Genomic DNA, 57,671 nt, shown 5'->3' with positions numbered 1-57,671 from the left:
CATTTTTATTTTGATTGGAGCCTAAAAAAAATCTATTTTTGGGAAACATTTTTAATAAATTAATCTTATGAAGAAAATTTTTACTTCTTTACTTTGCGGATTGATGAGTACGGCGGCCATTGCACAATGGAGCCCGGCATCAATGAAGGGAGAAAGAATCCGGCCGACGTCTAACGTCACGAGTTATTACTCTTTAGACCTTAATGCGTTAAGATCTACACTGGCAAACGCCCAGGAAACAGGAAAAAATGCATCTCCTGTAGAAATTAAATTACCTACCCTTAGCGGAAAAGTTGAAAGATTTGCAGTTTACAGTGCACCTGTAGTTGTAAAATCTCTTGCAGACCGTTACCAGTTAGGTTCATACATTGGAGTAGGAATAGATGATCCTACCGCTCACGTAAGATTTAGTGTAGCACCAAATGATTTCCAGTCCATGTTATTCAAAGATGGTGCTTACGAATTTATTGAGCCACAAAACACTGATAAATCTGTTTACGGAGTTCATCCGAAATCAAATAAAGCAGCAGGTGACAAAGCATTTGTTTGTTCTACCAAAGAAACTTCTCTTTCTAAAAAACAATTAGATCAGTTGTACCAGGACGGAAACGCGTTCACCAACAATCCAAACGATTTTAGCAAAGCATCTGATAAAAAATACAGAACAATGCGTTTAGCAATGTCTGTGAATGGAGAATATACAACTTATTTCGGTGGTGTTGCAGGAGCAGTTACAGCAATTAATGCGACAATTACCCGTTGCAACGGTGTTTTCGAAATGGATTTTGGTCTTCACTTAATTCTACAGGATTTCCCGGAGCTAATTTATACGAATCCGGCAACAGATCCTTATAGTACATTATCCAACTGGAATTTAGAATTACAGCAGACCCTTACCACTACTATTGGTAGTGCAGCTTATGATATCGGACACATGTTCGGAGCTTCAGGCGGTGGTGGAAATGCAGGTTGTATTGGCTGTGTTTGTATCGACCCAACTGGTCCAGGTGTTAAAGCAAAAGGATCAGGTATTACTTCTCCCGCAGATGGTATTCCAATGGGAGATAACTTCGATATTGATTACGTAGCTCACGAAATGGGTCACCAGTTAGGTGGTAACCACACGTTCTCTATGAGTCTTGAAGGTACTGGTCAAAATGTTGAGCCAGGATCTGGTTCTACCATTATGGGTTATGCAGGAATTACAGGAGCAACTGATGTTCAGCCACATTCTGATGCTTATTTCCATATTAATTCTATTATCCAGGTTCAAACAAACCTAATGTCTAAAACTTGTGATATCGAAACTGTTGTTGCTAATAACCCACCGGTTATTACACCGCTACCTGATGTAACAATTCCAAAAAGTACGGCTTTCGTTTTAACAGCGCAGGCGACGGATACAGAAGGTGATCCACTTACTTACACATGGGAGGAAGTTGATAATGCAACTACAACTATTTCTAAAACTAATTTAGGAAACACAACTTCAGGTGCAAGTTTCAGATCAATCACTGGTACTGCAAATGCAACAAGATACTTCCCTAAATTGGCTACGGTTCTTGCAGGTTCTGTAAAAAATGTAAACGAATGGGAGGCAGCTTCTACAGTTGCAAGAGCTTCAAACTTCCGTGTAACGGTTAGAGATAATAATGCAGATGTTAGTCAAAAACAAACGCAAAATGCTTTGCAGAAAGTAACGGTAAGTGCAAACGGACCTTTCAAAATTACTTCTACAAAAGTTTATAACAATGCTTCAGGACCATTAACTTGGGATGTAGTAGGAACAAACGCAGCTCCATTCAACGTAGCGAACGTTAAGATCGATTATACAGCAGACAATGGTGCTACGTGGGTAGTTTTAGCCGCTTCTACCGTAAATGATGGTTCAGAGGATTTCAGTTTTGCAACTTTTGCAACGAACACAGCTCTTAAAGTGAGAATTTCTGCGATCGGTAACGTATTTTACACTATCGCTCCAGTAACAGTTTCTGCAATTGTACCTTGCGACGGAACAGCTCCTGCAGGTCTTGCAGTATCTGGCGTTACCAATGCTGGTGCTTCTGTTACATGGGAAGCAGTTGCTTCTGCAACTTATGTAGTGAGATACAAAAAAGTTGCTGATGCTACATGGACTCAGGTTCCGGTTGCGACAAACAGTTACATGATTGCTGGTTTAGCAGAAGGTACTGCTTATGAAGTTCAGGTTGCTGCGGTATGTTCAGGAACAACTGGATCTTACTCAGCGTCTGTAAACTTTACAACGTTGGTACCAACGTATTGTACAGCTGGTGCAACGTCTTCAAGTTTCGAGAAAATTTCTAATGTAACTTTCGCGGATATTAATAATAATTCAACTGCTACTGTTGGTTACGAAGATTTCACAGCTGTTGTAGGTAATGTAATGAGAAGTACAAATTATAATTTCTCTGCAGACTTTACAGGAAGTTCATACACTAGTGACGAAGTAAGAGTTTGGATCGATTTCAATCAAGATAAAGATTTTGATGATGCAGGTGAATTAGTTTTAATTACTCAAAAAAGTAAAGCACCTTGGATTGGTAATATCGATATTCCTGCTGATGCAATGTTAGGTACTACCAGAATGAGAGTAAGAATGCAGGATTCTTCTATCAGTCCTAACAATACAGCATGTGGAACTTCTACTTACGGACAAGTTGAAGATTACACATTGAGTATTGGAGTTTTAGCAACAGGTGAAAACAACTTAGCAAATGCGGTTCAGGTTTATCCTAACCCAGCTGTTGATGTTTTAAATGTTACCAAAGTTTCTAACAACGCTGATTATGCAATTTATAATATCGCAGGTCAGTTAGTAGCTAAAGGTAAAGTGGAAAACAATAAAGTACAGGTTTCTAAATTACAGAAAGGAGTATATATGATTACTGTTGACAACAACGGACAACTAAACAAAGTGAAGTTTATTAAAAAATAATCATCCTTTTTTATAACTGAATCCCCGGAATTTCCGGGGATTTTTTTTTGATGTTTATTTCGGAAATTTTTTATCCTAAGTATTTAACATTAATTGGTAGTATTTAACCAAAATTTAACCCGCAACACTTTCAATTTTTCTTAGTAATCTCCTAAAATTCGATTATTTTTGCGCTCTATATGAAAAGATTTTTATTGCTTGTTACGTTATTCATTTTAAGTAATATTCAGGCTCAGTTTTTTTCCGGAGATATTATCATCAGAGATAATTCTGTGTACTATCTTAATCAAGTTTATGTCACGAATATTACGGATCAAAAAACGGTTTATACCGATTATTTCGGAAAATTTAAAATTCCGGCAAAAGTTGGCGATGTGATTCGTTTCACTTCGATCATTACAGATCGGGAAGATGTTTTGGTGACGGCAGAAAATATTCAGAATGCCAGTAATTTCGTAGAGCTGAAAGTAGCCTATTACGATATTCAGGAGGTGGTGATCAGCAGATTTAAACCTACAGGAAATCTTCGAAAAGACGTGAGTTCTCTAAAAACCGGAGAGAAAACACTTGCACTCCAGAAGATGATCGGTTTACCTTCGCCAAAAGGGGATGGATTGCCAACTCAACTTCCGGCGGCCGGTTTTTCCGGTGGTGGGCTTACTTTTGGCTTAGACAGTATTTATGATATTCTTTCGGGCGAACGAAAAAAGAAAGAGCGCGCCAACGAATATGAAAAAATGAACGCTGCCATTAGCGGAATTAAAAAATATTATGGAGTGGAATATTTCACAAACATTAAAATTCCTGAAAATTTGATCGATAACTTTTTACAGTTTATTTATACTTCAGAAAATCTTAATCCTTACATTCAGGCCAATAACTACGATGCCGCCGCAATTTATATTGAAAAGTATTTGCCGATCTACCAGCGTAGGTTAAAAAATTCGCATTTAATGGACATGAAATAAGAAGAATTTGAATTTAAAAGTAATTTTCCCGTTCATCATTCATCTAATTTGATGATACCATTTTTGAAATTCCTTCGTTATTAATTTTTGTAATCCTATAGCGTGACTGTCTGCTAAAAATAAAAATTGGATGTTTTCAATCAAAAATATTTTCTTTTTGCTTCTGCTGTTTTCTTTCTGCAATCTTTCTTCTCAAAAAAGGTTAAAGGATTACAGCAACATTCTTCACAGCACCAATATCTACGAAATCGACGCTTATTTACGGGACGCTCATCCCGATGATCCCAAAAGGTCTGTGCTGAAACCGCGCCTCATTAAAATGTTGAATGAGTATATTAAAAATGCGCATCCATCCGATCAACGGGTGAAAGATTTTCAGGAGAAAATTGCATTGCTTAGAAAAAGACCTTCTACCAGAATAAGTTTTGATGAAATGAATGAGATCATTAGGCAGAAACAGATCGCAAAATTTAAAGAAGAATTAGAGAAAAAGGAAGGCAGTACGATTACGTATATCACCAAAGTCTATGGCGATGGTTCTACGCCAAATACTGCTACAAGTTTCGGAAGTTATGTAGATACGGAAGCAGATGAGTTCGCCATGCTGCTTTCTGTAAATCCCATTGAACATAAAAATAACACCGTTAAAATTTTAAATTCTCTATTTGATAATGATCCCAACAGCAAAGAAAGCATTGTGATGATCGAAAACAAATCGGACTGTAATATGATCATGAGAATTGAAGGCGTTGGGAATACAAAATACCGCTTGGCAATTCCCGGACGCGCTCAGAATACAGTGGTTGTGGCAAAAGGCGATTATTTATTTTCCAGTATCGTTTGTGGCGCGCAGTACGCTTCTCAAAAAACCGTGCAGAAGGCGATTATGGTTTCTTTAGGCGATTCGCCTTCAAAATAAATTAAAAAACACGTTATAGTCTGCAATTATGATTATTTTTGCACGATTTTAAATTAGCAATGGGTAAAAATAAACAGGCAAGATTCGACGAAAATAAAATTCTCCCCAACGTATTCCAACCAACCAGAGCGGAGGCTATGGAAGGATTCAACATGAAAGGGAAATGGAGAAGTGAAGTCTTTAAAAATAATAATCCTATCGTTTTAGAACTGGGCTGTGGAAAAGGAGAATATTCTGTAGGTCTAGCAAAAGCGTTTCCGGAGAAAAATTTTATCGGCATCGATATTAAAGGAGCCCGATTTTGGTTTGGCGCCAAAGAAGCTATCGAAAAGAATTTAACGAATGTCTCTTTTCTTCGGACTCAGATCGAACTTGTTGATCATTTTTTCGAGACGGATGAGGTTGATGAAATTTGGATCACCTTCCCGGATCCGCAGATCAAATATAGGAGAACGAAGCATCGGATGACCGGTCCGGAATTTTTAGAAAGATATCAAAAGATCTTAAAAAAAGATGGGATCATGCATCTTAAGACTGATTCAGAATTTCTGCACGGATATACTTTGGGCTTGCTGGAAGGTTTGGGTCATGAAATTCTTTTCGCAAACCACGATATTTATGGCGCACCGGAATTTGATCCGGAAACACCACTTTTACGGGAAATTAAAACCTATTACGAAGGATTATTTTCTGCGAAAGGAAAAACGATTACCTATATCAAATTTAAAATCAAATAATACGTTTACTCCTTAATGAAAAAAGTAGTTCTTGTTCTAACGGTTTTTAGTGGTCTGACTTTTTCTGCCCAGAAAAAAGATAAAGACATTTTAAGAAGCAGCAATATTAAGGAAATCGAAAATTTCTTAAGAGTAGCGCATCCCGATGATCCCAGAAGAACAGTATTAAAACCGAAGCTCATCGCCCTTAAAAATTCCACCTGGATGAAGAGCGGCAATTCCTCTTTCTCTTCTTTGAAACCTATTGTCCTGGAAATTCCCCGAAGCGTAGTAAATCAAAGAAATACAGAAGAGGCTGAAGAATTTCGAAAACTCATAACTGAAAATTCAGGCAACCATCAGGATAAAACTGTTAAATTACTGAATCAGCTTTTCAATAACGATATCACAAACAGAGAGGCCATTCTGTTGATGCAGAATAATTCAGACTGCAACATGATCGTAAGAATTCAGGGCAAAGAGTTTTATAATCTGGCAGTTCCGGCACACGGCGAAAATTCTGTGGTGATTAAAAAAGGAGATTATCAGTTAAGCAGTAATGTTTGCGATGCAAAATACACCGCTACGAAAAATATCGCAAAAAATATGCTCGTTATTTTGAATAAACCTGTAATTAATCTACAGAATAGTGCTTACGCACAAAGTAAAAACGGTGCTTCTAATTAAATTAAAGATAAAATCTCTGTCTTTTTGTCCTGGGAAATAGATGTTTTTAAAACTATTTGATTAAGTAATTAAAATCAAAATTGCCATATTCATTGGTTCTTTTTGCAGAGCAGTAAATAATTTACAAATTATTGCACGTGGTTTTCTGTATTATAAATGTTTATTGAATTTTTTACTGAAGAATAAATTCAAAGCTTTTATAAAAAGAACGAGGTAGATCTGTCCGACTCCAATCGACGTATCAAGCCTTTCAGATTAGAAATTTAAAAAGATCAGATGCAGACTCTTTTTTTTAAGTTGAGAATGTTGAGATTTGAAGTAAAAAAAAGGTTCAGAAAGTAAATTCTGAACCTTTTTTATATTGAAGATTAAATCTTATTCTGCTGCAGTTGCAGGAGTTTCTGAATCGAAATCTGCATCAGCATCAGCTGAAACTTTTTCTCCTTCTTCTTTAGATTTTTCTTTGTCTGCTTTTCTTTGAGATAAACCGTCTTTGATAGAAGCTGAAACAATGCTCAACAACATATCAATAGATTTAGATGCATCATCATTCCCAGGAATCACGTATTCCACTTTTCTAGGGTCAGAGTTTGTATCAACGATTGCAAAAATTGGAATTCCCAATTTTTTAGCCTCAGTAATAGCGATGTGTTCTTTCATAATGTCAACAACAAAAAGTGCTGATGGTAAACGAACCATGTCAGAAATTGAACCTAAATTTTTCTCCAGGTTTGCTCTTTGACGATCAACCTGTAGTCTTTCTTTTTTAGATAAAGTTTCGAAAGTACCGTCTTTCTTCATTTTATCAATATGGTTCATTTTCTTAACCGCTTTACGAATGGTAACAAAATTTGTTAACATTCCTCCAGGCCATCTTTCAGTAATATAAGGCATATTAAGTTCTGCTGCATATTTCGCTACAACTTCTTTTGCTTGCTTTTTAGTTGCAACAAAAAGAACTTTTTTACCTGCAGAAGTAATTTTTTCCAAAGCAACACAAGCTTCGTCTAATTTTACTGCCGTTTTATGTAAGTCTACGATGTGAATACCGTTTTTCTCCATAAAAATGTATGGAGCCATATTTGGATTCCACTTTCTGGTCATGTGACCAAAGTGTACTCCTGCCTCTAAAAGGTCTTTAACATTTGCTTTTGCCATGTCTCTTTTTTGTTTTTAGTTTACGTGCCGCTTTATGCAATCAACGATTTCTTTGATGGGAGAAATGTTTGGGTGCTAAACTAACGGGGCATTTTGATTAATAAAAAATTTTTTAGAAAGAGGATTCAAGATAAAATCTCTGATCTCTTGTCCCAAAATCTCACGTCTAATATTAACGTTTGGAGAATTGGAATTTCTTTCTTGCTTTTTTCTGACCTGGTTTTTTTCTTTCAACCATTCTTGCGTCTCTTGTAAGCAATCCGTGTGGCTTTAAAAGCAAACGGAATTCTTCGTTGATTTCGCACAATGCTCTGGAAATTCCCAGTCTGATCGCTTCAGCCTGACCAGTAATACCACCACCAAAAACATTCACAGTTACGTCATATTGACCTGCTGTTTCTGTTAATAAAAATGGTTGATTCACTTTGTAAACCAAAACGTCAGTTCCAAAGTATTCCTTAGAATCCTTTTTGTTTATCGTGATTACACCAGAACCTGGTCTCACGTAAACTCTTGCAACAGAAGTTTTTCTTCTTCCGATTTTATGAACTATTGACATATTAATTATTTGAATTCGTTAATATTAATTACTTTCGGCTGCTGAGCTTCATGTTTATGTTCAGTTCCTTCATATAAATAAAGGTTCTTAAACAATTGATTCCCTAATTTAGTTTTTGGAATCATTCCTTTTACGGATTTTTCCAATACTTTCAAAGAATCTTTCTTTTGAAGTTCGAGCGCAGTCATTGACTTTTGACCACCTGGATACCCAGTATGCCAAATGTAAGTTTTGTCAGCCCACTTGTTTCCAGAAAGGGTAATTTTTCCAGCATTCAAAACGATTACATTGTCTCCGCAGTCTGCGTGAGGTGTAAAATTCGTTTTGTGCTTCCCTCTCAAAATCTTTGCAACCTTAGAAGCTAATCTTCCTAAAGGTTGTCCTTCAGCGTCTACCACAACCCATTCTTTGTTAGCGGTAGCTTTGTTAGCTGAGACGGTTTTGTAACTTAATGTATTCACACTTTTTTCGTTTACGATTAAACATAATTTTCCCCAAAACGGGTGCGCAAAGGTATGAATTTTTTTTCTATCTGAAAATGTTTTGGGTAAGATTCTTCCAGGGATTTGTAATGTAATTTCTTATACTGAATTTTTATAACTACATAACCTTATTATAAATCATTCCGAATATCCTATTTACGCAGTGATTTTGAAGGTTTAAAGCTGGCAATCAAATAGTACGCAACAAAGACCATCGAAAATTTAATTATGGAAGGTACCGCCAGTTCAAAATTGAAAATTAAGGTTCCAATAATGGCTAAAATTCCCATTGCTAAAAACGAGATTGAAAATTTCTGCATAAGCGAAAACTTCACGTCATCTAAGAAATAGGCAATTCCCCAGGCTAAACCAAATGAAAATCCATAATATAGATCCAGTTCCCAGCCCTGGCTTCCTAAAAGAAAATAATTCAATAAAAAGCTGATGGCTGTTCCGGCCAGAAAATAGAGTATGGCTCTTTGCATTTTGTAAAGTTTCGGGCAAAAATAGCCAAAAAGACAGAACAATAAAAGGATTTAAAAAGCAGCGGTAGTTTTTCTTTTCCCAAAATTTCAAAAATCCTTACCTTTGGGAACAATCGAAATGTTATTATGGTACAAGAAAAATATACGCCCAAAAATAAAGTAAGAGTCGTTACAGCCGCCTCTTTGTTTGATGGTCACGACGCTGCAATTAATATTATGCGTCGAATGATCCAGTCGACCGGAGCCGAAGTGATTCATTTGGGTCACGATAAATCTGCGAAAGAAGTGGTTGACTGTGCGATTCAGGAAGATGCAAATGCAATTGCGTTAACGTCTTATCAAGGTGGTCACAACGAGTATTTTAAATATATCTACGATCTTTTGCGCGAAAAAGGTGCGCCCCAAATTAAGATTTTCGGTGGCGGAGGCGGAGTAATTCTTCCCGAAGAGATTAAAGAATTAATGGAGTATGGCATCGACCGTATATATTCTCCGGATGACGGCCGTGAAATGGGACTTCAGGGAATGATCAATGATCTGGTGCAGAAATCTGACTTCGCAACCGGAGAGAAAATTGAAGTTTCTGATTTAGATAAAATTAAATTTGAAGATTCTAAATCCATCGCTGAAGTTATTTCTGCCGTAGAAAATTTCTCCGATGAAAAGCCAGAACTGGTAAAAGCCATCGATGAAAAAGCAAAAGACTCTAAAATTCCCATTATCGGAATTACAGGAACTGGTGGTGCCGGAAAATCTTCTTTAACCGATGAATTGGTTCGTCGTTTCTTACGGTCAAATCCTGAGCAAAAAATTGCAATTGTTTCTGTCGATCCTTCTAAAAAGAAAACGGGTGGAGCTTTGTTAGGAGATAGAATCCGAATGAACTCAATTAATGATCCGCGTGTTTATATGCGGTCGATGGCGACTCGTGAGAATAATGTTTCCGTTTCCAAGTTTATTCATTCTACTTTAGATATTTTAAAACTCGCAAAACCCGATGTCATCATTTTGGAAACTTCCGGAATTGGACAATCCGGGTCTGAAATTACAGATATCGCTGATGTTTCTATGTATGTAATGACGCCGGAATATGGAGCTTCCACTCAATTGGAAAAAATCGACATGCTGGATTATGCAGATCTAATTGCTTTAAATAAATCCGACAAACGTGGCGCTTTAGACGCGTTACAGGCCGTTCGGAAAACATATCAAAGAAATCATGTTGCGTTTGATCAACCTTTAGAGGCAATGCCGGTTTTCTCAACAAAAGCCAGTCAGTTCAATGATTACGGAACTACAGAACTCTATAATGCCTTAATTAATAAGGTCAACGAGAAACTTCAGGAAACTCAGGGTGAAAATGCGCCAAAATTTAAAGAGTTCGTAGAGCAAAATGTTTCTGATGATATTACGGTGATTCCCGCAAAACGGGTGCGATATCTTTCAGAAATTGTAGAAAGCAATCACGCTTACGACAAAGAAGTAGAAAATCAAGCCTTAATTGCGAAGAAAATGTACTTGCTGGATGGTGCGAAAGTTTTAATCACCGATGATCAGCATACGGTAGATAAATTAGAGAAAGTTTTCCTTAAAACGAAAAAAGAACTTTCCGAAGAAAATATTGCCTTCTTAAAAGGATGGCGTCACTTTAAAGAAGAAATGGCAGAAGATGCGTATTCTTATTTCGTACGTGGAAAAGAAATTAAAGTAGAAACGAAATACGAATCTTTATCCCATTTGAAAATTCCAAAACTTGCCTTGCCGAAATTTCAGGATTGGGGCGATCTGTTACGTTGGAAAGGTCAGGAAAATGTTCCCGGACAATTTCCTTACACCGCAGGATTATTTCCGTTCAAAAGAACTGGTGAAGATCCAACCAGAATGTTTGCGGGTGAAGGCGGACCGGAAAGAACCAATCGTAGATTCCATTATGTTTCTGCAGATATGGATGCCAAACGTTTGTCAACCGCTTTTGATTCTGTGACCTTATATGGGCAAGATCCCGCTTTTCCACCAGATATTTACGGTAAAATCGGAAATGCCGGAGTTTCAATTGCGACCTTGGACGATGCTAAAAAACTGTATTCTGGTTTTGATCTGGTAAATGCCATGACTTCCGTTTCCATGACGATTAATGGACCTGCGCCGATGATCTTAGCGTTTTTTATGAATGCTGCTATCGATCAGAATGTAGAAAAGTATTTGTCTGAAAATAATCTCTGGGAAAAAGTTGAAGCGCAGTTAAAAGCAAAATTCGATGATCAAGGTTTGAAAAGACCCGCTTATGAAGGCGAACTTCCAAATGGTAATAACGGTTTAGGTTTAAAATTATTAGGAATTACGGGTGACGAAGTGATCGATGCTGAAACCTATAATAAGATCAAAGCAGAAACGATCGCGACTGTTCGTGGAACCGTTCAGGCAGATATTTTAAAAGAGGATCAGGCACAAAACACCTGTATTTTTTCTACTGAATTTGCTTTGAGATTAATGGGTGATGTTCAGCAATATTTCATCGATGAGAAAGTGAGAAACTTTTATTCGGTTTCAATTTCCGGATATCACATTGCAGAAGCAGGTGCAAATCCAATTTCTCAGTTGGCGTTTACTTTGGCAAATGGATTCACTTATGTAGAATATTATCTGAGCCGCGGAATGAACATCAATGATTTCGCACCGAATTTATCCTTCTTTTTCTCCAACGGATTGGATCCGGAATATGCCGTAATCGGACGTGTTGCTAGACGAATCTGGGCAAAAGCCATGAAGCTTAAATACCACGCGAACGAAAGATCTCAAATGTTGAAATACCATATTCAAACTTCCGGAAGATCTTTGCACGCGCAGGAAATTGATTTTAATGACATTCGAACAACCTTGCAAGCTTTGTATGCGATTTACGATAACTGTAATTCTCTTCACACCAATGCTTATGACGAAGCAATTACGACTCCGACTGAAGATTCAGTTAGAAGAGCAATGGCGATTCAGCTCATCATTAATAAAGAATTAGGTTTAGCGAAAAATGAAAATCCATTACAAGGTTCATTTATTATTGAAGAATTAACCGATTTAGTAGAAGAAGCAGTTTATACTGAATTCGACAGAATTACCGAAAGAGGCGGCGTTCTGGGTGCAATGGAAACCATGTACCAACGTTCAAAAATTCAGGAGGAAAGTATGCATTACGAAATGTTGAAACATACAGGTGAGTTTCCAATTATCGGGGTAAATACCTTTTTAGGAAAAGATGGTTCCCCAACGGTTCGTCCGGGTGAAGTTATTCGTTCTACGGAAGAAGAAAAGCAGGTTCAAATTAAAAATTTAGAAAATTTCCAGAAATCTCACGCTGACAAAAGCGACAATATTTTGAAAGATCTGCAAACTTCCGCCATCAATCAGGAAAATTTATTCGCAAAAATGGTGGAAGCCGTGAAATACTGTTCACTTGGACAAATCACCAATGCTCTATTTGAAGTTGGCGGAATGTACAGACGGAATATGTAGAATTTTAATATCTGCAAATAAAAATAGGATCGAGTTAATTATTCTATTATTAAATACGAAAACTCCGGCGGAATCCGGAGTTTTCTTGTATTAGATCATCATTTGTGTTTTGAAAAATCTAAAAAATTAAATTATACTTTGTTAAGTTTTGTATAGAATGAAATGATTTGAATTACCGATGATTTATTTTAAGGAAAGTTGTTTTTGTAAACTCTCACTTTTCATAGATCCATGCAACATTAAAAAATTTTAAATGATCATTTTTAATTGACCATGATCTTCTTAGATCCCGATGCAAAAATGAAGATAATAGTCTTACAGAACATTATCCTTTGGGGTAGTTTTCTAATTTAAGCATAAAACTACCTCAAAGGGTAGTTTTAATATTTTTGTTAATACTTTAACAATTAGTTATTTAGCTTTCGAAAAAGATCTTTTCTGTTTTTTAGGTCAAGAAGTTCATAGATGTTTTTAATATGATATTTTACGGTATTCTCAGAAATAAATAATTTTTCAGCGATCTCCCTGTTTGTAAAACCTTCAGAAATTAATAAAAGTAAACTCTTTTGTCGTTCATTTAAAAGCTGAGAATTAAGAATATTGTCTTCGGATATTTTGTGCGGAGATTGTTGTTCCGAATATTTTTCCAAAACCTCTTTCATCGCAATATTATCTTCTTCAATCCGGTCTTTTTGCGTTTTATATCTAGAAGATTTTCGGTAAAAATAAACGCCAATTCCTAGAAGTATCAATAAACTAACAGTCGCGAAAAGTAAGAGTTTGTAAAAATTACTGGTGTTTTCATCATTTTTCTCTGCCAAAAATTCCTCGCTTTCGAGATGCATGCTTGAGATGTTTTTATCTTTATTCTCGAGTGATTTCAGCGTTTCCAACTTGTTATCATATAAAAATGCTAAATCTTTGTTGTTATTCTTTTGATAGATTGATTTGATTTCTTCGGTAGCGTAAATTTTATATTTGAGGATCTTGCAGGAATCTGCCAGTTTCATTGATCTTGTATAGATTTCATTTACCGCAGAAAATTTTTCAAGTTTACCATAAAGTTGCATCTGTTTTACCAGAATCACAGGCTGATTGCAGGGTGAAACTCTTTTCAAAAGACTTAATGATTTATTGTATTCAATCTCTGCAGCGTCATATTTCTCATTTAAAAAATAAATATAACCTTGTTGCATAACGATATATGCCTTGTCGTTTTCATTTAAAAAAGAGAAATTTCCAGCGTATATCTTTTTAATGATCTTTTCTGATTCTTGATAATTATTATTATCAAAATAAACAAAGGCCATCTCAGCATCGATATTCATTTTTAAAGAATCAACGTCATCCAGTTTTCTCGATAGATTCTTCGCTTTTTGTAATTGGCTAACTGCTGCACCATAATCGCCAATACTTCTGAAAGTAGATGTCACAAGAAGATTTAATTTAATTTCATCTTTTATTGACAGGTCATTACGATGTAAAATTTCTAACAGTTTTCTCTGCGAAATTTGATGTTTTCCTTCTCTGTTATATTGATCAATCTCGTTTTTTAGTTTCCCAAAATTAACTTCCTGCCCATAGAATATAGAAGCGAAAAGTAATAATATAAACAGTAATTGATCTTTTTTCATAAATTTAGAATGTGTAAAAATAAATTATTATCTTTAATAGTTCAACAAAGAAATGGATTACAGCTGTTTTTTTTTATGATCAGAATATGATGTTAAATTTCGTTAAATCAGCTATTTAATTTACTTTTCTGGAAAATGATTTTTATCTTTAGAACCTAATCTTTTAATACTATAAAATTATGGAAAATACCAATTGTACCTGTAATTGCGGAAGTTGTCAATCAGGAGAATGTAAAAATTGCTCTTGCACGAACTGCAATTGTAAAGGTTGTACTTGCGATAAGTAAATCCTTAAAAGGGACAGACTATTAAAAAGGACTTTAAAATCTCTCAAAATATTGAGAGATTTTTTTTGTTCAGAAACCAAAAGCTAATTGAGATCGTAAAAATTTCTCGTGATAGGAGAGTCATTTATTTTTCATTCTTTATATTTGAAAAAAGACAATCTTTTATGAATTTTAAAGCTACTTCATTTTTAATTATTTTGATCCTTTTATTTTCCTGTAAATCAGAAACAGAAAACATTGCACAGAAAGAAGTTTCCAGAGCGGCAATCATCGACAGTACGATTACTCAGTTTCAAAAGAAATTATTAGCCAGTCAAATCGATTCGGTTTTTTCAAACTATCAATTTAACGGTTCTGTAGCTGTTTTAGAAAATGAAAATGTTTTATACAGAAAAGATCAGGGTTTCGAAAATTTTAAGAATAAAACACCGCTCGACAGCAATTCAGTTTTTGCGATCGCATCAATCAGTAAACAATTTACCGCCACTTTAATATTGTTGCAGGAAGAGCAGGGAAAACTATCTACAGAAGATGAAGTTTCAAAATATCTTCCGGATTTTCAAACAAAAGCTTTCGAAAACATCAAGATCAAAGAATTACTAAATCATACCTCTGGAATCAGCGATTTCGGAAACGGTTTACTTTCACAACCCGGAAAAGAGTTTCATTATTCCAATAAAGGATTTCGACTATTAGGAAAAATTATCGCAAAGGTTTCTGGAAAATCTTATGATGAAAATGCGAAAGAATTATTTGAAAAGGTCGGAATGAAAAATTCGTCTACCGCTAATTTATTTCAGGGGAATCATCTTGCGGGAGCTTTTATTGGAAACTCCAGAAATCCTCAGGAAATCCCAAATATGCCAAAACGACTTGCCAATTCAGAAATCTCCGTTCCGGCCGGAGGGATTTTATCAACGGTCGCAGATCTGCATTTGTGGAACACAAAATTATATGGCGGCCAAATTTTGAAGCCTGAATCCTTGAAAAAATTTATGGCGAAATCTTCCGACAGAAATCATCAGGTCTTAGGAAAAATGGGTTACGGTTTTGGAATAATGATGAGTAAAAATGCGCCGCTTTCTTATTTCCATTCCGGTTATGTAAAAGGCGCACCGTCACTTTTAATTTATTATCCGGAAACGAAAACCTCAGTGATTATTTTATCCAATATCGCCGATGAAGCGAAAGGTAAGAATGCTGTTTTTAATCCTCATAAAGAAATAAAACAGATCACAGATGCGGTTCAGACCGCGGTTATTGCTTTACAGAAAGACTTAAAATTAAAGCAAATTTTGTAGTAACTTTAATCATATGAAATTTGTAAAGAAAATTTTTTGGTGCATTCTATTCTTCGTTTCGGCGACTTTAATTCTCTGCTCCTTCCTTTCGCTCTTTAGAAACTCGAGTATCCGATATTTTAAAATGCTGGATTTCCCCAGAATTCAGTTTTTTATTGGGTCGTTGATTTGCTTAATTCTCGTGCTTTTGCTCGTTAAGACTTGGAAAACATTTAAGATCGCTCTTGTCTCAGGACTTATTATTGGATCAGGTATTAATGCCTTCTTTTTGAAAAATTATACTGGTTTTGTTGATGTTGAAGTGCCTTCTGCGGAGATTGTAACAAATTCAGATAATCGTTTCAGTTTACTGTTGGCAAATGTGAAAATGACTAACAGAAATTCTGCAGATTTAATCAAGTTGATTAGCGATAAAAATCCTGATTTAATTTTAGGAATGGAGATCGACCTTTGGTGGAATCAACAATTAAAGTATCTGGAAAAAGAATATCCTTATTATCAGCGTTCCATTAACGACGAAACCTATGGAATGATTTTATACAGTAAATTTCCTCTGGAAAATATAAAAGTCGATTATTTGAACAACAAGAATGTTCCTTCTTTTGAGTGTTTGGTGATCCTTAAAAATGGTAAAAGCATAAATCTGCATTGTTTACATCCGGTGCCACCCAAAAGTTTTGAACACCTACCGGACAATGTTGGTCAAAAAGAGGTCGCTATGAAGATATTAGGCCGGGAAATTCAGAATGAAAAAAATCCCATTGTAGTTGCCGGAGATCTTAATGATGTCGTTTGGGCAGAAATTGATGCCCTAACCGGAACTAAAAATATATTATATGATACTCGGGTCGGTCGCGGGTTTTTTAACACTTTTGACGCAGAAAATCCTTTTATGCGGTGGCCTTTGGATCATGTTTTTGTGAGCAGGCAATTTCGACTCAACAAGCTGGAGAGAATGCCGAAAATCGGGTCGGATCATTTTCCGCTTTTTGTAGAATTAAGTCTATAATTTGCGTGTTTTAAAATTAGTTAATGTTATAAAAATTCAGCATGAATAAAATATTTTTTGATACTTGGGAAGGCCTTGTTAGTGTTGCAGTAACCACTGTTCTTGCCTATGTTATTTTTGTTATTATGCTTCGGGTTTCGGGCAAGCGAACCTTAGCAAAAATGAATGCTTTTGATTTTGTTGTTACGATTGCTCTGGGCTCGATACTGGCATCTGTCATTTTAAACAAATCCGTGCCTTTAGTCGAGGGAATACTGGCTGCAGGTTTATTAATAGGATTGCAATTTTGTATTACCTATATTTCTGTTCGAAGCAAAAAATTTAAACAGAAAATCAGCAGTACTCCGACCTTGTTATATTACAAAGGCGAAATGTTTTACGATGCTCTAAAAAAAGAGCGGGTTGGGATTGGAGAAATTAATAAATCCGTAAGAGAAGCCGGCCATGCAGATTTTGAAAAAATTAATGCGATTATTTTAGAAGCTACAGGCGACATCACCATTATAAGCGATGAAATAAAAAAGGATCACAAGGCGATGGATGATGTAGAAATGATTAAGTAAACCTTCGCGTTCAAATGATTACTTTAAATTGTAGCCAAGTTCGACTCGTAAGTTATCGCGGTTTACCAATTCACAATCACTGCCCGCGAGAGTATTTTATCAACGGTCGCAGATCTGGATTTGTGGAACACAAAATTCTATAGTGGACAAATTCTAAAACCTGAATCCTTAGAAAAAAAAGTCTGTAGAAATTTTCCCACAGAAATCATCAAAAATTAGTCTCATCAGAATTATTTGCAAAATTTCTCAGTCATTACAATTAATTTTTTATCTTTAAGTTTCAAAGGAACTTTATAAAATTTAAAACTTCAAAACAATGAAAAAACTATTTTTTGCTTCTATATTCAGCTTTGTTTTTGGCATGACAAGTGCACAAACTTTTTACAAATGCTTTGATTCCGATGCTGGGAGCAAGATGAAGATTACTGTAAAATATGTAAATGAAACAGCAGTTTCAGTTAAATATAAAGGCCAAAAACAGGCTATTCCTCTAAATTTCGTGAAGCAAATAATTAATAAAGACGATTCCGATTCCGGATTAACTTCTCTTTACAATGAAAAGTACAATGGAAAGATCACCGGAAAATATTTGATCACCCATTCTGGAAATTACGATTATGTTGAATATCAGAGAAAAGATGGCAAAGTTTTTAATTTTACACTGAATCAAAATTTGAGTCTTATTAATAATTCTTACAGAAAAACGCCTTGTTATTAATTGATGTTTTAATCTTATTTTTCGTAAACTGAAATTGTGAGAAAGCAACAATAACGAAAAACTGATCCGATACTACAGCAATATCGGATTTTTTAGTACTTAAAAATTAAAATAATTGTTTGACCGACTAATTCGCATATAGATCTTTTAGATCAAGAACTTTTCCTCCTTTCGAAATTTGACATTCCGGCTGTCGATCTTTAAATAATTTAAAAGTGATTGTTATTGGATCATTTCCTTCTGCCTTACCAAGAGTTTTAAAAGCCTGTAAAATCTCATTCGGATCAGAAGTAAACTGGGTGCTGTGTTTTTTTGAATCTCGCCAGTCGAGGTAAAAGGTTTTGGGGATATTGCGCTTTTTAACATTCTTCAGATCTTCAAAATCATACTTACTTTCTAAGTCGTACGAATAGGTGTAAGCGTTTTCTAAGATGCTTTCATCCTCCAAAACGGTTGCAAATCCCCACAAATATTGATTTTGAAGCAAATCTGAATAATCATTAATGCTTTTAATGCTTTCAAACCGGTTGTATTTTTTTCCTAAACTTGTTTCATACACCAACTCATTTAAAATTCCGGTAGTTTTTTCTGCCTGAAATTTTGCGATCACTTTTGAAGGAATATTTTTCTGTAATATTTTTAAAAGAATAATTCCTTTTGGCTGAACCTCGACAACAAATTTTGGTCTGGTATTTTTATTTTTTATCGTTTTTTTAATAGTGAAAGAAGGAAGTTTTGTATTGACTTTATAAAATTGACGCTCGTCAACAGAGAAATATTTCAAGTGTAAAAAGTCTGGTAAAAGTTCAGTCTGACTTCTGAAATAAACAGAATCTTCACTAATGGATGAACTTATTAATTTTGAATCTGAATGGATCTTTAATGTAGAATGATTAAAACTGTTCCGAAATTCCCCTTCAATGATTTGAATTGTATTGGTCTTTAATGCCGTTGAATTTCCCGCAGAACTTCTTATTTCTGCGCCGAAATATAGTTTGTCAAACTCTTTATTGGTGATCCAGGAATAGGCAAACATTGCAAGAATGAAAAGCAAAACTAGAATTAAAAATAAGTTAAGATAATCTAAAAATGTTTTCTTCATAAAAGGTTAAGCTTTAGCAAAATTTATTTATCCGAGAATTAAACGTGCGGCAAAAAACAGTAGTGCAGCGCTTATAAGAAGAAAATTAGAAAAAAATTTAAATGATTTTTTGTACGGATTATCTTTCAGAAACAAGTTCAAAATTACGGCTAAGACAGGGATTCCAAAAAGTGCGATAGATATTGATAATCCCTGATTATCGGACGATCGAAAATTTATGTATTCAGCGTAATTAAAAAATAAAACTTCGATTAAAATGAGGAGTAAAACCGTAATAAAAGGATTGTTTTTGATCATAAATATTGTTTAGTCCGGTTCCGAATTCTCCTTTAATCAGTTATTTAAACGTTACAAAAAGGAATTTACATTTAAATTTCCCTACAAGTTACTGATGATCAAATCTTTTGGATACCTTACTTTATAACTCACACGAAATTTTTTTGTTTCAGAAGGCGCAACTTTAGTTTTCCAGATCAAAATACCAGTTTCCTCGTTCTTTTTTGCACCACTGCTTTCTAAAAGTTCCACCTTGATCGCCTCGTTCGTGCTCAGCGGAATACCATCTTTTACTTCAATATCGATGCTTTCTTTTTTATTATTGCGGATGATCAGATCGTAAGTCACTGTTTTTTCCCGAAAAGAGGAGAGAAATTTCTCTCCTGATTTATCTTTCACAGGTTCTTTTTTAACACTGATCCTGCGGTCGTTTCCAAGCGTAATATCGAGTTCGTTTTCCGTTTGATTAGGATCGATGGTCGTTTCTCCGATGTACATATTTTCGAAAATAATATTTGCGGGCGCGGTGATTAATCCATACTTGCTGAAATCTTTAATTTTTGCGAGGAGAAATGCTTCGCCCGAATAAGCTGGTGCAGCGAAATATTCATACACTGCCGGAATATTCTGCTGGAATAAACTAACAATGTGATCTTCATCATTAGAGAGAACGTCATAAGGAATATCTACATCATAACTCACATTGAGCTGATTGGAGTTAATGCTGAATCCGACGGAAGCCGATTCCATTAGTTCTTTTGTAATTTGGTTGGAGCTCGCTTCTGCCTGAGGTTTTCTTTCTAGCTTAATTCCGCTTGCCATAGTAACCTCATCTAAATTTTTGTCACTTTGACTATATAAAAACCAGGGCTGAACAACGGGCGCCGTGTTATTTCGGGAAGAAAAACCGTTGATCAGCGTCAGTTTTACTGCTTTCCAGTCCAAACCGGTATTCTGTTTAATTGCAGCTTTTAAAGTGAGTTCCAGTGGTTCAGATATTTTATTTCCTTTGATCTCGTAGAGTGGACTCCAGCTTACATTACCAGCCAGATAATTAAGGTCCATTTTCACGGTTCCTACTGATTTGCTCATTACTTTTAGAACAAGAACTCCGCTTGCAAATTCTTCTGCCTCTTTTTCCTCATTCGTTTTTAAGCTGCTTTTTAAACGCACCAATTTCTTTTGAAGAGAAGCAATGTTCTTTTTTATCGCTACAATTTTATTGCTGATCTCAATGCGTTTGTTCGTGTACCAATCGGTGAGCTGCGTGAGTTGCGCAACGGTAGAAAAATTGCTTCCAACTAAAATAGTTTGATTTTTATCCAGAAGTTCGATGGCTTTATTATTGGCTTCAAGTTCTATATTTGCTTTCACGAGTACATTTTCCACTGTGTTGATGCTGTCATTTACTTTTTTTAAAGCGGGATTGGTCGTGTCAATTTTAAAATCTGCTGAGTAATCATCCGTAAACTGAGAAGATAGAATAGTGACGTTCTTATTATTGATTCCGATCTGCAGAGACTTCTCATCGATCTCTTCTGAAATATTTCCAATAACGATTTCGCTCATTCCTGCCGGAACTGAAACGGTCGCGGTATTTTGCAGTTCAGCAGATTGTCTGTAAACATTTACGGCTATTACTTTTGCTTTGGTATAAATCGGTTTTTGCGCAGAAAATAATTGAAATGCGAACAGTAAAATGAAGGTGATTAATAAGTTGTTTTTCATGATTTTAGTTTATAGAAGCTTCTTTAACTTTCTTACAGGTGAAGAGGATAAAAATGAACTGTTTAAAAATAAAGGAAAATTTAAAAATAAAATGAGGATTTTTAGAATTGTTGTAAAAAAGATGTTGAAGATGAAACTACTTTTGATTATTGAATATAAAAGCCAAAATGATTAAAACGAGATCAGTTCCCCATACGATCCAGACCGGTTTCATTGTCGGTTCTAAGGTGTCATTAACTGCCTGTTTTATTTTTTGAGAGATTACGTGCGATAAACTGAGGTTAGGATCTGAAAAATTAATATCATCCATATTGATTTTTTTTAGTCCGAAAGAAATCGATTTACGACTGATCCAAGACATGGATTTATCTTCTTTGCTTTCCTGAATTAATTTAGTGCTTAAAGATTTCCATTCTGCGTCCTCAAATAATTTTGGATATTTATCGAACACTTTTTTTAAAAGTCCCTGTAATTTGGTTTCGACAAAATCGGAAAGTTTGTTTTGGTAAATATTATAAAGGAAAGTGCTGATCGCATATTTATTGGCCAGAAAAAGAAACAGTGGAATAGATACGAAAGCAAAAACAACGAGAAGGGTCGGAAATAAATCCGTAGTTAAATAATAAAAGATGACCATAAAGAAAACTAAAAAAGCTGCCGGTCCGCCAACATGACCACCAAAACCGCCACTTTCCGGATTGTCCGCCAAAAGATAAAAGCCGATTGCAAGATTCAAAAACAAAAATAAGCCACCAATAAGGTTGACTTTTATCCAGGCCCAAATAGATTTCCCGGAAATTTTTGCGATCGTTTTCAGGTGCTCGTTCATACGAAATATTTAATTGTTTATTATTTGGAAAAACTTTCGGGAGTTATTCTGCGTTGAAGATATTGATTTTTATAATTTTAATCAACTTTCTGTATCGAAAATAGCAACAAATTTAAAGATCACTTCTTAAAACGCAAAAAAATCCGGAATTCCATAGAATCCCGGATTGTATCAATTAAAAGAAATTTACTCTTTAATAATTTTCTGAGAAAGAATTAAAGCGTTGTTTTCAAAAACTTTAATGATATAAGTTTGTGGTAAAAGACCTTCAATATTTACTGAAACTTCCCCCGAACCTGACTGTTCTACTTGAGGCGTTCTTAAACTTCTTCCGGAAGCATCCAAAATTTGTACAGAAATATTTTTCAGTTTGCTTTTAGAATCTTTGATAAAGATCTGGGATTTTGCCGGATTGGGATAAATCGTAAATGATCTGGACGAACCATTTATGTCTACTGCAGAAAGTGTTTTATTCACCGTCCAAACTACAGTGGAAACGTGAAGCGTTGCATGATTGTCAACTTTCAACAAATTGTTATTATCAACCACAGAAAACTGTACAGTGTTCACTCCATTTGTAAAATCAGCAGCCGGAACCGTTACAGAACTTGTCGTATTGCTCAATGGATTTCCGTTTAAGGTCCAGGTATTTTCTAAAGTATTTGGAATGGGTAAAATTTCAGTAACCGCAAAAGTAATTGGACCCGAAAGATTGATACCGGCGGCGTTGCTTGGTGTAAATGAATCGATCGGATTTTGTAATGTGTGTACTCTTTCGATCAGCTGTTGTTTACAAACCGAACAGAACTCACGGTTCAAATAACGCATTTCGCAATTTTGATGCGGACGAAACCAGGTTGGACTTTCCTCGTAAGGAAATATTCCGGTCGAATTGATACCTACCCAATTTTTCCATCTGTTCGTTGCCGGATTATTGTCTTTCGTTTTATTTGGCGATTCTCCGGTACCGGAAAACCAATATTCATCTGCCAGTTTTCCGAAAGAATGGCCCAGTTCATGAACCACGATCTCGTTAGCTTGAGGGTGATTCGAAAGGAACGCGTAGGTTCCGCCACAACCGCCATATTCCGGGGAGTTTCCTAAAATAAAAGCAATATCGAAATCCGGAACGTTGCTCGCCAAAACATTGGTTACTTTATTGGTAGTATTGGAGTAGAGGCAACGGTGTGTTCCGCCAACATCAAAGGAACTTCCCAAGAAATTATTCGGATTGGTAACCGGAATGATAGGTTCGGTAACATCGACCGCAGTACCGGGATGTTTAACACCAGATTCGGGAGAGATCACTTTGATCGCATAAACATTGAAGTAATTTTTATACTGAGCGTAAGGTGCTTTATTGAAAATATAATTCACAAGCGATGTAGCGTTGGTAACAAAATCACCTTGCTGACCGGAAGTAAATCCGTCTCCCATTACGACCATGTTAATTCTCTTGTCTCTGGGGCCGTTCTCCATGATCGGAATAGTTTCGAAAACCTGTGATAAGCACAACTGGCTCATCAATAAAAGAAGTAGAAGTTTTTTCATGTAATTAAAGTTGAATGGTTAATAATTGTTTTTTAGAATTTGGAGTAATTTTCTCCAGTTTTACTGCTGAAATATTTCCTGTTTGATTGAATCTCACGCTGAATTCAGCTTTTGGTAAGATCATTTTTTCTCGGTTTAAACCTTCTTCAGAATAGGTTTCCATCATTGGATTTAAAGGATCTTCGATGATTCTTTCAGAAACGGCTTTTCCGTCTTTCCCCAAAAAAGTGACTGCGATATTTCCGGCGGTATTTTCTTTGTTATCGATAGATCCTTCTTTCATTATTCCCGCCGTGATTTTCTTATCGGTGAGTTTGATGATCTCGTTTCCATCGGTTGCTTTTTCGATTTCAAAGAAAAGAAAGACAATGCTTTGTTCTGTCTTGGTTGCAGCTGCAACTGAGGCTGGTTCTACAGAAACTGATTTCTGAGATTCACATCCGAAATTTAAAAGTAAAGCGATAAAAGCCGTTGTGCCGATAAATAATCTCATAATCAATACGTTGAGGTTTAGTGATCAAATTTAATACTTTTTAACAAAAAAGGTCACATTGTTCTTTCATTTATTTTAAAGACTTATTTTTGCAGGGTGCAAAACGAAAAAATTATTTTAGGAATTGATCCTGGAACTGCGGTGATGGGTTTCGGACTGATCTCGGTGAAAGGAAACAAAATGGAAATGCTCTCCATGCACGAACTTATTCTGAAAAAACATCCGAATCACGAGACCAAACTGAAACATATTTTCGATAAAACCCTGGCGTTGATCGATGAATACCATCCAGACGAAGTCGCACTAGAAGCACCTTTCTTCGGGAAAAATGTACAGTCGATGCTGAAATTAGGTCGCGCACAGGGAGTTGCAATGGCCGCCTCGCTGCACCGCGATATTCCGATCACCGAATATTCTCCGAAGAAAATAAAGATGGCGATCACCGGAAACGGAAATGCAAGTAAAGAACAGGTTGCCGGCATGCTGAAAAACCTGCTGAATCTAAAAGAATTTCCCACAAAATATCTGGATGCAACGGATGGTTTAGCTGTTGCGGTTTGTCATCATTTCAACTCCGGAACTATTTCATCAGACAAATCTTACTCCGGTTGGGACAGTTTTCTAAAACAAAATCCGGATCGTTTAAAATAGGCTAACTCTTTCCTTTTCAGATTATTCATTTGTAAAAATACTTTACAAAAACTACACAAAGTATTTACTTGGCTAAACCTAATACTATCTGTAACATTGTTGCGTTTTCTAAGACCAATATTGTAGTTATAAAATTTAAAGAAATGAATCCACAAAAAATAAATCCGATCAGTCCAACGAATCATTCGATGAACTGGTTTCAAAAATTCCTCATGGTTTGTTCCGGCGGAAATATTCATATTTTAAGAAAAACACCAAGCGAGTGGAACAAGTTTTCCGGGATTGGTGGCATCGTATTATTTACGGCTGTTTTCGCGACACTTTCTGCTGGCTATGCCATGTTCACCGTATTCGATGACATTTGGATCTCTGTTGGATTTGCGGTTTTATGGGGTTTGATGATTTTTAATCTGGACCGGTATATTGTTTCTTCTATTAAGAAAACCGGCACTTGGTGGAACCAGATCTTAATGGCGATTCCGCGTTTAATTTTAGCGGCTTTTCTTGGGATCATCATTTCAAAACCTCTGGAACTGAAAATTTTCGAAAAGGAAGTCAATAAACAGTTGAATACGATCATCCAAAGAAATAAGACACAGCTTCAGGCTGAAATGAACGGCAGAATCTTGCAACAGTCCGGACCTTTTGATACAGAGAAAAAACAAATTCAAACCAAAATTGCAGATTATCAGAAATCTTACGATTCAGCTTCGGTGGAACTGGAAAAAGAAATTTTGGGCAAACAAAGTGGATTAACCAGTGGAAAAGTTGGTTACGGCACCAATGCAAAAAGAAAAGCAGAACTAAAAGAACAGCGCAAACAGGATCTGGAAAATTATCAGAAACAAATCGCGCCCCGAATGGAATATCTGGATAAAGAAGTTTCAAAAGTCTATACCAACATTGAAACGGAAAGAACCAAAACCGAAACTTTCGAAGATAAATTCAACGGTTTTGCGGCGAGACTGCAAGCTTTAGATGAGCTGGGAAATAATACCGCAGTGATCGGAGTTGCAGCAGCATTTATTATGGGACTTTTTATCTCGCTGGAAATTGCGCCCGTTTTGGTGAAACTAATTTCCTCGGTCGGACCTTATGATTATCTATTAGAAAAGACAGAAAACGATTTTCGTCTTTATTCCAAAGAAAAAATTGAAAAAGGAAATGCTTTAACCGATTTCAGGATCGATGATTTTAAAGACAATCTTGGAAATTAATTTTTCATCATTTTAGCTTTCTGAATTCCTTTTTCTGTTTCTAATTTTAAAATGTATATTCCTTTTGGTAAATCTGAAACGGACAATTCAGAACTGTTTAAGTTTAATTTTTTTATCAATTTTCCACTGGAATCAATAATGGAAATTGTTTTTACTTTTTCTTTAAAGAAAATTCTTTCAGTTACAGGATTTGGTGCGAATAAATTTTTTGACGAAACAAGACTTTCTTGTTCTCCAGTAGAAAGTAAGCTGCAATCGGTCACTACCAAATAATTTGGATTGTTAAATAATGAGACTTCAGATTCGTCGCAACATATATTTTTAAGTTCTGGACAGTTTAAGAAATCTTCTCCAAAATTTTGTTTTTTACCATTTTTTACAAAAATCGAAGTTAGCGCTGAACAGTTGAAAACGTTCAACATTTCCAGATTGATGTTTTTGGTAACGTCTATTTTTTGAATACTGTTATTATTAGAGATCATTATCGTCTTCAGTGCGGCAAGGTTGGAAACGTTAACGTTCTTTAATACCGAAGTTCCACTTAGGAACAAGAAATTTAAGTTCGTATTTTTAGATAAATCGATGGAGGTTAAACCGGTGCCGTAAACTGTTAACGTTTTTAAATCAATATTATCAGATAAATCTAAAGAGCTCGCTGGTAAATTTTCTAAGGTTAGGGAATTAAGGAATTGAATGCCGATTAGATTTAAATTAGTTAAAGAATTACTTTTAATCGATAAAGTATTAATATTTGGCGCGTTCGTAATTGCTAAATTAATCAAAGAATTTGAGCGAAGATCGGCATCTGTAAGGGAAATGCAGCCGTTCAAATTCAGATTAAGGAGCGAATCTGCATTTACATATAATTTCTTTAGTTTAGAATTGAGCGATAAATTTAAATCGGTAAAAGTACCGAAGCAAGAAAAATCCAGAAGATTAATGTTCTTAGTAACATCGATCGCCTGAAGATTGTTGGCCGCTAAATCCAATTTTTCTAAAAGGATGTTATTGCTCACATTTACAGTTTTCAAAACATAATTTGCAGATGCTTTAAGCGTTATCAGCTTTGTATTTTCGGATAGATCAAGATTGGTTAAAGAATTTGCGCCGCAATCTAAAAAAGTAAGATTGATAAATTTTTCAATCCCAACTAAGGACTTTATTCCCGAATAAGAAACGCTGAGATAACTTAAATTTTCTGCCTCATTGATCTGAATTTCTCCATCATTATTGAGGTCGATTTTCGTGTAATTTCCATTTAGATCTTTCGCATTTTGACTTAAAATGGTTGTAGAAACAAGACGATCTTTAAAATCGGCATCAGGAATATTAATGATTTGGGAAGTCGCTAAAGAAGAAAAAGTACATAGAAAAAAGAGGATAAATTTATATTTCATAAGATGTTTTAAAATTTTGTCAGCTGTAAAAATATAGTTTTTATTTAATGTTTTATTATCTTATTTGTAGGCAAGAAAAAATTTAAGATTCAATCAAAGTTTTGTAGTTATATAATTTTGAAAAAAAACACCTGCAAAATTTCTTAAGCAGGCATTAATGGCTGTTTTAGTGTTATTTTAATTCAGACCATTTACTGTTTTCGCGATCGCATCGGAATTTACGGTTCCTTCTTCCTGACTTACCATTTCGCCATTTTTATTAAAGATGGAAATGATGTTGGAGTGAGAAAAAATGATCGGCGTTATTTTTTTGTATTTCACCGCCAAAACATTCGCAAATTCTCGCGTTGACTCGATATCTGTTCGCAGAAAAATCCACGGCGCACCGTACATTCCTCTTTTCTGAGCGTATTCTTTTAATACTTCCGACGTGTCATTTTCCGGATCGATCGTGATCAAAACCATTGAGGTGTTTTTGAGTTGCTCTTTACCGATCTTAGCTTCTACTTTTTTCATATCTGCTACCAAAAGCGGACAAGCCGTTTGACAACTCGTAAAAATCATTACGACAACCAAATTTTTTCCTTTCAGCTCTTTTAACTGAAGTTCTTTGCCATCTTGGTTTTGCCATTTGGAATCCAGTAAAAAAATGGAATCTGCGGTTTTCTCTTTAATCTCTTCTTTCTTTTGGCCATTTTCTTTACAGGCAAAAATGAACGTTAGAGAAAATAGTAGTATGATGAAATTTTTCATTTTATTTTTTTTGAAGGTCTTTTGCACATCTGAACCCTAAGTTCTCTACCGTATAATTAGCTTTTAAACTGGATCTGAAAGCATATCTCATAAAAGAGGCATAATTTAGAACGTCAGCTGCGCTTGTTGCGGCAGAAGCACAGAAAAGTCCTTTGTCATCGAATTCGCCGGCGCGCGAATCTGCGGTCGTCATGATCGAGTTAAAATCATCGGTCCATTCCCAAACCAGATCGAACATATTGTAAACGCCGTAATAGTTAGGTTTTGAAATTTGAACTTTCTTTTTTTCTCTCAGTTTTTCATTGTACAGATTGATGAGGTGTGCGGAATATTCGGGTTTATTTCTTGCGTTAGCACTTTCTTCATCGGCCATCGCGACATATTCCCATTCATCTAAAGTTGGTAATCTTTTTCCCGCACTTTTGGCAAATGCTTTCGCGGCGAACCAGGAAACAAAAGTAACCGGAGCGTCGGGATCAGCATTTTTCGGAAGGGTGTCATCATCTTGCCAATCTTTTAAATAAGTATCATCTGCAAAAATTGATTTAATATTGCTGCGTTTCCATTTCGGATTTTTCTTTACGAAATCTAAAAATTCTGCGTTCGTTACAGGTCTTTCATCCAGAAGAAAATCCTGAACTTCAACCAGAGAACTGTCGCCGTAAAAGGGTAAATATTTACCACCTTTAATGGAAATCATTTTCACATCTGGATTGATCTGGATCTCTTTTGCTGAAAGTGTTAAAGGATCTTTCTCTTTTGTTTCTGTCACCTTTTTAGAACAGGACAGAAAAATAAAAAAGAAACTGCCGATGTACAGAAATATTTTAAAAATTTTTGACATTGCAGTTTCTTTTTTGATGTTATATAAGTTCTCGATTATTGTACTTTGTTGTAAATTTTCGGATTTTTCTCTCCGGTCACTTTTAATTTACCAATTGCTCCTTTATTGAATGCCCGGAAAATAGAGTGGTCAACGATCACATATTCTCCCGGTTCTTCTACTTTAAATTCTACCATTGCTGCTCCACCTGCTGGAATTAAAGTAGTTTGAACATTTTCATTGAATTTTGTTCCGCCTTCTGGATAAACTTTATCAAAAATTTCTCCGATGACGTGGAATGAGGATGCTAAATTTGGACCGGCGTTTCCTACGAAAAGACGTACGGTTTCGCCCACTTTTGCCTGAAGCATTTTCTCGCCCATCAACGCATTTTTCTTACCGTTGAAAACTACATAAGTTGGTCTTTCGTCAACACCTTTGTCCTGATCAAATTCCTGAAGACCTTTTTCGTCGGTTTTTCCTTTTGTGTAGAATTCACCCTGCATGATGTAATACTCGCGGTCAACTTTCGCTAAACCACCTGCGGGTTCTACTAAGATCAAACCGTACATTCCGTTGGCAATGTGCAATGGAACCGGAGCTGCAGCACAGTGATAAACAAAAAGTCCTGGATTTAAAGCTTTAAAATTAAAGATCGCTTCTTTCCCCGGTGCAACGTTTGTTGCTTCTGCACCTCCACCTGGACCGTTTACGGCGTGAAGATCGATATTGTGTGGCATTACGCTGTTACTCGCATTTTTTAAGTGCAGTTCAACTTCGTCGCCGACTCTGATTCGGATAAATGATCCTGGAACCGTACTGTTAAACGTCCAGAATTTATAAGTAACACCGTCTGCAAGTTCACCTTCTTCTTCGGTGGCTTCTAAATGCACGATTACTTTTTTAGCTGCTCTGTCACCAATTGCGGCAGGAACGGTTGGTGGATTCACGGGTTTTTGATTCTCTGTTTCTCCGCTCACTTTAATTTCCATTGCGTTCTCTGATTTTGCAGAGGAACTGTCATTAGCATTCTGTTTACACGCCTGAAGGGTTAAAAGGGCTAATGCAAAGGTTGTAAGAATTTGTTTCATTTGATTGAATATTTAACTGTTTTTTAATAGGACAAATTTATCCGAATTAAAGTTGTTTTGAAAGTTTTTGGGTATGAGTTTTATCAGAGTCGAAAAACAATGTTGAGGAGCAACGTATTAATTTTTTTCAAGGTACGCTATTTCAAATAACTTCAGGTTTAGTGCGGGTTTCAACTAAATCGCTGACTTAGTGATCAATTGATAGAAAGTTTAAGAATGAGCGGTTCTGTGAGGTTTTTTTGAGAGTAGTATTTCGCACCACAAAGATTCGATTTCAAAGTATAATTTCCTTTTTGAATTACAAACTGATTTTTCGTGTGCGCCGGAACCGGAAGATTATAGATTTGACTGTTCGAGATCCCTACAATCCTTACGATGATATTACATCGTGTTGTATTTTCAATTACCGCTGCAGTATGTGTTTCCGCAGGATCCGGTTCGTTCAGCAAATAGGTGAGAACCTCGGCATTTACGTGCTTTTTATTGATCCTGTCTTTTTCAATTAAAGTCGTAAACTCGCTGTTTTCATTACCAGAATTATTAGAAGTTGTAGAAGTATTCGGTCTGTAAACCGGAGTATTCGTGGGCAATATGTCACATTTTACGAAGAGCATTAAAATGAGAAGCAGAACTAAGTTTTTCATTGAATCAGAATAAGACGTAAATATAATAAATATAAAAAAGCCGAAGGTTTTAAGTCGGCAATATTTCTTTTCAGATTTCGTATTTCATTTAAAGTGACTAATTCCTGAAAGTGTATTTTAATAGCAAAATTATGCGGATAAGAATCTAGCAAACCCTTTGTTTAAGGAAGCGAATATCCTAAAGTAATGAATGGAATTGAACTCGTAACAATATTAGAATTATACGAATCATAATATTTTGACCGTGTAATTGTGATTTTTCCAGTGTTAAAAGGCATCACCGAAGAAGAGTAATCTTTATTCATAAATAATTTGCCTATAAGATCTGAACTGTCATTATAATTTTCAAATCTTCGTCTTATCGTATAGTTTTTGTTAGGCTGCAGATTAATTAAAGGCAAACTTTTATAATCTTGTTCCGTTTTCGAGAAGGTGAAAATATTAGTATAAAGGATCGTATTATTTTCGTCAACAATTTCTATCACACAGGGTTTTCCGGTATAAGTTTGATATCCAACGCTGCACAAATTTAAAGCTTCAGAAACATGAAAAGTATATTCGTGAGTTCTTGCATCCATTGTAGTCTGAAAAAAATAATTTCCTGTATTTACAAAATCTGCAAAATAGTTCTCCATATTTGCGTTCTCTTCATCGCAGGCGTTCAGATCCTTAATAATAATTTTAATATTTGATAATGCTGAAACTGTATCATTTGAAGCTTTAACGATCGCAGTGATGACAGGATTCGTTTCAAAATCGAAATAATTTCTCGTTAGAACATATAAATTACCGGTCGAAGCATCAATTCGTAAAGCATTATTATTGGACTGCGATTCTAAAGAATAGGTGAGACTGCCAATATTTGTTGTTCCCGATATTTTCCCGATCAACATTTGAGTGGTCGGATTTTCATTGATGCTAAACGTAAAATCATTCATTGAAACCGAACTTTCTAAAACATCTGTTAATGAAATTTTAATCTGAATTTCTTTAAAAATAGTTCCATTTGAAATTTTTGCTACGCCAGAAATAATGGGATTGGATTCGAAGTCAAAAAAATCTGGATTCGCTACAAATAGTTCGCCTGTGCTGGAATTTATATCCATTGCACCACTAATATTTTGCGAGGTGATTTCGTATTTTAAGCTTCCCTGATTAGTTGTGGCGTTAATTTTACCGATTACTTCTTTTAACGCAGGATTTTCATCCATCGTAACTGCAAAATCGGAGGCTGTGATTACGGCCGCATTTTCTTCATCATGATTGCAGGAAAAGAAAATAAATAGGGAGAACAGTAACAATTTAGTAAAGCTTACTCTCATTCTAATTTTTATTTGCAGCAAATATATCTTATTATAACAAACATTAATAAAATATTTTTAGGCATCAAAAAATCCGACTATTTAAAATAGTCGGATTCGGATAATTCAGTTATTTTTCTACACCGAATAATTAGGTGCTTCCTGAGTGATAATAACATCATGCGGATGGGATTCTTTTAAACCACTTCCGGTAATCATCACCATTTTTCCGTCTGTTTGCAGCGCTTCGATATCTTTCGTTCCGCAATATCCCATTCCGGCTCTTATTCCGCCAGTTAGCTGGAAAACTACTTCTTCTAATTTACCTTTGTGGGGAACGCGGCCTTCAATTCCTTCGGGAACAAATTTCTTGGCTTCACTTTGAAAGTATCGTTCTTTTCCACCACGTCTCATGGCTGAAAGAGAACCCATTCCTTGATAAGCCTTAAATTTTCGACCCTGGAAAATAATTTCTTCACCCGGAGCTTCATCAGTTCCAGCCAATAAAGAGCCGAGCATTACGGCACTTGCTCCAGAAGCTAAAGCTTTTACAATATCTCCGGATAATTTAATTCCACCATCGGCAATTACGGCAACATTTTTAGTTTTCGCGTATTCGAAAACATTATAAATTGCAGAAAGTTGCGGAACACCAACGCCGGCTACAACACGCGTTGTACAGATTGAACCCGGACCAACACCCACTTTCAGAATGTTTGCACCAGCTTCGATGAGATCTTTCGCCGCTTCTGCAGTAACAATATTTCCACCGATAATATCTAAATCAGGGAAGTTTTTACGGATTTCTTTTACTTTATCTAAAACTCCTTTCGAATGTCCGTGTGCAGAATCTACCGCAATAATATCAACGCCTGATTTTACCAGAGCCGTAACTCGAGAAATGGTGTCGTCGCCAACGCCAACGCCGGCTCCAACGATTAATCGACCGTCTTTGTCTTTATTCGCATTCGGATATTCCATTTGATTATCAATATCTTTAATGGTTATTAAACCAACCAGTTTAAAGTCTTTATCAACGATCGGAAGCTTTTCTACGCGGTTATGCAAAAGGATCTGCTTGGCTTCCTCCAGATTTGTGGCTTTATTGGAAACAATGAGCTTTTCTTTGGTCATTAATTCTTCCACTTTCGCGTCAAGGTTTTCCTGATATTTTACATCGCGGTTTGTAATAATTCCGATCAAAGTATTATTATCATCGACTACAGGAAGTCCGGAGATCTTAAATCTTGTCATTAATTCTTTGGCTTCGGCTAAAGTATGATCTTTGGATAAGGTTACAGGATCGGAGATCATTCCGTTCTCGGAGCGTTTCACATTGTAAACCTGAGTTGCCTGCTCCTCAATCGGCATATTTTTATGAATAAAACCAATTCCACCAACTCTTGCTAAAGCAATTGCCATTTCAGCTTCTGTAACGGTATCCATTGCTGCAGAAACGATGGGAACATTAAGCGTAATTTTATCGGAAAGTCTTGATTTAAGGGAAACCTGATTAGGTAAAACTTCTGAGTAAGAAGGGATTAAGAGAACGTCATCGAAAGTGATGGCAGTTTCTACTATTTTGTTTTGAATAGACATCTTTACTTTCTGTGCAAAATTAAGTTATTTTTATTTAAAATGAAAATATCCTGTTTTTCTTAACAAAAATTTAATTTTAAAAACAAGTCGTAACTAAACCTGATTGACTCCATTTTTATTTTTTTTATGGAATCGTCGAAACTTGTACCTCGTTTTGCAGCGAAAAGCCCGCAAAGAGGCGCGAGCGAAGCGAGTGCCGAATGAGGACTTGTAGTGAAAAGCAGGTTCCTGGCTTCTAAAAAAATAGCCGCAAATGATGCGGCTATCTTTTAATGAAAATTTAATTTATTGATTGACGAGCTTTTTAATATCGTGTTTCTCCGAATAATTTATAAGCCTGGAAATATCATCTGCGGTAAATTTTCCGGAAACATCTACAAGAACCATTTCTGCTTCGGAACTGATCGTGATCATGAGTTTTTTAATGACTTCGCCGGTTTGTTTTGCCTGAAAATTAATCGTCTCGGTATCTTTTTTTACGGTCATCCATTCTTCAAAATTATTGCTGGAGAGGTATTTTGAAAAATCTTTCATCATTTCTCTGTTTCCGTTTTCTACGGTCATTACTTTAATATCAGAAACTTTGGAGATGAGGTTGATGAGTTCTTCACTTTCGCCATCGTCGCGCAAAGATCTTTTTACAATTGGTTTGGCGAGAAACATGGGAACATTAATGCTCGTAAATTTTGCATCACCATAATTGTAAGAAGGATTATCGAAAAATGCCATTTTGGGTTTGCTCGAAACCATGCATGATTGCAGAGAAATCATCAGAATAGCGAAAATTGGTAAAATATATAATTTTTTCATGATTTTAATTTAAAGGTTTAATGCTTCCACCGCTTGATGTTTTTGTATCGCCGTTGGAAATTTGAGGATTTCCTTTGTACCGGATAGATGCTCCGGAGCTTGCTGTACCGACTAATTTTTCATTGGCATGCACTTTAATTGTTGCACCGGAGGAGGCTTCAGCATTCACTTGATTAGCCACTAAGTTTTGAGCATTACAAGCAGAAGCGCTGGATAGATCGAACGAAACTTTGTCCGCTTTTCCTGTAATTGTTGACATCGACCCGCTGCTTCCTTCCAGTTCGAAACTGTTTGCGTTCACATCTATTTTTGCACTGGAACCTGAACTGATATCTACATAAACTGAATTTTTAATATTCAGATCTGCATTCAAATTCGCGCCAGAGGAAATATCTGCTTTAAATTCATTTTCATTAATGGTATTGATAGTTGTGAAAAGAGAACCCGAAGAAACTTTGGTATAAGAAAGTCTCGGTGCTTCAACGGTTACTAATAGTTTTTTGAAGTTTAAATTCTTGTTGTTCTTATTTTTTACTGCAATCACCAGAATGCCGTTTTCAACTTCTGTTGAAATATATTGCTGCATATTCGGATCGGTATCAACAACTACAGACTGGTTATTTCCCTGCGTGAAATTCACTTTGATGCCACTTGAAACGGAAACTCCTGTAAATTTCCCGACATTCCGAACTTGAGTTGTCCCATTTGAACTGATATTTTCCGTGGTAATCGTGCTAATTGGTGCAGAATTCTGCGCTTCGTTGATCAGATTATTCACATCATCCATGGAGATTTTTCCTTCCAGCATGAGTAACATCGTGTTTCCCTCAGAATTAATACTAAGTAAAAGATCATCTAAAATCCCATTCTTCGCATCCGAAGACAAGAACTTAATTTTGTTGTCTTTGCTGTTCACAGTCATTAATTCTTCGTACTTCATGTTTTTCAAAGAACTTGTAATATCCGACTGTAATTTTTGAAACTGAATTTGTTTTCCCTGCTGATCAGGTTTTGACGAAGCGTTTGGTTTTTCCACGATGAGGATTTTCAAACCGTTGATCTTACTGAGCAAAGGTTTAATTTGAGACAGTTCATCGTCGGCAATGTTTAATTTGTTGAGCATGTTAAACATTGGTTTTGCGATCTTGATGGAGGTTACTCCATCTGCTTCCTGGTATTTTTCAAAAAGCTGATCCAGTTTATCTTTTTGCGCATTTATTTGAAAGAAATACGAAAAGAAAAGGGCGAATATGATGATTAATTTTTGCATGATATTTTATTTTTAATAGTCATTGTTAAAGTTGTTCACTGCTTCGGTTGAAGCCACTGTTTTAGAAACATTTTCAGATAAGATGCGGAAGGAATACTTTGTGAGGTCGATTGCTTCCTGCTCGTTTTCAATTTTTTGTCCGTTGATGATGACGTAATTGGATTGATAGTTTATTTTTTTCTCGTCTTCTTTTTTTGCAGATTTTTCAAGAGAATTTTGAACATATTGCGGTCTCGATTGTCTTCTGATGCGACCTCTTTTCGGAAGAATTTTTTCTGTAACGTCGGCATCAAATTTTATGGAGGTGGAGTCAGAAAGTAAAGTATCGGAAACGACGCTCAGCGTGTCTTTATTTTGCATAGCGACAATTTCATTTCCATTTCCGAAATTGTCTTTTTGTTTTTGAATTTCATTTCGTACCAGATTATCTTTATCCGTAATAGTAGAATTGGTCGATGTTTTAAAAACGATTCCGAGGGAGACAAGCAGTACTAAACTTGCCGCCATCAAAAATATTTTCGGAATTCCACCACCTTTCGTTTTCGTCACTAACGGAATAATCTTATCTTTCTTTTCGGTTTCTGCCAAAAAATCCTCGAAATTCCAGTTCATTTTATCTTCTTTGAGCTCATTGAAGATTTCCTTGTATTTTTTGTCGGTATCGTTGGTATTCATTTCAAAATTGTTTATAAACTTTCTATCATTCTGTTTTCAAAATCCATGAGTTTTTGGATCTGTTCTTTCACTTTCTGCCGCGCTCGCATTAAATTTACGCGTACAGCATTTTCTTCCATTTCCAAGATCACCGATATTTCTGAGACTTCATATTCTTCCACATCTTTCAGGTGAATCACTGCCTTTTGTTTCTCCGGCAAAAGGTTGATAAATCCTATGATCTGTTCCTTTAAATTATTGGTTTCAACCTGGTAAAGCTCACTTCTGTGCATTTGAAAATCTGCAAAACCCATTTTCACATCGTGGTGCTTTAATCTGTTGAGGCATTCATTTTTTACCGATTTCAAGGCGTAAGATTTCAGATTTCCAAAGTTCGCGAGTTCTTCTTTTTTCTGCCAGAATTTCATCATCAGATCCTGTACAACATCTTCCGCTTCGTCACTGCTCGTCACGAATCTTTTCGCAAAACGATACATCTCATCTTTGAGACAGAATACCGTATTTTTAAAAATATCGTGGGTCATAGTTTTGTTTCTATAAGTAAGACAACTAATTTCCGAATTATATTACATCAAAATAAAAAAAACTTCAAAATAGTTTTGAAGTTAGGATTTAGTAAGATTTTAGAATTAACTCTAATCGAAAGTATGATTATTAGAACTTTAACAAAATCAATAGGAGCGGGCTTTAGCCCGTTTTACAAAAGTAGAAAGCATTTAACTTTAGCCAAAACTTATTAACCAATTAATTTGAGGTATTAAATTATTTTCTTTTGAGGCAGACATTTGACTAAGTCGAATGTCCATTTATCGTTTTTTTAAGGCAGACATTTCCGCCTTCCACTCCCGCTTTTTTTATTGTTATCTTCGACTTCGCTCAGACAACAATAAAAAAGAGCTTCGTTCAAGTCGGGCTGCAGATTCTGTTTTAATATAACTTGGAGTTATGCGTGAAAAAATATAAATTAAAATTACTATTCATTCAAGCGGTTTTCAATATCCATTCTTTGATGAAGTATTCTGATGATTTCTACGGTATCTCTTTTTGATTTTCTGTAAAATATAAGATGAGATTTTACTTTTGTAGAGCGATAACCTTTTCTAATATGTTCGAATGATTTGCCACTTTCAAAATTATCAGTGATATATTCAATCTCATTTAGGATAAGATTATAATAGCGGTCTGCCTGTTCTTGAGACCAATTTTCATAAGTATATATCCAAATGTTTTCAAGATCTTCATTTGCTTTTTCACTTATTTCAAAGGTCATTTGACGAGGTGTTTGGCGTGAATTTTTTTCAAATTTTCATTCCTGTCAAAATCTTTTACGATTCCACTTTTTTCTCCGATTTTAAGTTCGTTGATCAAGGTCTTCGTTTTATTTTCTTCACTTTCCATTAAACGCAACGCATTTCTAATGACTTCACTTACAGACGAAAATTTTCCGGAAGTAATTTTTTCGTTGACAAAATTTTCAAAATAATCGCCAAGTAATATTGATGTATTTTTTCCCATTTCGATTTTAATTTAAAACAAATGTACCAAGTTTTGGTATTAATGACAAATCTATTTGTAAGTATTTTTAAAAGGTAACTGTATTGATTAACAGTTTTTTAAATAAATAATGAAAATCTTTAGATCTACAAATCCGTCACTTTCTTCTCAATTTTATAAACCGTTCCCCGAAAAGTCGCCACCAAGATTTTATGCTGATTCGTAATCGAAATATCATAAACTCCAGTTTTTCGGGTGTCAGAAATCAAAACACTTTCCGCCGTTAAAGTGTCACGTAACCTTATTGCTTTTGTGAAATTCATGGAACAATGCAACGCAACCGAAGCTTCGTTCGTATTATTACTCGAAAAAGCCAATGCAGAATCCGCCAAAGAAAATGTAACGCCTCCGTGAACCGTTCGCAATCCGTTGATCATTTCTTTTTTTACAGGCATTTCAATAAGACAATATTTCTCCCGAATTTCGATGAGTTTAATTCCCATCCATTGTGAAAAATAATCTTGATTGAGCATGTATTGAGCGAGTTCGTGAGGAGTCATATTTTTAATTTTTCTCTATATAATGTGTATGAATTTTTCATTCTCTTAATCTGATAAAATTCGATATTTTTATCAGATAGCATATTAATTATTTTGATTTTATTTGGCGAACTCATGCAAAATCCTAGCGTAATAGACTTTAAGGATTTTGCACTATAATTATGTTCACCGGGAAGCATTGTAATTATTCTTACTTCCCTTTCATATTTCCAATTTATAGATTTTCGCTCAAATAAATTTTCTCTTAATGTTTTATGATTTGCATTAATGATTTTTGGTTCAATTTTGAAGATTTTATTTGAATAATGGATATCAATTTTTGAAATTGAATTTTCTAAATATTCCTCTCCATCTTTATATTTTATATTAAACTCTTTTACGTTTTCAATTTCATATTCAATGCAAAATCCTTTATGTCCAGACGAATAATGTGCCCACATTAATTCATTTAAAATATCTTTTGAAAGACAATAAATTCCGTATTTTTTGAAGTGATTTATTATATTTAAATATGCCTCTGAAAGATTTTCTGCATTTTTATTATTGGAGTCAACCAGTTTAAAAAAACTTAAAACCCGTAAAGTGGCAGTCAAATTTCTTTTAAAACTATCAATATTATATAACGCTTCACTTGGATCATTTAAATCTTGAATTTTAGACGCCCAAAATTTATTTGATTTTATGAAACCTAGATCTCTATCAATATTATCAATGCCTTGATATTTATAAAGTCTCATTATTGATCATTCTTTTCAACAAAATACTTTGTCGATATCTTTCTTCCTGATATTCGTTATAAAGATTTTGCAACGTTTCCGAAACTTTATCATAACCAATATCAAATCCCCATTTCAACAAACCTTTAGGATAATTCACTCCTTTTTGCATGGCTAATTCTATGGCTTCATCATTGGCAATTCCGAGTCGTTTTGCTTCTACAGCTTCGTTAATTAGCATTGATAAAATCCTTAAAAAGATTTCTTGGTAGAGTTTTTCGTTTTTTTCAGGAACTGGCTTTTCAGCGTTTTCAGCGTAATCGTAAAATCCTTTTCCAGTTTTCCGGCCATGTAGTTTTGCCTCGCTCATTCTTTGCTGAAGCAAACTCGGTTTGTATTTTGGATCGTAAAAATAATCGGCGTAAACGGTTTTTGTTACGGAGAAATTCACATCAATTCCAATAAGATCCATGAGTTCAAATGGTCCCATTTTGAAATTTCCCAAAGTTCGCATCGCATCATCGATCTGTTCGGGAGTTGCTATGTTTTCTTCGGCAATTCTTAAGGCTTCCCCATAAAACGGACGAGCAATTCTATTCACAATAAATCCCGGAACATCTTTCGCGATCACCGGAACTTTTCCCCAGCTTTTCATCAACGTAACGATTTCGCCTGCTAAGTTTTTCTCAGTTAATAAACCAGGAATAATTTCTACCAAAGGCATTAGCGGAGCCGGATTGAAAAAATGAATTCCAATAAAACGTTTCGGGTTTTTTAATTCTGAAGATAGGGAAGTAATCGAAATCGAAGAAGTATTACTTGAAATAATACATTCCTCAGAAACAATTTCTTCTAAATTTTGAAAGACTTTCGTTTTGATTTCTTTGTTCTCGATAATGGCTTCGATGACCAAATCACACGATTTAAAATCTTTTAATTCTGTGCAAAATTTGATTCGGTTGTAAATGTTTTCACTTTCTTCGAAATCAATTTTATTCTTTTCGACCAATCTTGCCAAAACTTTCTGAAGTCCTTCTAATGATTTTTCGGTCTGCTCTGCGTTTTGATCATAAAGAAAAACTTCACAGTTATTCATGGCTGCAACTTGTGCAATTCCAATTCCCATGGTTCCAGAACCGATAATTCCTACATTCATAATGTGTTGATATGTTGATGTGATGATACGGTAATTCGTTGATGAGAAAAATTGTCACATCAACTCATCATCAAATCATCGATTTACCTTCCTTTATACTCTGGTTTTCTTTTTTCTAAAAATGCAGAAACTCCTTCCATAAAATCTTCTGATTCTGCTGCTTCCTGCTGAAGTATTCCTTCTACATCTAATTGTTGAGAAAGGTTATTGTCATAAGATTCATTAAAAGCTTTTTTCGTGAGTGAAATTGCTTTCGTTGGTAAATTCGAAATTTGTTCTAAAATTCCCCTAGCATTCACTATAAAATTTTCATCTTCAAAAACATCTGCGATCAGACCTAAACTTTTTGCTTCCGTTGCTGATAATTTCTTACCTGTAAACGCCAGATAATTTGCCTGTTGTCTTCCCAAAAGTTTTGGTAACCAATAGGTTCCGCCGGTATCCGGAATTAATCCAATGTTTACAAAAGCCTGAGAAAAATAAGAAGATTCTGTTGCTAACGTAAAATCACAGATCAAAGCTAACATTGCTCCGGCACCAACTGCAGGACCATTGACCAGAGAGATCACTGGTTTTCGGGCGCTTGCAATTTCTTTGACCAAAGGATTATAATAATCGATAACCATTCTTTGAATAACGCGGTCTTCTTCAGGATCGCTGAAAGACATAGCGTCTTTTAGGTTTTGCCCGGAACAGAAGGCTTTGCCACGACCAGAAATAGCGAGACAACGAACATTTTCGTCCCGGCTTCCGTCGTGAATAAATTTTCGCAGTTCTATAAGTAAAGTTTTGTTTAAGCTGTTGTATGTTTTCTCGTCATTGAGATAAGCGATCTGTAATTTTCCCTCTAAATGAGTTTCTATTTCGAGTTGCGTGTACATATTAATGTGCTGATTTGGTGATGTGTTAATGTGAAGAGGTTTTTCCAATATCAATGTCTTCAAACAAAGATAAAGTTTTAATTATATTAAAAATAATGCTTTGAATAATGGTTTTTTTAATTATCAAATTAGCACATGATCAAATTATCAAATCGAATTAATGACACTTGAAATAATCAAAAGGTTCCAGACAGTCGTTGCATTGATAACTTGCTTTGCAAAGAGTAGAACCGAATCGGCTGATTTGTTTTGTGTTTTCAGAACCGCATCTCGGGCATTTTTTTGGAACGTTTAAATGGTCTTCGTAATTTCCTTTTTCAGGAGGCGTAATTCCGTAAACGCGTAGTTTTTCGCGGGCTTCATCGGTGATCCAGTCGGTTGTCCAGATCGGGGAGATTTTAGTCGACACTTTTGCCTTAATTCCTTTTTCTTTAAAAAGTTTAATAATGTCTTCTTCAATATTAAACATTGCCGGACAAGCCGAATAGGTCGGCGTGATAACAATTTCTGCTTCATTGTCGCCAATCATTTTTGCTTCCCGAACAATGCCAAGTTCCACGATGTTTATAACGGGAATTTCGGGATCAGGAATATGGGAAAGAAGTTCGAATAAGTCTCGTTCTATTTTAACCATAGAATTTTTAATTTTTTAACCACAAAAGGCACAAAAGTTTTCTGATTATTAAAGTGAAAATGATGCTTTGAAAGTTCACAAAAACTGAAAATCAATAATTTTACAGCTATCAATTATCACCTAAATTTACCAGGCGCAGTTAGGATACGTTTTTTGCATAAACTGCAATTCACATAAAATAAATCCAAAATATTCTGTGTGATAACCGGTTCTTGAGCCTTTTTGCATGAAATCACTTTCAGGAATATCGATACCAAAGTTCTGGAAATCCTGCATAATCGTTGTTTTCCAGGTTTCGTGAATCTGCTTTCCGTCGGGAACGATATCTAATTTCACCAGATCTTCTTCACCCGGAGTTTCTGCAAACATTCCGGCGGTATATTCCCAAAGATTTTCAACTGCATTCTGGATGCGGGTTTTGCTTTCTTCGGTTCCACCTGCAAACATTTTAATCCAGGTTGAAGTATGCGTATAATGATATTTTACTTCTTTCAAAGATTTCTCTGCGATTCCTGAAAGTTGTTCGTCGCTGCTTTTCATCAATTCTGTATAAAGAATTTTTTGATAAACTGCGAAGAAATAAACCTTCAAAATGGTGTTCGCATAATCTCCATTTGGAAGTTCTGCTAACTGACAATTCAAATATTCTTTTTCTAAACGAAGAAAAGCCAGATCATCTTCGGTTTTTCCAAGATCCTGAATTTGAGCGGCATATTTATAAAAATTATTAGACTGTCCGAGATCATCCAAAGCGATATTTGTCAAGGCGATATCTTCTTCCAGATAAGGACCCTGTCCGCACAGTTCGCCCAATCTCTGACCAAAAATCAAAGTATCATCGGCTAATTTTAAAGTATAATTAAAAAGTGGATTCATTTGTAATGTTAGGTGTTAGATGTTAGGTGTTGGGTGATTGGCAGTGTGAAAAACATCTGACATCAATCATCCATCATCCTGCGTTTACATGTTTTTCACATCATTCGGGATTTCGTAAAAAGTCGGGTGGCGATAGAGTTTATCATCTGCCGGATCGAAAAATGCTTCTTTGTCAATTCCTTCAGAAGTTACCAAATATTTGCTCGGTACGACCCAAATTGAGGTTCCTTCCATTCTTCTGGTATAAACATCGCGCGCTGCCTGAAGTGCCATTTCGGCGGTTGCTGCCTGTACGATTCCTGCGTGTTTATGGGATAGTCCTGGTTTTGTCTGTATAAAAACTTCCCACATATCTAAGTTGGTCATTGCTCTAAATTTTATGGTTTAAAGATAAAGATTTTTAATGAATTCCGTATCGTTCAAAAGATTGCCAGTACTTATCTTTATAGATTTCGAAGGTCATTTCGTAGTCCGGATATTGATCGACTGTTTCTGCGAGGACTTTAGAAATCCTGCGGAAGTCTTTGCTGACAAAATAGATCTCCCGTAAATTTTCCGCGGTTTCACGGCCTAAATTCAGGTTTCCTTCATTTTCTTTTAACTGAAGCATCATTTCATCTTCAATTGTATTAAAAAGGTCGTAATCATGATCGTCTGGAAAACCGTTGGCTTCATCGCCTTTAAAAGCAATTCTCAAAACAGAAATCCAGGGATGCGAGGCTTTTTGATTCCACTGCAACAGATCAACATTCACCGTGGCAAGCAAAGGAAAGCCGTTTTCCAGAGTTCCTTCGAGTAAAGAATAGGAATCTTCGGAGGTTTCAATTTTAGCGCTTACGTATTTTTCGGTAAATTCTCTTTCCCGCCAACTCAGAAAATCTTTCAGTTTTACGATAGGAATTAATTCTTTTTCGGCCTCATGTTTCCCTAAAATCGAAAAATTATCGATTTGAGTAATAAAGTTGAGTTCTCCTAAATAATTATCGATAAAGAGATAAGTTCCGTTGATGATTTCGTTTTCATTTTCATCATTCATATCCTCATGAACAAAGACTAAGTCAATTTCGTCGGGATAATCTTCATCGTCGTTCGAGTAAAAGTAAACGGTATTTTTATCGAAAACATAATCAGCAAACTGGATGCTGATATTTTCGATTCTCGTTTCTGGTTTAAGCGCTGTGAATTTCCAATTTTGAAGATTTGGAGCAGCTTTTACAAATTCTTCTGCATAAACAATATCTTTTATATTCCCATCAACAGTGATAATAAGCTCTGCGGTAGTTTCAGAAGACATTCCGGTGAGAACGAAGAAATTCTCATCAATCTCTTTTAATTTTGGTAAAATAATATCCAGAAATTTTTCTTCAATAAAATCGTGCTCTTTTACGATCGTAAAAAATTCTTTTTCCTGAGTTTCAAACCAGTTCCAAAAGTCCCTGTAAGAATTATTGTTTTTATTTTCTACGCTCATAAATTTTGTTTTTCCCCATTAATGTAAACTGCATCTGCCTTTAAACTGCCCTGATGATAAAGAACGTTCTGGAAATTATCTGTTTTAAAGGTAACGAAATCGGCTTTTTTCCCTTTTTCTAAAGTTCCGCGGTCTTCTAAACTCAGCGCAAATGCGGACCGGAAAGTAATTCCTGCCAAAACTTCTGCCGTTGACAATTTTTCGAAAGTCGCTAAAATACTTGCTTGAGCGATTAAATTCCCCATTGGTGCAGAACCCGGATTCCAATCGGATGCGATAGCGAGAATTCCACCTGCATCTAAAATTTTCCGTGCTGGTGTAAATTTTTCGCCTAATCCTAAACTTGCACCCGGAAGTGCCGTTGCAACGGTTTCTGATTTCGCGATAAATGCAATATCTTCATCAATTGTTGCTTCTAAATGATCGGCTGATTTTGCACCAACTTCTACCGCAATTCTGGAACTTCCTGAACTGAATTGATCGGCATGAACGGTAATTTCGAAACCGAGTTTTTTTGCTTTTAATAAAAAGTCTTTGCTTTCTTCCGGTAGAAAAGCGGATTTTTCAATAAAAATATCAACACGTTTTGCGAGATTTTCTTCTTTTACTTTTGGTAAAATTTCATCGATGATGAATTGTAAATATTCTGTTGAATTTCCTTCAAAATCTCTGGGTTTTAAATGTGCAGAAAGGCAAGTTGGAACCAAAGTCGCTTTCGTAAACGATTGCGCTTTTTTTATGACACGCAACATTTTTAATTCATTTTCGACATCTAAACCGTAGCCTGATTTAATTTCAATCGTCGTAATTCCTAAGGAAACTAAAGTATTTATTCTTTCCAAAATGGTCTTCAATAATTCTTCTTCGCTCGCGATTCTCGTGTGTTGAACGGAACTCCAAATACCACCGCCAGTTTCAGCGATCTCTAAATAGGTTTTTCCGGCATTTCGCATGGCAAAATCATTGGCGCGATTTCCACCAAAGCAAATGTGCGTGTGAGAATCTACAAAAGCAGGCAAACAGATCTGTTCACCTTCAATATTGTCAGTTTCAATAGTTGGGAACTGATTTTTCAATTCTTGAAAAGAACCAACGATTTCGATTTTTCCCTCTTTGATTAAAAGTCCGCCATCAGTAATAATTTCGAGTTGGTCATCTGAAAGTTTTCCACGTAAGGGAAGATTAGCGAGCGTAATGATTTGTTTGAAAGGGCCTATTAATTTCATGAGGTGATTTTTAAGATGTTGTCAAAATTTAAATAAAAGACATTTAAGGAGAAGTCCAAATTTTTTTAAACATATAAGATACTTGAGCTAATTATATTTTTAAGGTGAAAAGATCGCATCAGTTTTAAAAGTCTTTTATCTTCTGCGAACTTTATTCCTATAATTTATCCAAGCCTTAGGTGACTTATATGGTTAAAAAATTAAATATGCTTCAACTTTACTATTTCCTTTTTCTATCAATTTACTCCGTTTTCTTTAGATGATCAAAAACCATTTTGGAAAGTGGAATAAACATCAATCCAGCCACAATAAATATGATAAATGCTTTTTGCAAACCAAAGGCACTTGCAAGATACCCAATAATCGGCGGTCCTAAAAACATTCCAACCGTAGAATAGGTGCTGATAATTGAAATTACAATCGGAATGGAATATTTTTTAGCTTTCCCTGCGAGGATGAAAGTCATTGGGTAAAGTCCCGAGACTCCAAATCCGACCATGCAAAATCCAATCAAAACGGGAATAAGAGTCGGAAAAATTGTGGCAAGTAAAATTCCTGCGGTTACCAAAACCGAACTCGCAATGTAGAGATTCTGCATCCCAAACTGCTCCATCATTCTGTCGATTGTTAATCTGGAAATCGTCATGCAAACCATGAACAGTAAATAACCATAGGTGAAAACTTCCTGTTTCACAATTTCTTTAAGATAAACACCGTTCCAGTCATACATCCCACCCTCGCAAATTGCCGCAAAAAAGACGATAAATCCTAGAAGGGAAATGTATTTGCTGGGTTTTTGAAATTTAAAAGGATTGCTTATTTTGGATTTATCATTTTTAATAAGAAAAGGAAACATGCAGATAATTATGAGGAGCCCAAATAAAATAATCATCACAAAATGCCAAAAGATCGAAATGTCATATTTGATCATGACCGTAGAAAAAAGTACGCCTAAAATCCCGCCAATACTCCAGACGCCATGAAATTTCCCCATGATCCTTTTCTTAAATTTTTGCTGAATGGAAAGTGACTGGGTATTGATTGCAACGTTTATAATTCTCAGGGAAATCGAAAATAAAACAAGGGAAATTATCAGTCCAAACATCGAGAATCCCCAACCGATCAACAATAAAGACAGCAAAAAAGTTACGCTGGCTAATTGCAGGGGAATTCTGCTGTCATATTTTGCGACGAGCCAGCCTGACAAGGGAATTCCGATAATTGCACTTGCAGGCATGATCATTAATAAATTTCCCAGATCTCCTTCGGTAAGATTAAAATTAGCTTTGATGGTGGGGATTCTGGAAGCCCAGGTAGAAAAACAAATTCCAGATAATAAGAAGTAGGCCGATAACGCAATTCTCTGCTTTTGAGGTGTTGAAAACATATCGCGCAAAATTACGATATTAGAGTTTTAAATTCCGGGTGTTTGCGCCATTAAATTGAAATTGAAAGGAGAAATCTTAAGTCGCAATTTTTTTTTAAAAAAAAGATAAGAATATTTCCCTCTGAAAATTTTCTATCTTTGAATAAATTTAAGAAAATGCCCGATTTTTTGCATCCCGATCAAGAAAATTTCTCCGAGGATGAATTGATTTTAGAAGAGAAAATCCGTCCGCAGAGTTTTCAGGATTTTGCCGGACAGCGCAAAACTTTGGATAATTTAGAAGTGTTCGTTGCTGCGGCGAAAAACCGTGGTGGAGCTTTGGATCACGTTCTTTTACACGGTCCGCCTGGTTTAGGAAAGACAACTTTAGCCCATATTATTGCGAACGAATTGGGAGTTGGCTGCAAAATAACATCAGGTCCTGTTTTGGACAAACCCGGAAGTTTGGCTGGATTGCTAACGAATTTAGAAGAAAATGATGTTTTATTTATCGATGAAATTCACAGACTTTCGCCGATTGTAGAAGAGTATTTATATTCGGCGATGGAAGATTATAAAATCGATATCATGCTGGAAAGTGGTCCGAATGCAAGAAGTGTTCAGATCGGATTAAATCCTTTTACTTTGGTTGGCGCAACCACCAGAAGTGGAATGTTGACTAAACCGATGTTGGCGAGATTTGGTATTCAGTCGAGATTAGAATATTATACGATTGAACTTTTATCAATGATTATTGAAAGAAGTGCGCGCGTTTTAGATGTTAAGATCTACGAAGATGCTGCTTTGGAAATCGCCAGAAGAAGTCGTGGAACGCCCAGAATTGCCAATGCGCTTTTGAGAAGAGTTCGGGATTTTGCGGAGATCAAAGGAAATGGCGAAATTGAAATTAATATTACGAAATTTGCTTTGAACTCATTAAATGTTGATGAATTCGGACTCGATGATATGGACAATCGAATTATGCGTGTGATGATTGAGAACTTCCGTGGAAAACCGGTCGGAATTTCGGCATTGGCAACTTCGATTGGGGAAAATCCGGAAACTTTGGAAGAGGTTTATGAACCGTTTTTGATTCAGGAAGGTTTTATTATCCGAACGCCGAGAGGTAGAGAAGTTACTGAGAAGGCGTATAAACATTTGAACATTGCGGTGCCGAGAAGACCGGATGAATTGTTTTGAAGAGCCAAGTAAAAAGTAAAAAGAACCAAGTGAAAAGACGAAGTTCTTATATTTAACAATCTATATGGTAAGAAGCTAAAATATGCAGCCCGACTTGAGTGGATCCCGATGTAAAATCGGGAGGGAACGGAAGGCGGAAATGTCTGCCCAAATAAAAATAGATCAGAATTTAAAAATTAAAAATTTATGAAACTCTATCCTATACAGTGTGGAAAATTTAAATTAGATGGTGGTGCCATGTTTGGTGTGGTGCCGAAAACGCTTTGGCAACGGACTAATCCGGCTGATGAAAATAATTTAATTGAATTGGGAACGCGTTCACTTTTGGTGGAAGACGGCAAAAAACTGATCCTCATCGATTGTGGTTTGGGAAACAAGCAGGACGAAAAATTCTTCGGTCATTACTCCCTTTGGGGCGATGATACTTTGGATAATAACCTGAAAAAATATGGTTTTGTTAAAGAAGATATTACCGATGTTTTTTTAACGCACCTTCATTTTGACCATTGTGGTGGCGCGATAGAGTGGAATGATGACCGCACCGGTTACCAGTCTGCTTTTAAAAACGCGCATTTCTGGACGAACGAAGATCATTGGAAATGGGCAACTGAACCGAATCCGAGAGAGAAAGCAAGTTTCCTGAAAGAGAATATTTTGCCAATGCAGGAAAGTGGACAATTGAATTTTTTGGCAACGCCACAAAATGGCAATTATGGTTTCGCTCCAGACTTGAAAATGGATGTGATCTTTGTGGACGGACATACCGACAAACAGATGCTTCCCGTGATTCAGTATCAGGAGAAAACGATTGTTTTCGCCGCAGATCTCATACCAACGGTTGGACATATTCCACAGGTTTACGTGATGGGTTATGATACTCGTCCACTTTTGACGATGGAAGAAAAGGCGAAGTTTTTGAAGCAGTGTGTTGATAATGACTATCTTTTGTTTTTTGAACACGATGCGCACAACGAATTGGCGAGTCTAAAAATGACCGAAAAAGGAATTCGCTTAGACCAGACTTTTAGTATGAACGAAGTTTTTGGTTACTAAAAACAGAACAACTTATATAAAATTATGATAGAAGAAGAAGCCGAACCCGAACCCAGGGAAAACGCAAAAATTATTGGCATAACCGGCGGAATTGGATCGGGAAAATCAACGGTGTCGCAATTCATCGAAGAAGCAGGATTTCCTGTATATTATTCAGATCTTCGGGCGAAAAATATTGCGAATGACAATCCTCCGCTTGAAGCAAAGATCAAGGAACTTTTAGGAGAAAGATCCTACGATGAGAATGGCTTTTACAGTCGGAGATATGTGAGTGAAATTGTTTTCCACAACGACGATTTGTTGCTTCAGCTCAATGCCCTGATTCATCCCGCGGTGAAGATCGATTTTGAAAACTGGGTGAGTCAGCAGACCAGTCCGTTAATTTTTAAAGAAACTGCGCTTTTATTTGAATTGAAGCTGAACGAAAACTGTTACAAATCAATTTTGGTGACCGCTGATGACAATTGCCGATTAAAAAGAGTCATGGATCGGGATCAAAAAACCTATCGGGAAGTAGAAATGATCATTCAAAAACAAATGCCGGAAAAGGATAAAATTAAATTTGCAGATTTCGTCATTTATAATAATGATGGTTTGGAAGAGTTAAAAATTCAAACCCATAAAATACTTAATGATCTGAAAGACGGCTTGAAAAAATAAGCCATTTTCTTCATAAAAAAACCTGAATTTCAACAGAATTCAGGTTTTTGTTTGTAAAGCTGTTGCTTTTTATTCTCGATTTTTAACCAGAACCCAACCGCTGTATTGCGTTACCGTAGTAAATCCAGGTTCTTTCCATTTCATCACATACCAGTAACTTCCGGTGGATACCAGTTTGCCAAAGGATTTTCCATCCCAGGAAAAGCGATTATTATTGTCACCCGTAAATACAATTTTACCGTAGCGATCGAAGATCTGAATAAACGGTTCTTCTTTTTTCAGCAGATCCGAATAATTAAGAACATCATTTAGACCATCGCCATTCGGAGTAATCACATTAAAGAGTTGAATCACATTAATGTCTGCAGAAACCGGTGTACAATTATCGGCAGAAATAACATAAACCGTATGATCGCCACCTAAAACGTTCGTGAAAACATTTGAAGTTTGATAGTTATTCCCATCTAATGCATATTGGTAAGGAGGATTTCCGCCTGTAACTGTTACTGTAACGGTTGAACCTTGAATTTCTACGCCCGTAATTAAAGGTAACGAAACTGCTTTCACCGAAACATTCTGTCGGTACGTACAACCGTTGGAAGTTAAATCGACCCAGTAATCACCAACCGGAACAGTAATGTCATGGGTAGTTTCTCCGGTACTCCACACATAATCGTCGAAACCAATTCCTGCCTCGAGGATTGTGGTTGCTTCTGGACAAATATTTTGATCCACAAGAAGATCAGATTTTTTAGGTTTTTGAATGTTTATTATTAGTTTACCAATGACATCGCAGAAATTATTTTTGTGAAATCTTAAATAATAAATAGCAGTATTGTTTATCGAGGCATTATTAGAAATTGCATTTATATTATTTTGAGCATTAGCTAAAGTGCCAAAGTATGAAACACTAACGCCAGGATCAGTGGTGAATTGAGAAATATAATTCGATAAGTTCACCAATTTAATTCCATCAAAATCATCATCACAGACTTTTGCTGTTACCTCATCTTTAAGCAAAGGAAGATTGTTTCCGAATTTGAAATCAATAGATCTTGTTTCCGCTGGGCAGTAAGGTGAAGTTGCTCTTACATAAATGGTTGTATTGGTTGAATAAGTCCAGGTGTTCGGATTTAGGATCGCATTCTGTAACTGAGGATCTGTAAAATATTCTACAGTGAAGAATGCGAAATTGGGCAAAATTTGTGGGGTAACAGCTGAGAGATTGACCGTTATACTGCCATCAAAATTCTCGTCGCAGTTTGTAGCGTTGAATGTCGTCACTTTCCAGAGCGGTTTCGGCGCTTCAAGAATGGTGATATTTTTTGTGAAAACACAGCCGGAAGAATTGGTGAATGAAACCGTATAAACTCCCGCAGGTAATATCGCGGTCTGCGTTGTGGAAATGGTCGTAGCTCCTTTTTTCCAAAGATAAGCGGTGTAAGTAGATTCCGCATTTAATGTTTTGGAACTTCCTGCACAAACGGTGTACGAATCAAGCAATGCAGTTGGCGTAGAAACTTTAAAGGAAATATTTAATGTTCCGATAGCATCACAGAAGCCGGCTTTTTTAAATCGGTAATAAAAAGTTTTGTCACCGGTAATTGTTTGGGTATTTGTAATTGAACCTGTATTATTCTGGGCATTTGGCAAAGTCGCGAAATATTTTACGGTTGCCGTTGCATCTGCCGTAAATAGACTTCTGAAAGTTGCTAGTGATATATTTTCGGTACCATTCAGATCATTATCGCAAATAGTCGTGGTTTCGGTCGCTTTAATTAAAAGGAATGAATTTCCAATTTTGAAATCGATCGTTCTGAATTCTGCAGGACAAACTGTAGATTTTGCTCTAACATAAACAGTCGTGTTTGCGGAGTAAGTCCAGTCGTTTGGTAAAAGGGTAGAAAAATCTGCGAGTAATGAATATTCTACGGTAAACAGTGAAAAGTTTGCTAAAATTACTGGAGTGATAGTCGAAAATTTCACTTTAATAATGCCATCAAAATCATCATCGCAGTTGGTTGCATTGTAAGCGGCAATATTCCACTGCTGTTTTGGTGAATCAACAACAGTTACATTTTGTCGGTAAATACACCCTGAAGCATTGGTTAAATCCACAAAATAAGTTCCTGCTCCAACATTGATTGTTGTTGCAGTTGAACCGGTACTCCAAAGAACATTCGTGTAACCGGAACCTACGTTTAAAGTGGTTGTACTTCCTTCACAAACAGGAACCGAAGCCGGAAGTATTGTGGATGGAGTAGAAGCTTTAAAGATAATATTGAAAGTTCCTATCGTGTCACAAAAGTCTGACTTTGTAAATCTATAATAAAATGTTGTGTTGCCCGTAACTGTTTGAGCGGCATTGATCGCTCCTGTATTGTTTTGGGCATTGGCTAATGTTGCAAAGTATTTTACGGTCGCAGTTACATCTGTAGTGAATAAAGTTCGGAATGTTGCTAATAAAATGTTTTCTGTGCCATTAATGTCATTATCACAAAGAGTGTACGGAATTGTTGCATTGATCAACGGCACTGAACTTCCGAATTTGAAATCGATTTGACCTTTTTCGAAAGCACAAACCGGAGATTCTACTCTTATGTAAACCGTGGTATTTGTAGAAAAAGTCCAATTCGTTAGATTCGGAATGGTATTGTTGTTTCCTAGATCTCTATCGTCTTCATCTAGATAGTATTTAACCGTAAAAATTCCTGGATTTGCAGTAAAATTGGTAACAATTATTGGCGTGATGGTGTTGAAATTTACCGGGTCACTATTCCCATCAAAATTGCTGTCGCACACCGTTGCGTTATAAGCCAGCGTATTTATCACTGGTTTTGGTGAATCTACAACAGTTACATTTTGTCGGTAAATACAACCTGAAGCATTGGTTAGATCTACATAATAAGTTCCGGTTCCAACATTGATCGTTGTTGAGGTTGCTCCATTACTCCATAGAATATTGCTGTAGCCAGAACCAACGTTCAGCGTGGTGGTGCTTCCCGCGCAAACAGTGTAGATCGGCTGAAGTATTGTTGAAGGTGTTCCTTTTTTTAATAAAATATTTAAAGTTCCAATGTTGCCGCAGAATCCGGGAACGTTTAATCTGTAGTAAAAAGTGCGGTCACCTGCGATAATTTGATTGACTGTAATCGAGTTCTGATTGTTCTGCGCATCTGCAATAGTGTTATAATAAGTTGCAGAACTTCCTGTTTCTGCGGTAAACAAACTGAGATAATCTGATAAAATTATCACTTCGGAATTATCTTCATTTAAATCACAGATGTCTTTTGTTGCAACTGTATTAATTAAAGAAACCTTGGTACCAATATTTAGCAAAACTTCTTTGATGACGGGCGGACAAACATCAGGAGAATCTACTCTGATCCAAACTGAAGTATTTGCTGTAAAGACAAAATTTCCTGTAAGAATATCTGCGGGTAAACCAGAAATTGCTTTCGCTTCAGTTGTAAAATATTTTACCGTAAAACTGGCTGGGTTTTGAACAATTGCAGGAGTAATTGTGGTTAAATCTACTTTGTAATTTCCGTCGATAATTCCATCGATATCTTCATCACAGTGGGTTTTTGTATAAAGGGCAGGAGTTACGACTGGAGGTGCTGTTATTTTTAGTTCAATGGTTGCTTCTCCCAAACATCCATAGGCGTTATTGAGTTTTACGTAGATCAATCCCGGCGCCGAATTATAGGTGGTTAAATCTCCGACCGGAATTTGATTGGTGTAAGCGGCATCCGCATAATATTTTTTTGTAACGCTTGTATCAGGAGTAATCGCCGCTGAAGTTAAATCATAAGTTGCGGTACTTGTAGCAGAACAACTGTTTAAAACGACATCATATTTTTCGATCTGCTTTAAATTAATAGTTGCCTGAACGGTTTCGCAATCTGGTATGGAGCCATTTCCACAAAAAGAAAATTTGAAAGTATCTGTTCCTGTGGCGTTAGGATTTGCGGTGTAGGTAATGGTTCCATTTGCATTTATAACTGTAGTTCCTTTTGTTGGTGGCGTATCAATTTTGATGGTAGGAATGTTGACCGCCTGAGAACTTAGGGCAAAAATGGATGTGATAATTTGTGAGGTACAAGTTGTGTAATCGTAATTAGTATAGGTGGTACAGTTGTAAAATTTAAAATCCTGAGTCTGGATTTTTGCGCATGTTCCCTGTTGCAGTTCTACGGCATAAATGCCTGCCTGTGTAGGAGAATAAGAGTTTAAATTATTTACTCCAGATGCAGGTACATAAGTTCCACCCACTTTTATAAGCCAGAGATAGGAATCAAAACCAGCTGTAACTTCCAGTTTAACACCGGGTAAACAATCACCTTCGGTTTTCAAAATGAGGGGAATAGAAGAGAATCCAGCGAAATATCCACCGTAACCAAAAGCGGCATTTCCACTGGCTATTCCTGCGGTTACGGCTTTATCTGATTCTACAGTAATATTTCCTTTTACATTGGGAATAGAATAAGTAACCCAACTTTGATTCGCTGTAATTGTAGAAATATCGTAAGGTCCATAGATAGGGTTTGGAACTGCTCCGTTTACAAATACTTTTGCTCCTTTTTCTGTGATGATGTTTAATTTCGTTACAAATCGGGTGTCAGAATCGTTTTGCGAAATTTTATTGATGTAACTAATTTCATCAATTTTTCTTGGCAAGTAGCAGTTTAAAGGTGGAATATAATTCATTCCGCCGGTAGCCAGAGGTGCAGAGCCGGCTTCAACACCACCTAAAAGCTGATAAACATAAGCGTTTTTATCGGTGACAATGTGCAGATTATAATGTCCATTCGTTCGGTTAACATAATTTACTTCATTTATATAATAATAATCACCTTCGTTAGCCAAAGTCGCAAAAGGAACAGTAGAATCATTCAGATAAATAGAGGTGTTTTTTTCGGTGGCTACAACAATAGCTCCTTCCATATTATTGCCAATGGCGCCATATCCTTTTACAATTACAAATTCATCACCCAGTTTATCTACTGGAACAGATTGATCCATCAAAATATCAGAACCACCTCCCGAATCGGTCGTCGCATACTGGCCGTTAAAATTTCCGTTGCTCATAGAAACAGGTTTATCAGCTGTTACCGTTGCTCCAATAAAACCGTTTAAATTATTGATGGTAGTTGATCTGCCGTCGATTATGTAAGATTGTCCTTTATTTAATTTAAATGAAATACTGTTTAAATTTCCGCTTGCGGTGAAGGAGAGATTTTTTTTGAAGTTATTTACCGTTACATTGGTATTATCTTCAGTAGCGATAAAACTTGCTGCAAATCCCAGAATATCTTCATTTTGCACGTTGGGTGCAACCACGGTATAAAATTTAGTTCCAATTCCCGCAGTTCCTTTACTCGTTATAATTTCTGCATGATTTGTTACGCCAAAACGCAGGTTCGCAAAACATGGTCGATCGGCTTTTACATAAAGTCCCATTGTTCCCACCGTAAGCAGATCACTTTCGTCCGTTGTAATAATGTAATATCTTGGGATTGAAATGACCCCCGGATTTCCCTTGCTGATCGTTTTTTGGGCGATAACAATATTATTGTTGTAGACCTTTACGTTAAACGGAGTACTGTCATTGGTAGAAAGATGCAAGAATTGCTCATCTCCACCGTTAGACTGTCCATCGAACATCGGAGCAAACCAGTGTTCGCGGTCTAATTGTGCATAGGAAGTAATGAAAATGAAGACAAATAAAAGAAGTAGAAGTTTTTTCATAATAAAAAGTAGAAATCCGAGCAAATGTAATATTTTATTAACAAAATTTATGAATATTCTGTATTTTATTGCATTGATAATAATTCATTAAGTGAAACTTAATGCTTGAATTGATCAAAGATTTTAGATTTTTATCTTTAAAATCTAAAAAGTGACGGTCCTTTCTCCTATTTTAATTTAAATTTGTAAAACGTAATTTATTTATGAAAAAAATATTGATTTTTCTGTTTTTAGCGCTTTATTCATTGAGCTTTTCTCAAATTGATACAGCACAGGTTATTGTTCCAAACCGTAAAAATGCGGTCGAAGCTCTTTCAAAACCTTATGTCATTTTAATTTCTGCTGATGGTTTCAGATATGATTATCTCAATAAGTATAATGCCGAATATTTATTAAAGTTTGCAAAAAGCGGCGTTTCAGCTAAAGCCCTGATCCCGAGCTTTCCCTCCATCACCTTTCCGAATCACTGGTCCTTGATCACTGGATTATATCCTTCGCATCACGGGTTGATCGATAATTATTTTTATGATTATAAGAAGGAGAAGTTCTACGCGATGAGCAGCAAAGATAACGCAGAAGATGGCAGCTGGTACGGAGGAATACCACTTTGGAGTCTGGCGGAAAAACAAGGAACGCTTTCTGCTGCAATGATGTGGGTTGGTTCTGCAAGCGACGCGGGTGGAATGCGTCCAACTTATTATTATCACTATCAGGAAAAATTCACGCCGAATGAAAAAGTAGACAAAGTGATCAACTGGCTGAAATTGCCGGAAGAAAGCCGTCCGCATTTTATCAGTTTGTACTTCCCGGAAGTGGATGGAAGTGGCCATCGTTTTGGTCCGGAAGCAAACGAAACAGAAAAAGCGGTTGAGTTAGTTGATAAAGCGGTGGAAAATCTGGTACAAAAAGTAAAAGATTTAGGATTAAAGAATGTCAACTTTATATTTGTTTCAGATCACGGAATGATCAATGTTGATACCGATAAACCAATTGCAATTCCAGAAATGCTTTTTGATAAGAACCGTTTCGATTTCTATAATTCGCAAACTTTATTAAGAGTGATCGTTAAAGATCCAACGGAAGTAAAATCTGCTTATCGGAATTTAAAGAAAAACAAAACCGACGATTATAAAGTTTATCTGGATAAAAGATTCCCCCGAAAACTTAAATTTTCTTCCCGTGATGATCGCTACAACAGAATCGGCCAGATTCTACTCGTTCCGAAACCTTCAAAAATATTTTTAGAAAAAGGTAAGAAAACCTCCACGGGAAAACATGGTTACAATCCATACGACGTGCCGGAGATGAAGGCTGTATTTGTGGCTTTCGGTCCCGCCTTTCAACAAAATAAAGAAATAGGCGAGTTTCAGAATGTAAATGTTTATCCCATTGTTACGGATATTTTAGGGTTAAAAATTACAGAACCAATAGATGGAACGCAGAAAGTTGCCAAGGAAATTTTGAAATAATACAATTCATTTAACGCAAGGAACGCAAAGATTTTGGTCTTATCAATCTGAATAAATAGGCGCGCAAAGGCGTTTCACTTAGCGATGGGAAGGAGTTTTTCGTAAATGAAAAATGGTGAAATTTCACAAAAAAATCCGGCTGAGCATTTCAACCGGATTTTTTAATTATCGAACAACTATTTTTGTGAGCTATTAGAAAATATAATTTTCCACTTTAATCATCATCAAACTTTGTGACTTTGTGGTTCAAAAAATTACTTTTTCAAAGATTGCATATCGATCACAAAACGATATTTCACATCACTCTTCAACATTCTTTCGTAAGCTTCGTTAATGTCTTGTATATTGATCATTTCGATTTCCGGTAAAATATTATGTTCGCCACAGAAATCCAGCATTTCCTGAGTTTCTTTAATTCCACCAATCAATGAACCGGCAACAGATCTTCTTCCTGAAACCATTGGCTGCGTAAACAGCGCTTCTTCCATTTTACCGATGTATCCTACCAAAACTAAAGTTCCGCTAATATTCAAAGTTCCAACGTAAGGATTAATATCATGATCGTAGGGAACGGTATCGATAATCAGATCGAATTTTCCTTTCACGGTTTCCATTTCGTTTTCATAAGTAGAAATCACGACTGCATCTGCGCCCAAATCTAAAGCATCCTGAATTTTATCGGGACTTCTGGAGAACAAAGTAACTTCGGCACCCAAACCTTTCGCCAGCTTGATCGCCATGTGACCCAAACCGCCTAAACCAACGACTGCGACCTTACTTCCTTCTTTTACATTCCAGTGTTTTAGTGGAGACCAGGTTGTAATTCCGGCACATAATAATGGAGCAACTGCTTTTAAGTCTAAATTTTCCGGAATTTTCAAACAAAAAGCTTCGGTAACAACGATTTTTTCAGAATAACCACCGAAAGTGTGACCTTGCAAATGTTTGTCAGCTCCGTTGTAAGTTCCTGTAAAACCGGTTAAGCAATATTGTTCAAGA

Annotated in this window: 51 protein-coding genes (1 of these 51 only partly in view); 16 read left to right on the top strand and 35 right to left on the bottom strand. The window is 36.0% G+C overall.

Annotated elements, in window-relative coordinates; translation table 11 throughout:
- Positions 1–67: 67 nt before the first annotated feature.
- The 5 genes from ACZ9HT_RS11720 to ACZ9HT_RS11700 all read left to right on the top strand — a co-directional run bounded on the left by ACZ9HT_RS11720 (position 68) and on the right by ACZ9HT_RS11700 (position 6,246).
- On the top strand, positions 68–2,956 hold the full coding sequence (locus ACZ9HT_RS11720) for a reprolysin-like metallopeptidase (protein WP_476040676.1): 2,889 nt from the start codon (positions 68–70) through the stop codon (positions 2,954–2,956).
- Between the two features lie 179 nt (positions 2,957–3,135).
- Positions 3,136–3,924, top strand: a complete 789-nt coding sequence (locus ACZ9HT_RS11715) for a hypothetical protein (protein WP_476040675.1) — start codon at positions 3,136–3,138, stop codon at positions 3,922–3,924.
- 130 nt (positions 3,925–4,054) lie between these two features.
- Positions 4,055–4,843: a DUF6759 domain-containing protein gene (locus ACZ9HT_RS11710; protein WP_476040674.1), complete on the top strand. Its 789-nt coding sequence runs from the start codon at positions 4,055–4,057 to the stop codon at positions 4,841–4,843.
- A gap of 59 nt (positions 4,844–4,902) precedes the next feature.
- Positions 4,903–5,580 (top strand): tRNA (guanosine(46)-N7)-methyltransferase TrmB, encoded by a 678-nt coding sequence (gene trmB, locus ACZ9HT_RS11705; protein WP_476040673.1) that lies wholly within the window; start codon positions 4,903–4,905, stop codon positions 5,578–5,580.
- 15 nt (positions 5,581–5,595) lie between these two features.
- Positions 5,596–6,246 carry a DUF6759 domain-containing protein gene (locus ACZ9HT_RS11700; protein ID WP_476040672.1) on the top strand — a complete coding sequence of 217 codons (651 nt, stop codon included), beginning with the start codon at positions 5,596–5,598 and terminating at the stop codon, positions 6,244–6,246.
- 375 nt (positions 6,247–6,621) lie between these two features.
- Here the strand turns inward: ACZ9HT_RS11700 and rpsB are convergent, their stop codons facing one another.
- From rpsB to ACZ9HT_RS11680, 4 genes are all read right to left on the bottom strand, one after another.
- Complete coding sequence (gene rpsB, locus ACZ9HT_RS11695) at positions 6,622–7,404, bottom strand: 30S ribosomal protein S2 (RefSeq protein ID WP_476040671.1); 783 nt, start codon at positions 7,402–7,404, stop codon at positions 6,622–6,624.
- Between the two features lie 172 nt (positions 7,405–7,576).
- Positions 7,577–7,963 (bottom strand): 30S ribosomal protein S9, encoded by a 387-nt coding sequence (gene rpsI / locus ACZ9HT_RS11690; RefSeq protein ID WP_476040670.1) that lies wholly within the window; start codon positions 7,961–7,963, stop codon positions 7,577–7,579.
- 5 nt (positions 7,964–7,968) lie between these two features.
- A complete protein-coding gene (gene rplM / locus ACZ9HT_RS11685) occupies positions 7,969–8,424 on the bottom strand; it encodes a 50S ribosomal protein L13 (RefSeq protein ID WP_034721149.1) in 456 nt (151 codons plus the stop codon).
- 173 nt (positions 8,425–8,597) lie between these two features.
- Positions 8,598–8,930 carry a hypothetical protein gene (locus tag ACZ9HT_RS11680; protein WP_476040669.1) on the bottom strand — a complete coding sequence of 111 codons (333 nt, stop codon included), beginning with the start codon at positions 8,928–8,930 and terminating at the stop codon, positions 8,598–8,600.
- Positions 8,931–9,056: 126 nt separating this feature from the next.
- Here ACZ9HT_RS11680 and ACZ9HT_RS11675 point away from each other — a divergent pair, with 126 nt between their 5' ends.
- Positions 9,057–12,437 (top strand): methylmalonyl-CoA mutase family protein, encoded by a 3,381-nt coding sequence (locus ACZ9HT_RS11675; RefSeq protein ID WP_476040668.1) that lies wholly within the window; start codon positions 9,057–9,059, stop codon positions 12,435–12,437.
- Between the two features lie 407 nt (positions 12,438–12,844).
- Here the strand turns inward: ACZ9HT_RS11675 and ACZ9HT_RS11670 are convergent, their stop codons facing one another.
- On the bottom strand, positions 12,845–14,071 hold the full coding sequence (locus ACZ9HT_RS11670) for a LuxR C-terminal-related transcriptional regulator (RefSeq protein ID WP_476040667.1): 1,227 nt from the start codon (positions 14,069–14,071) through the stop codon (positions 12,845–12,847).
- A 451-nt stretch (positions 14,072–14,522) separates the two neighbouring features.
- Here ACZ9HT_RS11670 and ACZ9HT_RS11665 point away from each other — a divergent pair, with 451 nt between their 5' ends.
- From ACZ9HT_RS11665 to ACZ9HT_RS11650, 4 genes are all read left to right on the top strand, one after another.
- Positions 14,523–15,659, top strand: coding sequence for a serine hydrolase domain-containing protein (locus tag ACZ9HT_RS11665; protein ID WP_476040666.1), 1,137 nt, complete (start codon positions 14,523–14,525; stop codon positions 15,657–15,659).
- 181 nt (positions 15,660–15,840) lie between these two features.
- Positions 15,841–16,668: an endonuclease/exonuclease/phosphatase family protein gene (locus ACZ9HT_RS11660; RefSeq protein ID WP_476040805.1), complete on the top strand. Its 828-nt coding sequence runs from the start codon at positions 15,841–15,843 to the stop codon at positions 16,666–16,668.
- Positions 16,669–16,709: 41 nt separating this feature from the next.
- Positions 16,710–17,231, top strand: coding sequence for a DUF421 domain-containing protein (locus ACZ9HT_RS11655; RefSeq protein ID WP_476040665.1), 522 nt, complete (start codon positions 16,710–16,712; stop codon positions 17,229–17,231).
- Positions 17,232–17,547: 316 nt separating this feature from the next.
- The gene (locus tag ACZ9HT_RS11650) at positions 17,548–17,949 is read left to right on the top strand and encodes a hypothetical protein (RefSeq protein WP_476040664.1); all 402 of its coding nucleotides are present in this window, start codon (positions 17,548–17,550) and stop codon (positions 17,947–17,949) included.
- A gap of 127 nt (positions 17,950–18,076) precedes the next feature.
- On the opposite strand, the gene ACZ9HT_RS11645 is transcribed toward ACZ9HT_RS11650, so the two are convergent.
- The 5 genes from ACZ9HT_RS11645 to ACZ9HT_RS11625 all read right to left on the bottom strand — a co-directional run bounded on the left by ACZ9HT_RS11645 (position 18,077) and on the right by ACZ9HT_RS11625 (position 23,928).
- On the bottom strand, positions 18,077–19,051 hold the full coding sequence (locus ACZ9HT_RS11645; protein WP_476040663.1) for a hypothetical protein: 975 nt from the start codon (positions 19,049–19,051) through the stop codon (positions 18,077–18,079).
- Between the two features lie 378 nt (positions 19,052–19,429).
- Complete coding sequence (locus ACZ9HT_RS11640) at positions 19,430–21,055, bottom strand: DUF4139 domain-containing protein (RefSeq protein WP_476040662.1); 1,626 nt, start codon at positions 21,053–21,055, stop codon at positions 19,430–19,432.
- 136 nt (positions 21,056–21,191) lie between these two features.
- A complete protein-coding gene (locus tag ACZ9HT_RS11635; RefSeq protein ID WP_476040661.1) occupies positions 21,192–21,884 on the bottom strand; it encodes a hypothetical protein in 693 nt (230 codons plus the stop codon).
- 186 nt (positions 21,885–22,070) lie between these two features.
- Positions 22,071–23,435, bottom strand: a complete 1,365-nt coding sequence (locus ACZ9HT_RS11630; RefSeq protein WP_476040660.1) for a M64 family metallopeptidase — start codon at positions 23,433–23,435, stop codon at positions 22,071–22,073.
- A gap of 4 nt (positions 23,436–23,439) precedes the next feature.
- Complete coding sequence (locus tag ACZ9HT_RS11625) at positions 23,440–23,928, bottom strand: hypothetical protein (RefSeq protein WP_476040659.1); 489 nt, start codon at positions 23,926–23,928, stop codon at positions 23,440–23,442.
- 96 nt (positions 23,929–24,024) lie between these two features.
- Between ACZ9HT_RS11625 and ruvC the strand changes: the two genes are divergently transcribed.
- Positions 24,025–24,579 carry a crossover junction endodeoxyribonuclease RuvC gene (gene ruvC, locus ACZ9HT_RS11620; RefSeq protein ID WP_476040658.1) on the top strand — a complete coding sequence of 185 codons (555 nt, stop codon included), beginning with the start codon at positions 24,025–24,027 and terminating at the stop codon, positions 24,577–24,579.
- 143 nt (positions 24,580–24,722) lie between these two features.
- Positions 24,723–25,796: a DUF4407 domain-containing protein gene (locus ACZ9HT_RS11615; protein WP_476040657.1), complete on the top strand. Its 1,074-nt coding sequence runs from the start codon at positions 24,723–24,725 to the stop codon at positions 25,794–25,796.
- Here ACZ9HT_RS11615 and ACZ9HT_RS11610 read toward each other — a convergent pair.
- The 23 genes from ACZ9HT_RS11610 to ACZ9HT_RS11500 all read right to left on the bottom strand — a co-directional run bounded on the left by ACZ9HT_RS11610 (position 25,793) and on the right by ACZ9HT_RS11500 (position 46,560).
- Positions 25,793–27,193 carry a T9SS type A sorting domain-containing protein gene (locus ACZ9HT_RS11610; protein WP_476040656.1) on the bottom strand — a complete coding sequence of 467 codons (1,401 nt, stop codon included), beginning with the start codon at positions 27,191–27,193 and terminating at the stop codon, positions 25,793–25,795. The two genes, ACZ9HT_RS11615 and ACZ9HT_RS11610, sit on opposite strands and share 4 nt — an antisense overlap.
- Positions 27,194–27,370: 177 nt before the next feature.
- Positions 27,371–27,946, bottom strand: coding sequence for an SCO family protein (locus ACZ9HT_RS11605; protein WP_476040655.1), 576 nt, complete (start codon positions 27,944–27,946; stop codon positions 27,371–27,373).
- A 1-nt stretch (position 27,947) separates the two neighbouring features.
- Positions 27,948–28,790, bottom strand: a complete 843-nt coding sequence (locus ACZ9HT_RS11600) for a formylglycine-generating enzyme family protein (RefSeq protein WP_476040654.1) — start codon at positions 28,788–28,790, stop codon at positions 27,948–27,950.
- Positions 28,791–28,825: 35 nt separating this feature from the next.
- Positions 28,826–29,860 carry a copper-containing nitrite reductase gene (gene nirK / locus ACZ9HT_RS11595; RefSeq protein ID WP_476040653.1) on the bottom strand — a complete coding sequence of 345 codons (1,035 nt, stop codon included), beginning with the start codon at positions 29,858–29,860 and terminating at the stop codon, positions 28,826–28,828.
- 194 nt (positions 29,861–30,054) lie between these two features.
- Complete coding sequence (locus tag ACZ9HT_RS11590; RefSeq protein ID WP_476040652.1) at positions 30,055–30,504, bottom strand: DUF6759 domain-containing protein; 450 nt, start codon at positions 30,502–30,504, stop codon at positions 30,055–30,057.
- 161 nt (positions 30,505–30,665) lie between these two features.
- Positions 30,666–31,826 (bottom strand): cadherin repeat domain-containing protein, encoded by a 1,161-nt coding sequence (locus tag ACZ9HT_RS11585; RefSeq protein WP_476040651.1) that lies wholly within the window; start codon positions 31,824–31,826, stop codon positions 30,666–30,668.
- 117 nt (positions 31,827–31,943) lie between these two features.
- Positions 31,944–33,404, bottom strand: a complete 1,461-nt coding sequence (gene guaB / locus ACZ9HT_RS11580; RefSeq protein ID WP_476040650.1) for an IMP dehydrogenase — start codon at positions 33,402–33,404, stop codon at positions 31,944–31,946.
- A 285-nt stretch (positions 33,405–33,689) separates the two neighbouring features.
- On the bottom strand, positions 33,690–34,214 hold the full coding sequence (locus ACZ9HT_RS11575; RefSeq protein WP_476040649.1) for a DUF4252 domain-containing protein: 525 nt from the start codon (positions 34,212–34,214) through the stop codon (positions 33,690–33,692).
- 4 nt (positions 34,215–34,218) lie between these two features.
- Positions 34,219–35,484, bottom strand: coding sequence for a DUF4252 domain-containing protein (locus ACZ9HT_RS11570; protein WP_476040648.1), 1,266 nt, complete (start codon positions 35,482–35,484; stop codon positions 34,219–34,221).
- A gap of 12 nt (positions 35,485–35,496) precedes the next feature.
- Entirely contained in the window at positions 35,497–36,159 is a 663-nt protein-coding gene (locus tag ACZ9HT_RS11565; RefSeq protein WP_476040647.1) for a hypothetical protein, read from the bottom strand.
- 11 nt (positions 36,160–36,170) lie between these two features.
- Positions 36,171–36,683, bottom strand: coding sequence for an RNA polymerase sigma factor (locus ACZ9HT_RS11560; protein WP_476040646.1), 513 nt, complete (start codon positions 36,681–36,683; stop codon positions 36,171–36,173).
- 449 nt (positions 36,684–37,132) lie between these two features.
- The gene (locus tag ACZ9HT_RS11555) at positions 37,133–37,429 is read right to left on the bottom strand and encodes a type II toxin-antitoxin system RelE/ParE family toxin (protein WP_476040645.1); all 297 of its coding nucleotides are present in this window, start codon (positions 37,427–37,429) and stop codon (positions 37,133–37,135) included.
- Positions 37,426–37,674, bottom strand: a complete 249-nt coding sequence (locus ACZ9HT_RS11550) for a type II toxin-antitoxin system ParD family antitoxin (protein ID WP_476040644.1) — start codon at positions 37,672–37,674, stop codon at positions 37,426–37,428. Before ACZ9HT_RS11550 ends, ACZ9HT_RS11555 begins: the two co-directional genes overlap by 4 nt.
- Positions 37,675–37,799: 125 nt before the next feature.
- Positions 37,800–38,213 (bottom strand): PaaI family thioesterase, encoded by a 414-nt coding sequence (locus ACZ9HT_RS11545; RefSeq protein ID WP_476040643.1) that lies wholly within the window; start codon positions 38,211–38,213, stop codon positions 37,800–37,802.
- Positions 38,210–38,950: a DUF2971 domain-containing protein gene (locus ACZ9HT_RS11540; protein WP_476040642.1), complete on the bottom strand. Its 741-nt coding sequence runs from the start codon at positions 38,948–38,950 to the stop codon at positions 38,210–38,212. The genes ACZ9HT_RS11545 and ACZ9HT_RS11540 overlap by 4 nt, the downstream gene beginning before the upstream one ends.
- Positions 38,937–40,085, bottom strand: coding sequence for a 3-hydroxyacyl-CoA dehydrogenase NAD-binding domain-containing protein (locus ACZ9HT_RS11535; protein ID WP_476040641.1), 1,149 nt, complete (start codon positions 40,083–40,085; stop codon positions 38,937–38,939). Before ACZ9HT_RS11535 ends, ACZ9HT_RS11540 begins: the two co-directional genes overlap by 14 nt.
- An 83-nt stretch (positions 40,086–40,168) precedes the next feature.
- Positions 40,169–40,966 (bottom strand): enoyl-CoA hydratase-related protein, encoded by a 798-nt coding sequence (locus tag ACZ9HT_RS11530; protein WP_476040804.1) that lies wholly within the window; start codon positions 40,964–40,966, stop codon positions 40,169–40,171.
- Between the two features lie 157 nt (positions 40,967–41,123).
- The gene (paaD, locus tag ACZ9HT_RS11525; protein WP_476040640.1) at positions 41,124–41,600 is read right to left on the bottom strand and encodes a 1,2-phenylacetyl-CoA epoxidase subunit PaaD; all 477 of its coding nucleotides are present in this window, start codon (positions 41,598–41,600) and stop codon (positions 41,124–41,126) included.
- 126 nt (positions 41,601–41,726) lie between these two features.
- Positions 41,727–42,476: a 1,2-phenylacetyl-CoA epoxidase subunit PaaC gene (gene paaC / locus ACZ9HT_RS11520; RefSeq protein ID WP_476040639.1), complete on the bottom strand. Its 750-nt coding sequence runs from the start codon at positions 42,474–42,476 to the stop codon at positions 41,727–41,729.
- 84 nt (positions 42,477–42,560) lie between these two features.
- On the bottom strand, positions 42,561–42,842 hold the full coding sequence (gene paaB, locus ACZ9HT_RS11515) for a 1,2-phenylacetyl-CoA epoxidase subunit PaaB (protein ID WP_476040638.1): 282 nt from the start codon (positions 42,840–42,842) through the stop codon (positions 42,561–42,563).
- Positions 42,843–42,876: 34 nt separating this feature from the next.
- Positions 42,877–43,947 (bottom strand): DUF695 domain-containing protein, encoded by a 1,071-nt coding sequence (locus tag ACZ9HT_RS11510; RefSeq protein WP_476040637.1) that lies wholly within the window; start codon positions 43,945–43,947, stop codon positions 42,877–42,879.
- The gene (gene hutI / locus ACZ9HT_RS11505; RefSeq protein WP_476040636.1) at positions 43,944–45,173 is read right to left on the bottom strand and encodes an imidazolonepropionase; all 1,230 of its coding nucleotides are present in this window, start codon (positions 45,171–45,173) and stop codon (positions 43,944–43,946) included. Before hutI ends, ACZ9HT_RS11510 begins: the two co-directional genes overlap by 4 nt.
- A 241-nt stretch (positions 45,174–45,414) precedes the next feature.
- Entirely contained in the window at positions 45,415–46,560 is a 1,146-nt protein-coding gene (locus ACZ9HT_RS11500) for an MFS transporter (protein WP_476040635.1), read from the bottom strand.
- A gap of 156 nt (positions 46,561–46,716) precedes the next feature.
- Between ACZ9HT_RS11500 and ruvB the strand changes: the two genes are divergently transcribed.
- The 3 genes from ruvB (at position 46,717) to coaE (ending at position 49,452) form a co-directional block, all read left to right on the top strand.
- Positions 46,717–47,739, top strand: coding sequence for a Holliday junction branch migration DNA helicase RuvB (gene ruvB, locus ACZ9HT_RS11495; protein WP_476040634.1), 1,023 nt, complete (start codon positions 46,717–46,719; stop codon positions 47,737–47,739).
- Between the two features lie 186 nt (positions 47,740–47,925).
- Positions 47,926–48,792: an MBL fold metallo-hydrolase gene (locus ACZ9HT_RS11490; RefSeq protein ID WP_476040633.1), complete on the top strand. Its 867-nt coding sequence runs from the start codon at positions 47,926–47,928 to the stop codon at positions 48,790–48,792.
- 24 nt (positions 48,793–48,816) lie between these two features.
- Entirely contained in the window at positions 48,817–49,452 is a 636-nt protein-coding gene (gene coaE, locus ACZ9HT_RS11485) for a dephospho-CoA kinase (protein WP_476040632.1), read from the top strand.
- Positions 49,453–49,521: 69 nt separating this feature from the next.
- Here the strand turns inward: coaE and ACZ9HT_RS11480 are convergent, their stop codons facing one another.
- Positions 49,522–55,203, bottom strand: a complete 5,682-nt coding sequence (locus tag ACZ9HT_RS11480; protein WP_476040631.1) for a T9SS type B sorting domain-containing protein — start codon at positions 55,201–55,203, stop codon at positions 49,522–49,524.
- Positions 55,204–55,406: 203 nt separating this feature from the next.
- Between ACZ9HT_RS11480 and ACZ9HT_RS11475 the strand changes: the two genes are divergently transcribed.
- Complete coding sequence (locus ACZ9HT_RS11475; RefSeq protein WP_476040630.1) at positions 55,407–56,672, top strand: alkaline phosphatase family protein; 1,266 nt, start codon at positions 55,407–55,409, stop codon at positions 56,670–56,672.
- Between the two features lie 254 nt (positions 56,673–56,926).
- On the opposite strand, the gene ACZ9HT_RS11470 is transcribed toward ACZ9HT_RS11475, so the two are convergent.
- On the bottom strand, positions 56,927–57,671 hold the 3' portion of the coding sequence (locus tag ACZ9HT_RS11470) for an NAD(P)-dependent alcohol dehydrogenase (RefSeq protein ID WP_476040629.1). 314 nt of this gene lie beyond the right edge of the window; the window shows 745 of its 1,059 coding nt (coding positions 315–1,059); its start codon lies beyond the right edge, outside the window; its stop codon occupies positions 56,927–56,929.

The organism is Chryseobacterium sp. UYP7 (assembly GCF_056279225.1).
The sequence above is the reverse complement of the archived record's forward strand: the minus strand, read 5'-3'. Positions and strand labels throughout refer to the sequence as shown.

Coding starts and splice junctions, on each gene's coding strand:
- ACZ9HT_RS11535 (WP_476040641.1), bottom strand. CDS start 40,085: ATGAATGTAGGAATTATCGGTTCTGGAACCATGGGAATTGGAATTGCA.
- ACZ9HT_RS11600 (WP_476040654.1), bottom strand. CDS start 28,790: ATGTCAAAAATTTTTAAAATATTTCTGTACATCGGCAGTTTCTTTTTT.
- ACZ9HT_RS11510 (WP_476040637.1), bottom strand. CDS start 43,947: ATGAGCGTAGAAAATAAAAACAATAATTCTTACAGGGACTTTTGGAAC.
- coaE (WP_476040632.1), top strand. CDS start 48,817: ATGATAGAAGAAGAAGCCGAACCCGAACCCAGGGAAAACGCAAAAATT.
- ACZ9HT_RS11605 (WP_476040655.1), bottom strand. CDS start 27,946: ATGAAAAATTTCATCATACTACTATTTTCTCTAACGTTCATTTTTGCC.
- ACZ9HT_RS11585 (WP_476040651.1), bottom strand. CDS start 31,826: ATGAGAGTAAGCTTTACTAAATTGTTACTGTTCTCCCTATTTATTTTC.
- paaB (WP_476040638.1), bottom strand. CDS start 42,842: ATGACCAACTTAGATATGTGGGAAGTTTTTATACAGACAAAACCAGGA.
- ACZ9HT_RS11670 (WP_476040667.1), bottom strand. CDS start 14,071: ATGAAAAAAGATCAATTACTGTTTATATTATTACTTTTCGCTTCTATA.
- ACZ9HT_RS11675 (WP_476040668.1), top strand. CDS start 9,057: ATGGTACAAGAAAAATATACGCCCAAAAATAAAGTAAGAGTCGTTACA.
- paaD (WP_476040640.1), bottom strand. CDS start 41,600: ATGGTTAAAATAGAACGAGACTTATTCGAACTTCTTTCCCATATTCCT.
- ACZ9HT_RS11560 (WP_476040646.1), bottom strand. CDS start 36,683: ATGACCCACGATATTTTTAAAAATACGGTATTCTGTCTCAAAGATGAG.
- ACZ9HT_RS11475 (WP_476040630.1), top strand. CDS start 55,407: ATGAAAAAAATATTGATTTTTCTGTTTTTAGCGCTTTATTCATTGAGC.
- ACZ9HT_RS11545 (WP_476040643.1), bottom strand. CDS start 38,213: ATGACTCCTCACGAACTCGCTCAATACATGCTCAATCAAGATTATTTT.
- ACZ9HT_RS11615 (WP_476040657.1), top strand. CDS start 24,723: ATGAATCCACAAAAAATAAATCCGATCAGTCCAACGAATCATTCGATG.
- ACZ9HT_RS11570 (WP_476040648.1), bottom strand. CDS start 35,484: ATGCAAAAATTAATCATCATATTCGCCCTTTTCTTTTCGTATTTCTTT.
- ACZ9HT_RS11630 (WP_476040660.1), bottom strand. CDS start 23,435: ATGAAAAAACTTCTACTTCTTTTATTGATGAGCCAGTTGTGCTTATCA.
- ACZ9HT_RS11655 (WP_476040665.1), top strand. CDS start 16,710: ATGAATAAAATATTTTTTGATACTTGGGAAGGCCTTGTTAGTGTTGCA.
- ACZ9HT_RS11665 (WP_476040666.1), top strand. CDS start 14,523: ATGAATTTTAAAGCTACTTCATTTTTAATTATTTTGATCCTTTTATTT.
- ACZ9HT_RS11530 (WP_476040804.1), bottom strand. CDS start 40,966: ATGTACACGCAACTCGAAATAGAAACTCATTTAGAGGGAAAATTACAG.
- ACZ9HT_RS11550 (WP_476040644.1), bottom strand. CDS start 37,674: ATGGGAAAAAATACATCAATATTACTTGGCGATTATTTTGAAAATTTT.
- ruvB (WP_476040634.1), top strand. CDS start 46,717: ATGCCCGATTTTTTGCATCCCGATCAAGAAAATTTCTCCGAGGATGAA.
- ACZ9HT_RS11635 (WP_476040661.1), bottom strand. CDS start 21,884: ATGAACGAGCACCTGAAAACGATCGCAAAAATTTCCGGGAAATCTATT.
- ACZ9HT_RS11680 (WP_476040669.1), bottom strand. CDS start 8,930: ATGCAAAGAGCCATACTCTATTTTCTGGCCGGAACAGCCATCAGCTTT.
- ACZ9HT_RS11625 (WP_476040659.1), bottom strand. CDS start 23,928: ATGAGATTATTTATCGGCACAACGGCTTTTATCGCTTTACTTTTAAAT.
- ACZ9HT_RS11480 (WP_476040631.1), bottom strand. CDS start 55,203: ATGAAAAAACTTCTACTTCTTTTATTTGTCTTCATTTTCATTACTTCC.
- rpsB (WP_476040671.1), bottom strand. CDS start 7,404: ATGGCAAAAGCAAATGTTAAAGACCTTTTAGAGGCAGGAGTACACTTT.
- ACZ9HT_RS11575 (WP_476040649.1), bottom strand. CDS start 34,214: ATGAAAAAATTATATATTTTACCAATTTTCGCTATTCTGATGATTTCT.
- nirK (WP_476040653.1), bottom strand. CDS start 29,860: ATGAAACAAATTCTTACAACCTTTGCATTAGCCCTTTTAACCCTTCAG.
- ACZ9HT_RS11500 (WP_476040635.1), bottom strand. CDS start 46,560: ATGTTTTCAACACCTCAAAAGCAGAGAATTGCGTTATCGGCCTACTTC.
- ACZ9HT_RS11555 (WP_476040645.1), bottom strand. CDS start 37,429: ATGACCTTTGAAATAAGTGAAAAAGCAAATGAAGATCTTGAAAACATT.
- ACZ9HT_RS11645 (WP_476040663.1), bottom strand. CDS start 19,051: ATGAAGAAAACATTTTTAGATTATCTTAACTTATTTTTAATTCTAGTT.
- ACZ9HT_RS11490 (WP_476040633.1), top strand. CDS start 47,926: ATGAAACTCTATCCTATACAGTGTGGAAAATTTAAATTAGATGGTGGT.
- ACZ9HT_RS11720 (WP_476040676.1), top strand. CDS start 68: ATGAAGAAAATTTTTACTTCTTTACTTTGCGGATTGATGAGTACGGCG.
- rpsI (WP_476040670.1), bottom strand. CDS start 7,963: ATGTCAATAGTTCATAAAATCGGAAGAAGAAAAACTTCTGTTGCAAGA.
- ACZ9HT_RS11650 (WP_476040664.1), top strand. CDS start 17,548: ATGAAAAAACTATTTTTTGCTTCTATATTCAGCTTTGTTTTTGGCATG.
- trmB (WP_476040673.1), top strand. CDS start 4,903: ATGGGTAAAAATAAACAGGCAAGATTCGACGAAAATAAAATTCTCCCC.
- hutI (WP_476040636.1), bottom strand. CDS start 45,173: ATGAAATTAATAGGCCCTTTCAAACAAATCATTACGCTCGCTAATCTT.
- ACZ9HT_RS11640 (WP_476040662.1), bottom strand. CDS start 21,055: ATGAAAAACAACTTATTAATCACCTTCATTTTACTGTTCGCATTTCAA.
- guaB (WP_476040650.1), bottom strand. CDS start 33,404: ATGTCTATTCAAAACAAAATAGTAGAAACTGCCATCACTTTCGATGAC.
- ACZ9HT_RS11610 (WP_476040656.1), bottom strand. CDS start 27,193: ATGAAATATAAATTTATCCTCTTTTTTCTATGTACTTTTTCTTCTTTA.
- ACZ9HT_RS11565 (WP_476040647.1), bottom strand. CDS start 36,159: ATGAATACCAACGATACCGACAAAAAATACAAGGAAATCTTCAATGAG.
- ACZ9HT_RS11590 (WP_476040652.1), bottom strand. CDS start 30,504: ATGAAAAACTTAGTTCTGCTTCTCATTTTAATGCTCTTCGTAAAATGT.
- ACZ9HT_RS11540 (WP_476040642.1), bottom strand. CDS start 38,950: ATGAGACTTTATAAATATCAAGGCATTGATAATATTGATAGAGATCTA.
- ACZ9HT_RS11715 (WP_476040675.1), top strand. CDS start 3,136: ATGAAAAGATTTTTATTGCTTGTTACGTTATTCATTTTAAGTAATATT.
- paaC (WP_476040639.1), bottom strand. CDS start 42,476: ATGAATCCACTTTTTAATTATACTTTAAAATTAGCCGATGATACTTTG.
- ACZ9HT_RS11710 (WP_476040674.1), top strand. CDS start 4,055: ATGTTTTCAATCAAAAATATTTTCTTTTTGCTTCTGCTGTTTTCTTTC.
- ACZ9HT_RS11700 (WP_476040672.1), top strand. CDS start 5,596: ATGAAAAAAGTAGTTCTTGTTCTAACGGTTTTTAGTGGTCTGACTTTT.